This is a genomic window from Sphingobacteriales bacterium (assembly GCA_016700115.1).
In the GTDB taxonomy this organism is placed as follows: Bacteria; Bacteroidota; Bacteroidia; order Chitinophagales; family UBA2359; genus UBA2359.
Genome location: CP064999.1, coordinates 230,687 through 288,357, shown reverse-complemented (window position 1 = coordinate 288,357; position 57,671 = coordinate 230,687). Strand labels below are relative to the sequence as shown.

Genomic DNA, 57,671 nt, shown 5'->3' with positions numbered 1-57,671 from the left:
GTTCCGATGCTTGCGGCATTCAGTCTATGAGCCTGAGTCAAACAGCATTTACCTGTGCAGATATCAGTACCAACCCTAACCCGGTAGTCTTAACTGTTACTGACAACAATGGTAATGTCAATACCTGCTCTGCTACAGTAACTGTACAGGATTTGATTCCCCCGGTAGCAGTTTGCCAAAGTATAACGGTACAGTTAAACGCCGGAGGAACAGCAACCATAGCACCTGTTCAGATAAACAACGGCAGCAATGATGCCTGCGGAATTGCAGGTATGTCGCTCAACAACAGCAACTTTACATGTGCCAATCTGGGCTCCAATTTAGTCGTACTCACTGTTACCGATGTAAATGGAAATACCTCAACCTGCTCGGCAGGGGTAACGGTTCAGGATTTGATCCCCCCTGTGGCAATCTGCATGCCTGCAACCATCAATTTGAGCAATTTGGGCATTGCCACCCTTAGCCCTTCTGCTGTCAACAATAACAGTACGGATAACTGTGCTATAACGACTATGAGTGTAAGTCAGGTTACATTTAATTGCACGAATATAGGTGCAAATACGGTAACCTTGATGGTCAACGATGCAAGTGGTAATACAGCAACCTGTTCTTCAACCGTTACAGTACAGGATTTGGTGCCCCCCGGTGCTTTGTGTAAAAATGCTGCTGTTCAATTAGACGGAACCGGTAATGCCGTTTTATTGGCATCTCAGGTGAACAACGGAAGTGCCGACAACTGTGGAACCCCTTCGGTTTCAGTTAGTCCAAACACATTTACCTGTGCCAATTTTGGAGCTAATACCGTTACGCTGACTGCTAACGATGGAAATGGAAACACAAGCACCTGTAGCGCAACTGTTACCGTACAGGATCAGATTGCACCGGTTGCACAATGTCAAAACATAACGGTAACCCTTAGCGGGGGAACTGCGGGCATCACGGCGGGTCAGGTTAATAACGGCAGCACCGACAACTGTGCCGTTACCGGCATGAGCGTTAGCCCTTCAAACTTCACTTGCGCTAATGTAGGCAATAACACAGTAACATTGACAGTGTCGGATGCAGCAGGTAATACAGGCACATGTAATGCTACGGTATTGGTTACCCCACTGATTTCGGCAATCGCCTCCAGTAACAGCCCCGTTTGTTCAGGCGGCGCTATTATGCTGAATGCCTCAGGTGGAGTTTCTTACAACTGGAGCGGCCCGGGTGGTTTTAACTCCACCGGTCAAAATCCGGTTCGCAACGCAGCTACCACGGTTATGTCGGGAACTTATATCGTTACAGTAACCAATGAGGCAGGCTGTGCAGCGGTTGTCAGCACATCTGTAACTGTTCTGGCATCGCCAACCGCGTCCATAACAGGATCAACCAACGTCTGTACCGGAGCTACAATCGTGTTGAACGCTTCAGGCGGAATTCAATATGAATGGAGCGGTCCGGGAGGATATTCTTCAACCGGCATCAGTCTAAACATCCCCAATGCTTCTGCAGCTAACGCAGGATCATATACGGTTACTGTAACCGCCGCGAATGGATGTACAGCAACCAGCACTGTAAACGTGAACATTCTACCGCCTCCGGTAGCAAATGCAACAGGTTCAGTAAATGTTTGTGTTGGAGGAACTATAACGCTGTCTGCAACCGGCGGAACCGGATATCAATGGAGTGGACCAAACAGCTATAGCGGATTTGGTGCAAATGTATCTATAATTGGAGCATCACTTGCAGCATCCGGCACCTATACCGTTACCGTTACGAATAGCAGCGGTTGTACCAATACCGCTTCCCACACCGTAACGGTGAATACTCCGCCAACTGCCAGTGCATCCAGCAATAGCCCGGTTTGTGTGGGATCTACACTGACCTTATTCGGTAATGGTGGGGTTACTTATGCCTGGAGTGGACCAAGTTCATTTACCTCCAACCTTCAAAACCCGACACGGACACCGGTAGTTGCAGGAACTTATACTGTAACTGTAACCAATGCTGCAGGCTGTACCCATACTGCCAGTACCAGTGTTTCAACTATTGCTTTGCCAACAGCAACTGTAACCGGTTCAACCAGCATTTGCGCCGGAACCATCCTGTCTCTGACAGCAAGTGGCGGGGTTAGCTATGCATGGAGCGGTCCGAACAGTTTTACCGGTACCGGTTCAGTCATATCCATTACCAATGCTTCTCCTGTCAATTCAGGTACTTATGTGGTTACAGTTACCAATGCCGCAGGCTGCCAAAAAACAGCAAGCCGTACAGTTACAGTAAATCCCACACCTGCAGCAACAGCAGGTAGCAACAGTCCGGTCTGTTTAGGTTCTACCATTAACCTGACTTCAAGTGGAGGAACAAGCTACTTGTGGAACGGCCCGGGTGGATATTCATCCAGTGCTCAAAACCCGGTTAGGTCCGGAGCAACTGCATTGATGGCCGGCACTTATACCGTAACAGTAACCGGTGCAGGAGGATGTACAGCAACTGCAAGTACGGTTGTGGTGGTGAATAGTTGTGGCGCACCCTTGGTAATCACTTCGTATGTCATCACCAAAAACAGCAGCATGACCCTGGCCGGAAACGGATCTATCTTGCTTAATGTTTCCGGAGGCGTGCCCTGTACCGGAGGTGCTTATTATACCTATGCCTGGTCGCCTGCAACCGGCTCAATGTCCTCCTCTGCAGGTACGCATACCTATAGCGGATTGAGTCAGGGCTTTTATACAGTTACCATCACCGACTGCGGAGGAAACAGCATCACCCAGACCTTCTACGTGTCCAATGCTATTCGTGGATTTAAAACCGGCGATGCCACATTCGGTGAGTTAACCGCTTACCCGAACCCCATCAGCAACGAAGCAACAATAACCTTTACAAGTTATGTTGCAGAACATATCAGGCTTGCTATTTACACAGTAGATGGCAAAGAAGTCGGCATATTGTTTGACGGACAAACAGAAGAAAATACGGAGTATGTCCTTAAATTCAACATGAGCGAACTGCCGCAAGCCACCTATTACGCCTTGCTGGAAGCCGAAAGCGGTACCAGCAAAACCATCCGTTTAGTGGTCTTCCGGTAAAAACGGCAATGCCTTTTACACTAAAGGGTTGTTTTTTACAGGCTGAACACCTCTTTTGCTTCTGATGCTCTTTGTACTGAATACCTTTCAGTGCAAAGAGTTGGGAGTAAAACCAAAGTGAATGGCAGGGAAACTGCAAAAGGGCATTTGCAACAGGAAAACAGACTTCATGTCTTTTGAGGTAAGCGTGTTACCGGTTTTCGTCAATTATCCAAACCTGCTTTTATCTCCAAAATGCAGGTTCATCTTTCTTGATATGGTTTTTGCGGGTAGTTTTACCTTAGATTGAAAATGAAGAATGTAATACTTCAACAAGATATTGTATTTTATCTCTTTGTCAAACTCCTTTTTTATCCAATTTTTCAACTCCGAATAGCCTTGCAAGCTGATGGTGTGGTTCATCAAAACAGCCCGATAGCTTTTTGTGTTCCTTCGCTTGTAATACAGTGGGTGCTCATGTTTTGAAACACCTTGTTCCTGTTTTTTTATTTCAATCAACATCCGAAGCCACTTAGATATCAATGAACTGCTTCTTCGAGAACATGTAACTCGTAAGGGGTCCTTAACTTCAATTTTTTTGGAAACTCATACAGTGGGGGCAATGATTTATAACTCACTATTCCTAAAGTCGGGCTAAATAGTATTCTCTTTGATAGCAGAAGCAGGTATCAAAAAAAAACGAACCAAACTATGTATATACATCAGTTTTGTTCGTTTTCAATAAATAAGGAATGGAAATATTATTCTTTACCTTCCATCATTTGAAATTGCGTATTGCCTTTGGGTCTGGGGTCCATTGTGCTGTTTGGCATTTCAATTTCCCGGGCGGAAGTTGAAGCATTAATTCGGTTATACTGAGGCATATTTGCGCCATCAATACGCGATAAAACATTCAATACTTTAACCTTATCTGGCGGAAGTACGCTGCCGTCTGCAAAAATATTGGTGATTTCGTTTCCTTTTGCGGTAACGAACAGATCAACAGCCATTGAATTTGTATTGTTATTGTGGGTTTCGCCAACCATTTCAAGAGCGCTGATAATGTTGGCTCGAGCTTCTGTTGGGTTGGAAAACATATTGTCCATTCCTTGCCTGTGGTAGCGGTAGTACGCATCGCGCAGAGGTTTGTGTTTTGTGTCGGTCAGGTTTTGTACCAACCAATACCGGTTTCGGGTACCATCAAAGGATTGCCAGCCTTTTGATTTGGAAGCTTGGGCGGTGTTAACCACATTCTGTGCTTTTAAAAACATTGGAGTTCCGCCTCCCGGTGCAAAAGTTTCACCATCATAGCCGATAATGATATAGGCATAGTATGCCAACAACGAGGTGAGTTCAGAGAGATAGGCATTCTCATTAAATTCAAGTGGTTGAAACTCGGCATAATCAAACTCAATCTGTTTGTCCTGATGGTTAATGATGATACTTTCATAATTGGAGTTAAAAACCGGACGGGAAGATTGGATCGTGATACTCCCTTTAAAGCGCGTGTTGGAAATTTCCTCAGAAATGGTGATTAAAAAACTACAGTTGATTCGCTCATTAACAGCATAGATATCATCAGACCATTTGCGACCATTGTAGAACTCTTTGATGTCATTGCCCAATGTTTCAAACACTTTTGGGTCGGTCATGCGCAATTGCGGTGTCTGAACATTTACCTGTGCATTGAGTTCCTGCGCCTGAAGGCTTGTTGAACAGGCAAACAAAATTGTAAATATCAGGGCTAAATAATTTTTCATTTTTGGCAGGTCAATTTTGTGAAGGGGAAGAATTTAACTGAATTGGGCTTCTCGTACCGGATTAACTTCCTCAAAGTTAGGTTTTTTTGAAGATAGTTATATGAAATTCACTGAATCAAATACTTTTTTGTAATTGGCATACTTTATCGAGTATGTCTTTTGCAACTTCGTTTTTGTTTTTTAAGGGAAAAGGAGTTTGATTACCGGATTTATCTATAATGGTAATTTTATTGGTTGCATGTTTAAAACCCGCGCCTTCGTCTTTAAGAGAATTGAGCACCACGAAATCGAGATTCTTGGTCTTTACTTTTTTAAAAGCGTTTTCAATTTCGTTATCAGTTTCGAGTGCAAAACCTGCTAAAATCTGATTTTTGCGTTTAATGTTGCCTAAATGTGCAAGGATGTCTTTGGTTTTATGCATTACTACATTAAACTCATCAGTATGCTTCTTTATTTTTGAAGTTTGCGGATAAGTTGGGGTGTAGTCACTGACGGCAGCAGCCAGAATGGCGATATCTGTTTGTTCAAATTTAACCACACAAGCCTGAAACATCTCTTCCGCTGTTTCTACGTGTATGATATTTAGATTTGGATGTTGTGGCATTGGTTGAGAAGTGGGTCCCATGACCAAGCAAACAGAAGCACCTCTCAGTAAGGCTTCCTTAGTTAAGGCAATTCCCATGATACCGGAAGACCGGTTGCCCACAAAACGTACCGGATCAATTGGTTCGTAAGTAGGGCCGGCGGTAATGAGCAGGTTTTTGTTTTGCAAACAGGAATTTGTTTGGTGAGTTTTGGAAAAATGCAGTATCAAAAAGTTGAGGATTTCTTCTGGCTCTGCCAGACGACCATCACCCCATAATCCGCTGGCCAGTTCACCGCTGCCAACAGGTATTATTTGATTTCCGGCTTGGGAAAGCATTTGGATGTTTCGCTGGGTTGCGAGGTGCTGCCACATATCAATATCCATTGCGGGGGCAATTAACACCGGGCATCGCGCAGAGAGATACGTGGCACAAAGCAGGTTGTCGCAAAGTCCGTTGGCCAATTTGGCAATCGTGTTTGCAGAAGCAGGAGCTATGAGCATAACATCAGCCCATAAGCCGAGTTCAACGTGGTTGTTCCAAACCTGTTCGTCTTTTTCCGAAAATTCAATCAGTGCCGGGTTTTTTGACAAGGTGGAAAAAGTCAGAGGACCGACAAAGCCGGCGGCACTACGAGTCATGACAACTCTCACTTCTGCACCATGTTTGACCAAAAGCCGGACTAATATGGCCGCTTTATAGGCAGCAATGCTGCCACAAACGCCCAACAATATTTTCCTGCCTTTTAAAACCATTGTGAAAAGTTACAAAGGTGAGATGTGAACAGATGAAAAAGGCAATACTCCTGTCAATGAAAGGAATATTGCCTTTTAAGGTTTCGGAAATTTGACTATTCTTTAACTACAACGGCATCAGTTTGCTCTTCCTCTTGTTTGCGGTAATAGATTTTGTCCTCAACAAATTCTTCAAATGCCAATAGGGTAGGATGTGGCATTTTTTCATAAAAGCGGGAAATTTCGATTTGTTCTTTGTTTTCATGCACTTCTTCCAAGGAGTCGGTGCTTGATGCAAATTCGTCAATTTTTGTATGTAATTCGTCTTTCAGTTTTACAGCAATCTGGTTTGACCTTTTGGCAATGACATTGATGGACTGATAGACATTGCCTGTTTTTGTGGCAATTTCAGACATGTTTCTGGCCTCGATATGAGGGCTGATGTTGTACTGTTTTTTCTTTTTATTACTGGGCATTCGATAATATTTTTGTCAGGTGATCGGTAGATTGTGAAAATATTCGTTCCGCTTCGCGGTGGTATTTACTGTCAGGATATTGGTCGGCAAATTCAGAATAAGCATCTATGGCAAACTGGAAACGCTCGCGCTTTTTTTCTTCAATACTGTTGAGTGCTAACAGATAATACGATTTGACCACTTTAAACATGATTTCTTCTTTGCGTTTTGTATCCGGAAAATCTGAAAGTATGTTCCTGTATGCGGTTGCAGCTGCTTTGTAAGATTTTATTCTGAAGTATAACTCGGCGGTATTATAGGCTTTGTCTTCTAATTTTTCACGCAATTCATCAATCAGGTTGTTGCATTTTTCAACTTTGGAACTGTTAGGGTAGGTGTTTGCAAAGAGTTGAAGTGCTTCAATTGCTTTTTGAGTATTTCCTTGTTCCAATGAAGTCTGAGGCGACATTTTGTAGAAACTGTATCCTACCATAAATTGAGCATCTTCGGTATAAATGCTTCGTGGATAGGCAGAAATAAACGTTTTAAAATAGTGTGAAGCCGAAAAATAATCTTCAAGACCGTAGTGACAATAGGCATAGAAGTAATATAGTTTTTCAGCTTCTTTAACGCCCCTGTAAATCCCCATTAGTTCTTCAAATAAAGGCAATGCCTTGTCATATTCTCCGGCATTGTAGTACTCTTTAACTTTTTCATATTTGAGGGGATAATCACTACTTTTCAAGATTTTCTGGTAAGTGTCACAGCCGCTCATAAATAAAACGGACAAAAGCAGCATTAACCCACAAATGCCCCAAAAATTTAATGACTTCATAGCCTGCAAAGGTACTACTTTATTGCGAATCCTACACAATTGTAAGGGATAAAAACAACAATATAAGGTTGGGTATTGTGCGCATTGATTAAAAATTTATCAGAACAGGAGGAGTGTGCAGGTAAATTGGGTTTCCCTATGGAATGGATTCGTTTTTTTTAGGATCTTAGCAATAAGGATGACATTGTCCATCTAATGATTACAACTGAAATTTTTCTACAAACCGGTACAAGTTAAAAGGGCTGTTTTTTTTGAGTTCATCTTCAATTTGGCGAATAAGTTGACGCTGGTCAATGTCTTTCATTCTTTGATTCTGGATCAGGTGGAGTGCTTTTTGGGCCAGCAGGTATGCCTTTTTGGGGTGATTTCGGCTGTATTGCCCATGAAGTTGAATCTGAAGGATGAGTTCTTCTATACCTAATGGTTCAATATTTGTTTTTGCAATGGTTTTGATTACGGGAACTGTCCAATCATCTGCAGGTTTTTCGTGCAGCATTTTGCTCAGGTTATAGACAAACATATCGGCATTTTCCCGATCTGCTTTATTGACTACGAAAATATCGGCAATTTCCATTATGCCCGATTTCATGGTTTGAATATCGTCTCCGGCTTCAGGCACCATGACTACAATAGTTGTATCGGCAAGTCCGGCAATTTCGACTTCAGACTGACCAACTCCAACTGTTTCAACAAAAATATAATCGAATGGCGCGGTTTTTACAACATCAACCACTTCGATAATTTTACCGGAAAGCCCTCCCAATGAGCCTCGTGTAGCCAAAGAGCGGATATAAATGTCCGGATTGTTGAAATGCTTACTCAGGCGAATTCTGTCGCCAAGCAAAGCACCGTAGTTAAAAGGGGAAGTAGGGTCAACCGCAAGAATCGCTATTTTTGATTTTTGGTTAAGGAGCACATCAATCATGGAATTTACCAAAGAACTTTTACCGGCTCCGGGAGGTCCGGTTACTCCAATAACAGGTGGAGATTTGTCGAATTGGAGCAATTTCAGGTACTGTTGATGTCCTTCCGACTCGTTTTCAACAATAGAAATAGCGCGGGCTAAGGAGCGGTAATTGCCCCCGGCAACTGACCGGTATAGCTCCTCTATAAACATTCTATTTGGTTCTGTTGGCTATAAATACCGCTAATTATCAGGGAAAAGGTAAGATTGATAAATAGCGACCTGTTGTATTAATGATTGACATAAGCCCGTTTTGAGGCTTATTACTTTTTAAAAAAACAGGGGGAAAAACTTTAGTCAACTATCTCCTTTGGGAGAAGGGAGGCCTAATTACTTATGATATGCTTTTATTTTTTCTTTGATAGAGAGCGCAAGTCTGTCTGAAACTGTTTTTTGTGGCAATTTATCGCTTAAAAAGGCTTTTAATGTTCTGGGCTGTGTTGTATTTTGCCAACCTCTATTGTTTTGTTTTACCTCGTTGGGAAGTTGTTTTGAATGGAGGGTGTTGCTCAGACTGCCATCGTTGACAGCAGTTTCACCTTTATCTCTGTCAGCGGGATTTATTTTACTTTTCATAGCATTTGATTTTTTGCTCATTAACTTATTTGGGTTGAATTTTATAAAATTAGAACGCCCAGTTTAGACAAACAAATATATTGAAAGTTGAAGAAACGAAAAATTTTTTCTGTTTTTTTTTATTTTCTGCACTTTTTCAGATCGCCTATATAACGGCATCCTCGCGCCTTTATTTTTTTTTGTTTTTCTTTTTTTCTTTTGTGTTATAACCCATTTTGAGGCTATACTCCAAAAGTTTTTCTTTTAAGGCATTTCTGGCCCTGTGTAAACGAGAACGAACGGTACCTTGTGGAATTTGCAGAATTTTTGCCATTTCGGCATACTTAAAATCTTCCAAATCTAAGAAGATGATAGTCCGGAAATCATCCTGCAGGGATTCGACGGCTTCCAATACTTCATCCCCTAACATTTCCTTAAAAGTTTCATCACCAAAATCAATTGTATTGGCCGACTTTCCATCAACATGATGGTGTTGTTTTTCGACATCTTCAAACGTGCCGGTTATTTGCTTTTTTTTACTTTTGCGATAGTCGTTGATAAATATATTTCTCAGTATGGTAAACAGCCATGCTTTTGCATTAGTTCCAACCTGAAAAGTTGAGATGGCCTTACAGGCTTTTTCGAAAGTATCCTGCACTAAGTCTTCGGCTTTAGCTTCATCATAGGTTAAACGAAAGGCGAAATTTAAGAGTGCGTCAGAAAAGGGTACAAAATCCCTGATTATAATGTTGTCGCGTTCTTCATCGCTTAGTTTGTCAAATTTGGGTGGTTCTTCCATGTAGATGGGCAAATAATAATAATAAATGGGTATAATATTGTTGCGGTACTTTAAAAAACAAGCATTGCCGGTTATTTAAAATATAAGTTACAAAGAGGATACTGATAAATTTTGCACAATATAGGGATATTTTATGTTTAGGTTAACACCCTGTTAATTTAATCGTAATTTTAGCCAATGAAAGTAGGATGCTGCATTTTATGGTGGATAGTTGTGTTTGTGGTTGCCGGAGTAGCAGACATAGTTGCCCAACAACCTTTGTATATCCATTACAATATAGACAAAGGTCTGCCTGCAATTCAGGTGTATCATGTAGTACAGGACAATAAAGGATTTGTCTGGTTTTCGACGGCAATGGGGGTTTGCCGTTTTGATGGAAGCGGATTTACTACCTACACAAGACCTGAAGATATTCCTGCTATTTATGTTGCCGATTTAGAGGCAAGCGCAAAGGAAGAACTTTGGTTGCTTTACGGGCAACCTGATGCGGCGTTTTTTTTTCAAAACTCCCGATACAATGCTTCCGGTTCGCCTTTTGGTGAACTCCTTCCTGAACAGAAGCGGTATTTCAAACAGCCGGTGAGTTGTACTTTGAAAGAAACCGATCTAAACACAGTTTGGATAGGAACATGGGGGGGAGGGGTTTACCGGTGCACGCAATATCAAACGCCACAACTTCGGGTACAGCCTTTGTTGTCAGGCAAAACAATTACCTCCATATTTAAAGACCGGGAGGGCAATTACTGGTTTACCACTTTAGATGATGGTGTGTTTTTGCTCACTCAACCCGATGTGCTAACGTTTACCACTGCTGACGGGTTACCTGCAAACGATCTTTACACCGTAACCGGATCGCCTTACGGGCAGGTATGGGTGGGCACCGGAAGGGGAAGCGTGGCCTACCGTCCGGTAGATGGTGGCAGTTGGCAGGTTTTTGAAAATATCTCGAATGATAATGTGTTTAATCGGGTGAATGATATCAGTGTAGATTCGGACAAACAAATATGGGTAGCTACCGATGGAGGGCTGTATTTTATTGACCCGTCGGCAGGATGGTTTTTGCTCAATCTGACTCCGACTACTGCGTTTGCACCGGCGGAAAATCATCAGATTTGGGTGGGGAAGTACCGGTTTCCGACAAAAATCAACCTTAAAACCGGAGCAGAAACAACCGTTATTCCAATTCAGGAACAGGTGAACGCTTTGAGTGCCGTTTCTGACAAGCTACTTTGGATTGGAACTTCTGCGGGATTGTATCGTCATGAAAACGGCAAAAACTTTTATTCGGGCGGCAAAGCCCCAATACTTGCCAAACCTATCAACGACCTTCAGACCGATTCTATGGGGAGATTATGGATAGCCACGGCCGATATCGGAATCCTGATTAAGCAGCAAAATACCGTCATACACCTGACTACTGCCAACGGGTTGAACAGCAATACCTGTAATGCCATATTTTTGGATAGCAATATGAGGGCATGGGCGGCTACCAATAAAGGGTTGAACCGGATTTTGATGAAAGAGATGGACCCGGCAACTGTTGAAGTAAAGACTTATTCCCGATTGGATGGACTGGCTTCCGATTTTGTAAACGATGTTTGGGTAAACGGTGACTCGGTTTGGGTGGCAACAGTTCAGGGGTTAACCGTGCTGCCTGTCCGGGATATTCCACAAGACAGTATTTCACCTCCGGTTTATATCACGAGTATGTCTGTTTGGAACAATGTAGTCCCACCAAATCCGGCCTACCGGCTGACTTATCGTCAAAACAATCTCAGCATTGCCTTTACCGGTCTCTCTTATCGTTCAGGTGGCAATTTGCAATATCTTTACCAAATGGAAGGCGCAGATACCGAGTGGCTCAAAACCGCAGGTACTTCGGTTCAATATCCCGCTTTGCCGCCCGGAAAATACCTGTTTAAGGTAGCAGCACTTGACAAATGGGGGAGGATAAGCAAACAGCCTGCAATAATTTCAATTTATATCACCCCGCCAATCTGGGAAACCTGGTATTTCAAACTGGCAGTAACCCTGTTGTTCCTCGGTTTAGCACTTAGTATTGGTTATGCTGTTCTGAGTTATTACAAAAACCGCAACGAATGGGAGCGAAGAATGATTGAATCGGAGCAGATGGCATTGCGCTCGCAAATGAACCCGCATTTTATTTTTAATTCACTGAATGCCATACAGTACTTTGTTACCGAAAACGACAAAGTTTCTGCCAACAGGTATTTGTCGGTTTTTTCGACTTTGATTCGCAAGGTGCTGAACTACTCCCAACAATCTTATATTAGCCTGGAAGATGAAATTGAGTATCTCCGGTTATACCTTGAAATCGAATCCTTGCGGTTTAAAGATAAGTTTACCTGCACACTCAGCGTTTCTCCCGAAATTTTACCTGCTGAAATTGACATTCCACCCATGCTAATACAGCCGTATATCGAAAACGCCCTTCACCACGGACTTTTGAGCAAAAAAGAAGGCAGCCGTTTGCTGAACATTCATTTTGAACAAATTCAGCCCGATGTATTGCAATGCGTGGTTACCGATAACGGGATCGGCAGGACAAAGGCCAAAGAACAAACCCGGGACAGGGAAGGAATGGGCATAGGCTCGTCCAATCCGCAAGCACGTTTGGCTATTTTAAACAGGCTGCTTAAAAAACCGATTCAGGTCATTATTACCGACCTATATGACACTGATCAAGAACCGGCAGGCACAAAAGTAACCATCGCTATACCGGTTTATAGCGGGGCATAAACCGAAAAGAAACTTTTTACCCTTATTTTACGCTTTATCTGATAAACAAAATTTCATCAATCAAAAAGCTAAATATCTGACACTATGAATCAATCTAAAATCATTCGAATGGTAAGCCTGATTGCTGTGGGCATTGTATTGCTCATTACCGTTACCAGCAATATTTTTTTAACCATCAACACCGGAGAAAAAGGGGTTTTGTTTAAAAAATTCGGAGGAGGTCTGGTAAAAGAAAAGATTTACGGGCAAGGGTTTCATGTGCTTGCCCCCTGGAACACGATGTTTATTTATGACATGCGTGAACAAATCCGCGAGGAAAACTTAGATGTACTTTCGACAGACGGTTTGCCGATAGCAATAGATGTTTCGGTGAGGTTTAACCCGATTGCCGAAAAAGTCGGTTACCTGCATGAAGAAATCGGACCAGATTATGCCGACAAAATTGTTCGCGATGTGGTTCGGTCTGCTTCGCGCGAAGTCATCGGTAAATATACTCCCGAAGAAATATATGCCTCAAAACGCGACTCGGTGAGAATTGGTATCCAAAACATGGTTGAAGTTACCCTGAAAGCAAAATATATAGAGCTAAAAGCGGTCAACCTGCGATCTATAAAGCTGCCGCCTACTATTGAACAAGCCATCCAAACCAAACTGGTACAACAACAAGAGAAAGAGCAGTATGAATTCAGAATTGCCAAAGAGCGCAAAGAAGCAGAGCGCAAAAGAATTGAAGCTGAAGGTATTAAGGCATTTCAGGAAATCGTAAACCAGGGACTGAGCGAACAATATCTTAAATGGAAAGGCATCGAGGCCACACAAATGTTGTCGGAGTCCCAAAACTCTAAAGTGGTCATCATAGGTTCCGGTAAAGACGGTCTGCCAATTATTCTGGGTAATTAATTTTTTGAACGAGGTTAAAACCATGTCTTTAGTCAATCGAACCTTTAGGTTTTTGGTTGCTTTCAATTCAATTTTAAGTTATTAAAATAAATTAAAAGGCAATTACCCGGAATAGCGTTTATGCTATATTCTAATAGACCGGACTTTGCAGGGTTTTGATTAGAACAACTTCATTCCTTGCAGGTAAGCGGTATTTTCGCTACATTTGAACAAAAAATGCACAGGTTACTGTACCGGTTTTTCGCATTTTGTTTACTGTCGGCTGCTTTAGTTGTGGTCTTTGCGTTTGTTGTTAAACAAGAGGATCAGCCCGGCCCGAACCGGGCAGACGAGATTTCGCCCGATAGCCTGATGGGAAAGGCAAATGAGATGGGCAAACTACAGCCCGACTCGGCTATATTTTATTATGAAAAGGCGGCACTGGGTTTTCAGAAACAGGGGGCATGGGCTGAATGGTTTGACTGTATCAACAAAGTTCGGGATCTGTACAAAACGGCTCGCAAATATCAGGCTTCAATAGACTATATGCGCAAAGCCTCACATACAGCGTTGACCCAAATCGGGGAAACTGACACCATTACCGCAAAAGTTTTTACCAGATTAGGAACGGCTTATGACCTTGCCGGTAAATATGACAGTGCACTGATTGCGTATTCGAAGGCGGTTTCGGTTTTTGAAAAGTACAGGATTGAAGATGGCACAGTCGCCACACTGCAAAAAAATATTGGCAATATTTACGGGAGGAGGATGGACTACCAACAGGCAACAGACCACCTTGGCGAAGCCCTGCGCATAAGACTTCAACTGAGCGATCATGCGGTGGCAGCAAGGATTTACAACGATTTGGGGGTTGTTTACCAAAACTGGAAAGACTTTCCAAAAGCATTAGACCAATACAATTTAGCCTTGAAACTCATCAGTCCGGACGATGTGTTTCAGGCAGTTGTTCAAACCAATATCGCTGATTCCTATCAGGGTTTAGGGTTGTTTGAACAGGCTTTAAAAAATCTGAATCAGGCCTTAAACCGGTTTATCGTTCAATATGGTCCCGAACATGAGTATGTTTCTGCGGTCTATCTTTCGATTGCCCAAATTGCACAGGAGCAGGGTCAAACAGAAGAAGCCATCGGCAAGTATGAAACGGCATTGTCTATTGCCCAAAAACTTTACGGAAACAAACACAGGGACCTTATCCGAATTTATACCTCAATGGCAGAAGTTTATGCCGAAAAACATCAGTTTCTTACATCCCTCCATTATCAACAACAGTCCCTGATAGCATTGCTTCCATCGTTTAACGATACTTCTGTTTTGGTGAATCCATCAGAACAACAATTTATTCCTGACCCCTGGCTGTTTGATGTGCTTCAGTCGAAAGGGGAGCTTTGGCAACAGCAGTACCGCTTAACACCCGATACGGTATTGCTTCAGCATGCCCTCAACTGTTTCGGATTGGCTTCCAGACATATCAATTATATGCGGAGAAATTATTCCTCAGAACTTTCTAAACTGAAACTTGCCGATTTGACCTATCATAATTTTGAACAGGCTTTGAAAGTCGTAGTTGAACAATATCGCATCTCGTCAAACAAATGTTGGATTGATACTGCCCTTTTGTTTTCGGAGCAATTCAAAGCCGCCGTATTGCTGGAAAGTGTAAAGGACAACGAAGCCCGGTTGTTTGCCGACATACCTCCCGACCTGTTGGAGCGCGACCTTCAATTGCGTGAAACACTGGCACAAACCGAACAGCAACTGTTTGACCTTCAACAACAAAAAGCCAGCCCCGATACACTGAATAAAATTAACAAACAGTTGTTTGAATTGCGAAAACAAAACCGTCAGCTCAATAGTCGTATTGAACAGGATTACCCGGGGTTTGCCCGTTTAAAATACGAAACAAATACGCCCGGTTCCAAAGATATTATAGAACATCTGTTGGACGATAAAACAGGATTTATCGAATATTTTACCGCCGATTCGGCCATTTATGCCATCGTCATCAGCAAACAACAGTCTTTTATTGCGGTGCTTGACAAAGATAAAGGTTTTGACAGCAGCATAGATACCCTTCGCTCCTTGCTGTCAGACCCGGGTTTAGCACAAAGACAACCTGACGAGGCGTATCGCAGTTTTTGCCAGAATGCCTATTACCAGTACCAAACCTTGCTCCGTGAACCCTTATCCAGGTTGCCTGAAGAAATATCAAGGTTAGTCATCGTTACCGATGGAATTCTGGGCTATCTGCCTTTTGAAGCCTTGTTAACAGGCTTGCCGGAGGTTTCTCAACCCGATTTCAGAAACCTGACTCCGCACTATTTAATACAACGTTATGCCATCAGCTACGGTGCCTCGGCAACCTTGCTTTTAGAACAACAAGCAACCCGCTCCAAAAGGGCTTCGGAGCTTTTTGCCGCTTTTGCCCCCAGTTATTCGCAACCCGATAGCCTGACAACCGCTCAAAACAAAGTAGCTGAATTGAAAGGGGCCGCAGCCGAAGTCCGGCAAATTTCAGAACTCACCGGAGGTCGGGTGCTGAGCGGCAACGAAGCCTCAAAAACGAATTTTAAAAATCAGGCGGAACAGTATCAGATTTTACACCTCGCCATGCACGGTACGGTAAACGATGAAAACCCGATGTATTCTTACTTGCTGTTTACCCAAACTCCCGCCACGCCAAACGATTATGCCCGGCTTCATACCTACGAACTTTATACCATGAACCTGAATGCAGACCTCGCCGTATTGAGCGCATGTAGTACCGGAGAAGGGAAGGCTCAACGCGGTGAAGGAATTATGAGCCTGTCGAGGGGGTTTATTTATGCAGGCTGCCCGGCTATTGTGATGAGTCTTTGGAAAGCTGCCGACAACGGCACTCAAAAAATTATGACCTTTTTTTACCAAAATCTCCTTCAAAACCAACTTAAAGACATCGCTTTGCAACAAGCTAAACTCAGGTTTTTGACTGATGCCGACCGCATCACCGCCAATCCGTTTTACTGGGCTACTTTTGTCCTGCTCGGCAACGCTCAACCCATCCCTACGGGGTACAGCTTTGCCTTTTGGGCATTGTCAATTTTTGCATTGATCGGGCTGTTTGCTGCCTTTTTCCGGATTTGGAGGAAAAACGGGTTTAAAAAATTGAATATTGGCGGTTAGCGCCTTTTTTAAAGGCAATTCCCCTAACGGCAGTATTTACATCGAGTTAATGGTGGTTTGTGAAGCGCTTAATGCCAAAAACATTCTCCGCAAAGCCTCGATGCAGGTGCGCATTGACTCAATGCGCCTCTGCAAAAGAGCACTGCATCCCTGCAAAGACTTAAATCGCCCCTGCAATGACTTATTGCACCCCTGTTTTGAGTTAATGTACCCCTGCAACAGGTTATTGCACCCCTGCAGTGATTTGATGCACCGCTGCAAGGATTTAAATCACCCCTGCAATAACTTATTGCACCTGTGCAAAAACTTATTGCGCCTCTGCATTGGTTTAAAGTGCCCCTGCATTGAGTTAATGTACCCCTGCAACAGGACATTGCGCCTATGCTTTTTTTTGATTGACCCGACTGTCCTTCGCAATGATGGTAGCCGGCAACGAGAGTAGCGGCATAGGTTGGAGAAAAAAAGGAGCAGAATTGATTGCCCAACCCTATGGCAGTTTTAAACCTTTATTGTTCAATCACTATTTTGGTTGTAACCATTTCCTGGTCTGTTTGGATGCTGACAACATAAACTCCACTCAGGAATTCTGACAAATCTATGGTTTCAGTTTGATTTGATGTTGTTTTTTGGCTAACCACACGTCCGGTCATGTCGCTGATGGACAATTTGCGGGAATTGGTTTCCGAAAATCCGACGTGTAAAACTTTATTAGCAGGGTTTGGGTAAACTGAGATGCCTTTTTGTTGCAGAGTTTCAAGGCCAACAAACGCATTTACCGTAACCTCAAAACTACAGGGTTGGTTATTGCCGGCGTTATCGGTAATCAGCCAGCTGATAGTAGTAGTTCCCTCGGGAATTTGTGCGCCGGCAAGTGAAAAAGAGACAGTGTATAAGTTCACTACGCTTGCAATTCCGCAGTTATCCGAAGTTACCAAGGGGTCAAATTCGATGCCGTTTACGGTATAAAAGTGCGATTCGTCAGCATTAACAGTTTGGTTCCCAACACAGGTAATTGTGGGGTTAGTAACATCGTCAATTACCACATTTTGGGTTTGGGTTGATGAAGTGGTTCCGCTGTTGTAAATCCAGGTAACGGTGGTGGTGCCTTGTGCAAGAATAGGCAAGGTTATGTTGGGCGTACCTGTAACCGTATTTCCGCAACCATCGGTGGCGGTAGGTGGTGTTAGAGTTGTTACCAAACACTCTGCCGTAACATTGGGCAGGGTGGCTACATTGGGTACGGGCGGGGCGGTGGCATTGCACTGCTGAAACACCCGCACATGTCCGGCCGCCTCACCGTTTCCGGAATTGTAGGGTGCGCCGATAGCAACAATATTGCCATTAGAATTTAAACTCACACTAATCTCCGGAAATTCGTTGAGATCTTCGCCTGCAATCGTGTTGCCTGTTTGGAACCAATTGCCCGAAACGTTTTCATATACTTTTGTAAATCCGGCATCGGCAGTACGTGCCCCAATAGCAATTTTGTTGCCATTGGCATTTAAACACACCGAATACCCCAATTCGTCAAACCAGTCGCCTTCTATATTATCGCCTATCTGTGTCCAGGTACCCGTAATGTTCTGAAACACCCGTACCAGCCCGGCAGATTGTCCGCTATAATTGTCATTAGGTGATCCGATGGCAAGAATATTGCCGTTGGCATTTAAGCTAACGGAATATCCCGAGAAACTCTCCGGACTTATCCCGTTTATATCTTGGCCAATTTGTGTCCAGGTGCCCGAAATTTTTTCATAAACCCGCACCTGTCCGGCAGCAGGAGTTCCGTTATCGCTATTTCCAAATGCACCAATAGCTACGATGTTGCCGTTAGCGCTTAAACTGACCGAACAGCCCGATTGGTCGGATTCGTTTTCGCCAATTATATCTTCGCCGGTTTGTGTCCAGGTGCCCGAAATGTTTTCAAACACCCGCACCTGTCCGGCCCATGCAGCGTTGACAATAGACCCAATGGCAAGCGTGGTTCCGTTAGCACTTAAACTGATAGCGCTGCCGGATTTATCGCCGGCAAATTCGCCGTCTATATCGCTGCCGATTTGTGTCCAGTTGCCGCCAATATTCTCAAATACCCGCACCTGTCCGGCATCTGTTCCGTTTCCGTCGTTCATTGGCGCGCCAATGGCAAGGATGTTGCCACCGGCACTTAAACTTACTGAAAAACCCGATTCATCTTCTGCTGCTTCACCGTTTATATCGTTGCCTATTTGTGTCCAGTTGCCGTCAATGTTTTCGTACACCTTCACCTGACCGGCATCATTTCCGTTGGTAGCGTTATATCGTGCGCCAACAGCAAGGATGTTGCCGGTAGCGTTTATACTGACTGAGCTGCCTGATTCATCATCTACAGCTTCCCCGTCAATGTCGTTGCCTACTTGTGTCCATGTTTGTGCTTTTACACCAACCATAGCTAAGAGAACCAAAAATGCGCATAAAAAAATGCTTTTTTTCATGTTTCTGTTTTTAAAGAAATTGCAGATATTATTGACCGAAATGCCTGAAGTGCAACTGAAATTTGTTTATGTTGGCGAAAGTTTTAAAAATAGAATGCCTTGCAATTGCTTAAACAAATAGCAACATTCGAAATACTATCTGCCTTACACACAAAGGTATGTAAAAGCATAAATCAATCACTTTTACATTGGTAAATATTTTTATCGCATTGCCGGCAACGCTAAGTGCTGTAACGGAGTTTCGGATAAACCCGCACCGCATTTTCCCAATCAATACTCAGGAATCAGATGAACCTGTTTAAGGGATGGTTCCCCTTTCAAAAATCAATTACCTTCACTGCCGCCCATCCATATTGCGTTCTTATGCCGGATAAGAGCTTAGTCGGTCGCCTGAAAGAAGAAGGTAAAACAGGTGTTAGGTTTTGGTAATTCCTTTTGCTTCAAAACCTGACAAACAACCATTTTGTTTTTTGACTATTTGGGCACTTAGCAAATACTGTCTATCTTTACCGTGTTTCAAATTAGACAACCAATAGTAAACATCACCAAAATTGCAGGCACTCCGCATAAGGTAAAGCTTTTTAAAGTGCAGTTAGTTTTAAACTAAAGATAGCAAGAAAGAACACTATGGAGCAAAAAATTGAACAGATAGCGCGCAAACTTTACGAGGAAGGTATTGAAAAAGCCGAAATTGAAGCGGCGGCTATCGTGCAAAAAGCCAACAAACAAGCCGAAGCAATCATACAACAAGGGCACGAGGTTAAACAAAACCTCATTGCGCAGGCAAAAACGGAAGCCGAACTGCTGAAAAACCGCACACATGCCGAGTTGCAGTTGGTAATTAACAATGCTTTAGAAAAATTAAAACAAGACATTGCCCAACTCATTACACAAAAAGCGGTTAACCACCCCGTGGAACAAGCCCTCAATAGTACCGAAACTATGGCTGCATTGCTTACAGTAGTAGTGAAACAACTTTTTTCGGGCAGTAAGGAGCAAATCAACATTCGGGTAGCACCGGAGCAGGAAGCCCGGATTTCAGGTATTTTATCCCGCCAATTAATTGCCGTTTTAGCACAGGAACCGGTAGTTGTGCCTGATAAAAACATTGTTTCAGGATTTAAAATCGGAAAAACCGGGGAGAACTACATCATTTCATTTACCGATGAGGACTTTAAAACCTATATCGGCAATTTCATGCACCCAGAAATAGTAAAAATTTTCCGCAACGATGAACAGTGAGGCCCGAACTTACCATGGAATAGTAAGCAGTTTACCCAACATATCATTAGATGGTAACACGCCTACCGACGAGCAAAATCTGGCAACCCGATATGCCGACTTTATACACCCAACCGACCTTTGGCTTCTGCAACTGGCATATATGCCTGCCGACCATGCCAACCTGCTGAATAAACTGTACAGCCGTAAGTTGCCGTTTAATCAAAACGCCAATTTTTCCCCCCAACAATTAGAAACCATTATTGCCGGAAAATGGCTGCCCTACCCGTACCTGAACGACTTTTTTACCCATTGGTGGCAACACCACGGCAAAGCCGAAACCTATGCCGATTCTGAAATAGAACTTACCCATGGTTTTTACCGGTTTTTACTTAACTGCGGCAATGTTTTTTTGCAGAAATGGAGCCGGTATGTGCTGGAACTCAATAATTTTTCGCTCATGCAATATAAAGCCCACGGATTGCCCAATATGCGCGACCAATTGGTTGCCCAGGATGAAGTGGCGTACTTAGTGGGCAAATATCAGGCAATGTCTGAACAGGAAGCGCTTATTCCTGTAACCCAAACAGCCGAAATCTGGAACACCGAAAACCCTATGGAGCGCGAAAAAATGCTCGACACCCTGAAATGGCAGTTTATTGAAACCGAACAGTTTTTTTACTTTTTCGGGATAGAAAAAATAATAGGTTACGCCTTACAACAGCAGATATCGCATCGCTGGTACCGGTTAAATCAATTACAAAACCTGCCGTCATCCGGCTTGCTGCTGAAAAATATCCTGTCAGATCTTGTAGCCCAACTTATCCAACCAATTCACCAAACACAGGCCAAGCTATGACCACCACCGGCAAAATAAAAGGCATCATTGCAAATCTGGTTCTCATTGAGCCTAACGGAGCAGTAATTCAAAATGAAATCTGCTATATTTCTACCGGTAATGAAGGAGAAAAATTAGTGGCCGAAGTTATTAAAATTACCGGAAATAACGTGTTTGCACAGGTTTTTGACAGCACGCGCGGTTTACAATGCGGCGCAGAAGTGCAGTTTTCGGGCAACCTGCTGGAAGCGTATCTTGGACCGGGACTGCTCTCAAAAAACTTAGACGGCTTACAAAACGACCTCGACAAACTGGAAGGTTTGTTCTTGCAACGGGGTAAACAAACTTTTCCGCTCGATGATGCCCAACTTTGGTCATTTGAACCCATAGCACAACCCGCAGCCACCCTGAGTGCCGGCGACTGGTTGGGCACAGTACCCGAACACGGGCTGCAACACGTAATTATGGTGCCATTTAACTTGCAGGAACATTACACCCTGCAATGGATTGCGCCTGCAGGTCAATATACCATTCACGAAACCATTGCCGTTCTTACCCACCAAAACGGCAAAGAATATCCGGTAAGTATGGTGCAAAAATGGCCGGTTAAACTGCCGCTAAAAGCCTACCGGCAAAAACTGCGCCCTGCCAGACTGCTCGAAACCGGTATTCGCATTTTAGACACCCTGCACCCTATGCTGGAGGGTGGAACGGGGTTTGTTCCCGGCCCGTTTGGGTGTGGTAAAACCGTTTTGCAACAATCAATTGCAAAACAAGCCAATGCCGATGTGGTGGTAGTGGCCGCCTGCGGCGAACGAGCCAATGAACTGGTAGATATCTTTGCCGAATTTCCCGAACTGGTTGACCCCAGAACCGGAAACAAGCTCATAGAACGAACCATCATTATTGGCAATACCTCCAGTATGCCTGTTTCGGCAAGGGAAGCATCGGTTTATACTGCCATGACCATTTGTGAGTATTACCGCAATATGGGTTTGCGCGTGTTGCTGTTAGCCGACTCCACGTCTCGTTGGGCACAGGCGCTGCGCGAAATGTCGAACCGCCTCGAAGACTTGCCGGGACCCGATGCTTACCCGGTAGATTTACCCGCGGTCATTTCAAATTTTTACGCCCGCGCCGGCATGGTAACACTCAACAACGGGAACACCGGTTCCATTACCTTTATAGGAACCGTTTCGCCGGCAGGCGGAAATTTTAAAGAACCCGTTACCGAAGCAACTAAAAAAGCTACCCGCTGTTTTTATGCCCTCTCGCAAAGACGTGCCGACAGCAAACGCTATCCTGCCATTGATCCTATTGACAGCTACTCGAAATACACAGATTACCCCGAATATATTGAATGGATTTCACAAATTGCAGGCAATAACTGGCCGGAGCAGGTGCAGGAACTCAAAAACTACCTTATGAAAGGTAAAGAAGCCGCCGACCAGATTAACATTTTGGGCGACGACGGCGTTTCTACCGACTACCATCTCCATTTTTGGCGCGCCGAACTCATTGATTTTGTGCTGTTGCAACAAGATGCTTTTGATGAAGTTGACCAGCTAACACCACTTACGCGGCAACAGTATATGGCCCGCTTATGCCTTGAAATTTGTAAACAAAACTTAGTTTTCGACAATTTTGAAGAAACCCGGAGCTTTTTCAAGAAAATACTGAACGCGCTTCGCCAAATGAATTATTCCCAGTTTAACTCCGATGCTTTTACCAACTACGTCAATGAGGTAAACCAACTAATGAACCTGCGCCTTGCCCTTCAAAACAACCAATAACCCGCCATGAAACTGAAACCATTTTTAAAACGGATTACCAAAATTGAAAACATTACCAAAGCCACCTGCACCCTGATGGCCAATGAAGTAGGCTACGAAGAACTGGCATTGGTTGACGGGCGACTGGCGCAAGTCGTGAAAATTAAAGGTTCCGAAGTAACCCTGCAAGTATTTGCCGGTGCCGAAGGCATATCTAATTTTGCCGAAGTGGTGTTTTTAGGGCAGTCGCCGACTTTAATGGTTAGCGATAAACTTACAGGCAGGTTCTTAAATGCCTACGGCAAGCCTATTGATGGCGGACCCGATATAGAAGGCATCGAAACAGAAACGGGTACTACTTCGGTAAATCCGGTACGTAGAAAGCAGCCTAACACACCTATATTTACCGGCATTGCAGGCATAGACCTCAATAATACGCTGGTAACAGGGCAAAAAATACCCTTCTTTGCCGATCCCGATCAACCCTATAACGAGGTAATGGCAACCGTTGCCATGCGCGCCAATGCCGATAAAATTATTTTGGGCGGTATGGGTTTATCCCACGACGACTACCTTTATTTTAAAGAAACATTCAGAAAAGCCGGAGCGCTTAACAAAATCATTGCCTTTATCAATACCTCCGAAGACCCACCTGTAGAACGCTTGTTAATACCCGACTCTGCACTTACTGCTGCTGAGTATTTTGCCGTTAATTATAAACAAAACGTGCTGGTATTGCTTACCGACATGACTTTATTTGCAGATGCACTGGCAATAGTGGCAAACCGCATGGATCAAATACCCTCCAAAGACAGTATGCCCGGATCATTATACTCTGATTTAGCCAGAATTTACGAAAAATCGGTACAGTTTAAAGATGGCGGCTCTATCACCATTATTGCTGTTACTACCCTAAACCAGGGCGATATAACCCACGCCATTCCCGATAATACCGGCTATATTACCGAAGGGCAGTTATTTTTGCGCAAAGACCCCGAATCCGGCAAAGTAATAGTTGACCCCTTCCGCAGCTTATCGAGGTTAAAACAATTAGTTATCGGCAAAAAAACACGTCAGGATCACCCGCAGGTAATGAATGCCGCTATTCGTCTCTATTCTGATGCCGCCGAAGCACGCGTAAAAATGGAAAACGGCTTCGACCTTACCGATTACGACATTCGGGCCATACAATTTGCAAAAGAGTATGTTACTCAATTGCTGTCAATAGACGTAAACCTACCCATTGATGCCATTTTAGATACAGTTTGGCAACTTTTTGGGAAGTTTTTTACCATAGAAGAAGTATCTATAAAAGATGAATTGGTAAACATATACTGGAAAGATAATCATGAGCCTGCAGTTTCAATACAATAAAATATCGCTGCAACAGGTAGAAAAAGGGCTTAAAATGCGTTTGGCTGCCCTGCCTACCATTCGTTCCAAAGAAAGCGCACTCAGGAACGAAGTGAAATTGCTCCGCCATCAGTTAATCGAACTACAGCAGCTATACCAAAAAGAACTCAACAGCTATTCCTCCTTTGAAGCCTTATGGCAGGAGTGGGAACCCGGTCTGTTATCCGTAAAAAAGGTACATACCCACATATTTAGGTTTGCCGGTGTGGCGGTTCCTCAATATAGCCATACTGAATTTCAGGTGGCTTCGGTGGCATTTTTTAACCGCCCCCTTTGGTTTGTGCAAGGGATTGCCCTGCTCAAAAACTTAACCGAAAAACAAATACAATTGCAGCTACTCCAAACTAAAACAGAATTGCTGGAAGCTGAACGCAAAAAAACCACTCAAAAACTACACCTGTACGAAAGGGTACAAATTCCCGAACACGAAGAAGCAATAAGAAAAATAAAACGTTATCTTGAAGATGAAGACCACCTGGCAAAGGCAGCCCAAAAGTTGATAAAAATGAAAAAAGAAAACCGGTAGTTGCTTATGATTGCACCCATGTTAAAATATGCTTTTTTGGTCTATCATGCCGATTATGCCCGGTTTCTGAAACAGTTGCATAATTTAGGAGTGGTGCATATTGAAACCCTGAGCAACCAATTCTCTGCACAGGCAGAACAAATAGTTCGGCAACTCCAAAAAGTTCACGAAGCACTGGATATTCTGCTTAAAAAAGCACCACCTCAGATAACCGGCACAACCGGCGAAACACCTTTTTCGGGCGGTTCCCAACTCTTGCAATTATTTGAAAACCTTACAGCTCGGGAAAACGACCTGAAAAAGCAAAAAAAAGATGTATCGGCCCAAATTGCTCTACTTGAACCATGGGGAAAAATACCGGCACAGTTAATTCAGTTGCTCCAAAACAGGGGGGTGTTTTTTCATTTTTATAATTGTACGCTTCAGGAATTTAACCCGCTTTGGCAACAACAATACACCATTGAAGCCATTAACCACCTAAACGGAAAAGTATATTTCCTGCTTATTTCAGAACAGGACCTACCCCCCGCGTTGCATGGTGCAGAATTGATACACCTGCCACTTATCAGCATAGAATTACTAAGACACAAGCAAGAGGAGATTGCTATCGGTTTTAATGAGTTAAATGAAGCTTTTAATAACCTTGCGGCGCATGGCTCCTTGTTGTACCAATATGCCGAAACGTTGGAAAACGAACTGCAACACGAAATTGCTCTGCATAACACACAACCCGAAGTTAGCGGCAAGATGATGCTGTTACAAGTTTGGGCACCGAAAAAAAACAGGGAGGAATTGCTCAATTTCCTTAATAAAACAGAAACCATTTGGGTAGAACAAAAGCCGGGTAAAAACGACAACGTGCCCATATTGCTTGAAAACGACCGCTTTAGCTCCCTTTTTCACCCGGTGGTAAACTTGTTTTCATTGCCGGCCTATACCGAAATTGACCTTACTCCGTTTTTTGCACCCTTTTTTATGCTGTTTTTTGGCATGTGTTTAGGCGATGTAGTTTACGGATTGATTATTTTTACAGCGGTTACCCTGCTTAAAAGAAAAAAACAATATGCCCATCTGCGTTCGATGTTTACCCTGGCGCAATTTTTGGGCACATCGGCCATTGTTTTTGGGTTAATTACCGGAACGGTTGCAGGTATTGATTTGAGCAAAGCCAACATCGGGTTGTTAAAGGATGTAAAAGGGTATTTTATCAGCATGAACAGCTTGTTTAATGTTTCGCTCATTATCGGACTGGTGCAAATAGTGTTTGGCATGGCACTCAGGGTAGTAAATAACCTGAAACAGAATGGCTGGCAATACGGTATGTCGCCGCTTGGCTGGATTTTTGGGATTGCCGGGGGCTTATTGTATCAGTTTACTCAATTTGCCGTTCCCGCTTATACGCTTATAGGCATTGGTCTGTTTTGCATCCTAATATTTAGCAACCCACAGGCAGGTTTTATTAAACGCATTGGTCTTGGCCTATGGGATTTATACGGCATAACCGGCCTGTTTGGCGATGTATTGTCTTACGTGCGCCTCTTTGCATTGGGTTTATCTTCGGCAACACTGGGTTTTGTGGTAAACACCATAGCTCTTAGTGCGCTTTCATTACCTCCTATATTAGGCGAACTGGCTTTTTTAGTCATTTTATTGCTGGGGCACGGGCTTAATTTTGGTATTTCAACACTCAGTTCTTTTGTTCACCCCATCAGGCTTACTTTTGTAGAATTTTACAAAAATGCCGGTTTTACCGGCGGCGGTCAGGAATACCGCGCATTCAGGATTAAAAACAATCACAACTCAATATTTTAGAAAATCATACATCATGATAGCAGAATTAATAGCAGCCTATACAGGCATTGGTTTAATGATAGGGTTATCGGGTTCAGGCAGTGCTATTGGTGTTTCTATTGCCGGTAAAACCACCATTGGTGCGCTTAAAAAGAAACCCGAGGCATTTGGTACTTATATGTTACTGAGTGCATTACCCGGTTCTCAGGGTTTATACGGGTTTGCCGGTTTTTTTATTTTAAACAGCAAACTCCAAACCCTTACTGCCATAACCCCCTTTCAGGGAGCGTCTGTGTTGGCGGCAGGTTTGGCGTTGGGGTTGGTAGGGTATTACTCTGCTGTTAAACAGGGTGAGGTAGTGGCGCAAGGTATAGAAGGTATCGCATCGGGCTACGATGTATTTGGCAAAACCATGGTGCTGGCTGTATTTCCCGAATTGTTCGCCATTATTGCGTTTGCGGCTACATTCCTCATCAGTGCAGGGTTGTAATGGTTTAATTTTATTGCAAAATGCCGGCATGGTTACTCTAACATTTCCGGTAAATGAGCGGGTAATCCTGGTTTTGCTTTAAAAAGTTTGACTAATTAACAAAAGTTATTACCTTTGCCAGTAAGCCTTCTGTCAGCTTTAAGATTCAAAGAAATACAATAATAATAAGAAGGACTCTGAAAAAGTTAATCCCGTCTGTATGAATGACCGGAAGTTATCATGGACAATCGCTTGTTTTGTGTTTGTTTACCTGTATTTGGGTAAAACAATGGTTGCTTCACCCGACGAAGTGCGGTTGTTGTTTGCCGGTGATGTGATGGGAAACAAACCCCAGATCAATGCGGCTTATGATTCTGCCACCGATAGTTATAACTACTATCCCTGTTTTCAATATATCAGGCCGGTGGTTGAATCGGCAGATATAGCTGTTGCCAATTTGGAAGTTACCCTGCCCGGAGGTCCGCCTTATACCGGTTTTCCGATGTTTAGAAGTCCTAACAGTCTTGCAGAAGCCTTAAAACAGGTGGGGTTTGATGTGTTGGTAACCGCAAACAACCATGCAAACGATTCCGGTTTGAACGGGGTTGTCAATACCATAGAGGTCATCCGGTCGTTGGATATGATGCAGACAGGCACTTACAAAGATGCAGAAGACCGTGCTGCCCGATGTCCGTTGTTGATGGAAAAAAACGGAATTTTAATGGCACTGCTCAACTATACCTTTCACACCAACGGAGTATCCACCAAACCACCCAGCATAGTGGATCGTATTGACCGGGCACAGATTGCTGCAGATATTGCCGCAGCACAAAACGCAGGTGCTGAATTTATTATTGGCTTTTTTCACTGGGGCGATGAATATAAAAACACAGAAAACGCTTATCAACGGGAGTGGGCTCAGAAGGCAGCAGATATGGGAATAGATCTGGTAATTGGAGCGCATCCTCATGCGGTTCAGCCGGTAAAGATGCTGACAGCCAAACGGGCAGATGGCAGTATTAGAGAAGTACCTGTTGCCTATTCATTGGGCAATCTGGTATCCAATGCCATCAGTACCAATACCAGTATGGGGTTAATGCTGGAAACTGTTATTGTACGCGATGAACAGACCTGCCGGATAGGGGTGTCTCAGTTAAATTATATCCCGGTTTGGCGCTATTTAGAATCAAAAACGGTCAATAAGCAATGGAAAAACACCTATTATGCCTTGCCGGCCGGTGCTTTTTACCGCGACACGCTCAACGTAATGCAAATGCCCCCTGCCGCTACCCTTCAACTTACCAACGCCATCGCCAATACTTATAACATTTTAGATGGAGGAATTGCCACAGAAAAAAGAATCAGTGCAGAACAAATTTTTGGAAACAACTGGGAAGATGCGGTATGTTATGCCCTTGAAAACCGGGCACAGAAAATCTCAAAGATTCCGGCAGCACGTCCATCAAAAACGGTCAATACTGCCTTGGCTATGGTCAGTCCTCCTCCTTCTGTGAGCAAAACACTTAAAAAAGACAAGCCGGAATCTGTAAAGGGAAATACGTATAAAATACAATTTCAGGCAGCCAGAACCAATAAACAGAACAATCATCCGTTTACACAAGTAAGTATAGAAAAAAACGATCAGGGCTGGTACAGATATCTGAGCGGCACATTTACGACCATAAAAGACGCACAAAAACACCTAACCGAGGTCAGGTTAAAAGGATATGAACAAGCATTTATAGCAGTTTATCAAAACGGAATACGCAAAAATTGATGTAGAAAGCCATTTTTTAGTAAAATAAATACATAAATAGTTGGCTTTATTGAATAATGCTTTATCTTGCATAAGATATCAAACCAATTATTGCAATGTTACATCGAACTTTTTTAACAATAGTATTTGCCATTCTGGCACTGATGCCCCTGCAATCGGCTCCTCCAAGAGTTTCGATAGGTGAAAAAGCCCCTGAAATAGATTTAAAAACGACGAACGACAAATCGCTTAAACTGTCGTCATTGCAGGGGAATCTGGTACTGGTCAGTTTTTGGTCCACCTGGTGTGTCGCCTGTAATGTGATTAAAAACCCCGAATATGTGCGACTATACAACAAATTCAAGGGCTATAGTTTTGACAAAGCTAATAAGTTTACCATTTATAGTGTTGCCTTCGACAGCGACAAGGCTAAATGGATGAACCGCATCAAAGAAAACAATCTGGACTGGAACAACCATGTCATTGATTTAGAATCCTATTATTCCAATTATTGGATGGTTTATGACATTAAAAGCATACCGGCCTCTTTTTTATTGGACGAAAAAGGAACAATTATTGGGATCAATCTCACTTACGAACAGATTGAGCGGGAATTGAACAAAAGGAATCCCAAAGCCAATCAACCAACCCCTGTACCGCCCAAAGAAGACCCTGTAGTGGTTGATGTTACACCACCTGTTAAACCTCCGGTAGAAACAAATCCGGTGCCACCTCCTGCCAGTAATGGTTCAGGGAATACCAATTCAGTGGCTACCAAAACAGTCTATAAAATTCAGATAGGCGCTACTCCAAGCCCAGATTTATCAAAATACAGTAACCTCAAAGATTTAGGTACTTTAGAAGCCCAAAAGGCAACCAACACGCTTCAAAGGATATTATTGGGAACATTTACCGAAGTTAAGGCGAATGATTTGTTAGCCGAAGTGCGCAAACGCGGATATAAAGATGCTTTTGTTCGCAAGGAGCAAGTTAGTGGAAATGCGGCATCAAACGACACCAATAATACGACAGCTACTACGACCCCTCCTGCCGGCACCGAAACCAAGCCACCTCCGGCAACCACAACTACTGGAACCGTAACATCTAACGTCCTTCGCAAGTTTTATAAAATTCAATTAGGTGTTTTCAGATTTTATGACCCCAAAAACTTTGCGGCCATTTCGGATATAGGAGCGATTGATACAGAAGCGGCAAACGGCGGGTTGACGCGTGTTTTGCTTGGAAAATATGAAAAGCAATCTGAAGCCGAAAAAGCACTGCAAAATGTTAAAACAAAAGGGTTTGGCGGATTTATAGTTACCCGCGAAGAGATGGAATCTTTAGTAACTTTTGCTAACACGCAATATGGAGATACTTTTAAACCCCTGTTGATGGAAGAGCCGGTAAGCGATATGGCCTTTATGCGCTCGTTCGATTTTTCACCGCTCAAAAAAACCATGCTCAACCGTCCGGCTCCTGACATTAAACTTCCGAAACCTGACAAAAGCACGCCAACTTTATCTTCGCTCAAAGGCAAGGTGGTATTGTTGTATCTATGGGCAACCTGGAGTGGACCGGCAAGAGAAAATCACGAAGACCTGAACAAAATCTATCAGCAATATAAATCCGAAAACTTCGACATTTACAGCGTTGCGTTTGACAAAAATACGGAGCGTTGGACCGATGCTATCGAAGCCGACAAACTGAGTTGGAACAATCAGGTCATTGATATTAAAGGAACAGATTCCGACCTGCTTGCCAAATATGAGGTAGAGTATCTGCCGGCCTTGTTTATATTAGACGAAAAAGGGGTGGTGATTGCCGAAAACCTAACCTACGAACAATTGGACTCTGAACTGAAAAGGCTCTTTGCGAAATAAGTATAACGCCGAGAGACGTACTTTGAATCCAATGATGATTGGTTTGTTTGATGTTATAGTTTTACTGAGAGTTCTTTTTTAATTGTCGGATGATAAGGAGTTTGGAAAACAAAACAAACTTAATTACATTTGTCGCAAAAATCTTTATCTTTTTATTCATCACAAAACCCAATTACTATGGCGTACAAAATTTCTGAAATTGAAGGCATCGGCCCTGTTCTTTCCGAAAAATTAGAAGCAGCAGGAGTAAAAACAGTAGAGCATTTGCTCGAACGAGGTGCGACCCCAAAAGGAAGAAAAGAACTGGAAGAGGCTACAGGTATCAGCCACACTAAAATTTTGACTTTTGTTAACCATGCCGATTTGTTCCGTATTAAAGGTATTTCAAGCCAATATTCCGAATTGTTGGAAGCCGCAGGTGTTGATACCGTGAAGGAACTTCGCAACCGCAATGCTGCCAATCTTCATGCTAAAATGATTGAGGTAAACAACGAAAAAAAATTAGTACGTCAGGTACCGGCATTAAGTCAGGTTGAAAGTTTTATCGAACAAGCTAAAGCATTACCACCGGTGGTAACCTATTAAAAGCAGTTCACTAAATCACAATAAAATCGCATAGAGTTGTTGGCATCCAATTTCTCTATGCGATTTTTTAATTTTAGCTCCTTTGTTAATCTTCCCTAAATGTTCGATATAACATGCGTATTGCGTTATATAGCCGCCAATTAAAAACCGAAGACCTTGCTTTTGTTCAATCAATGCTTTTAACTTTAGAAGCGCATCAGATTCAATACCTGTTGTACGAAGGACTGTTTAAAGATCTGGGAGGACAAGTAGTTTTTGCCTCCCAACCCGACACATTTTCGACCTACGAAACCCTTGCCGGAAAAGCTGACTATCTGTTCAGTATCGGTGGGGACGGAACCCTGTTGAATACCATCATGTTGGTCAAAGATTCAAAAATTCCGGTGTTGGGTATCAATTCCGGCAGGTTGGGTTTTCTGACCGATATCAACAAAGATGAATTTACCACCGATTTGCTGATGCTGTTAAAAAACAAACAGTATGAGTTAGACAACCGCTCGGTGATAAAACTCAAAACCAACGACCCTGAGCTGTTTGCCGATGCCCCTTACGCACTCAACGAATTTACCGTTCACAAGCTCGATTCGTCGGCCATGATTACGGTTCATACATTTGTTGATGGCCGTTTTTTAAATTCCTATTGGGCAGACGGGGTTATAGTAGCCACACCAACCGGATCCACTGCTTATTCGCTCAGTTGCGGAGGGCCGATTGTTTATCCCAATTCTCAAAACTTTGTAATTACTCCGGTTGCTCCGCACAACCTTAACGTTCGCCCGATCGTGATACCTGACCATAAAACCATTTCCTTTAAAATTGAGGGCAGAAGCGATACTTTTTTGTGCACATTGGACTCGCGAAGTGAATCCATTAATCACAATATCCACCTTGAGGTCAGTAAAGAGAAATTTGAAATTTCTTTGCTGCGTTTATCAGGGAACGATTTTTTTTCTACCCTTCGCAACAAGCTGATGTGGGGGGTTGATTCTAGAAATTAATTTTTTATAATTCAGATAGTTGTTTAATAATCTGCATATCCGGTATGACACCCCGCCGTTTTTTTCTTGAAATTGCTTATCACGGCAAAAATTATGTAGGCTGGCAAATCCAACCAAATGGTATGAGCGTGCAGGCGCAAATGATTCTTGCCTTGAATTTGTTGCTGCGCGATTCCGTTACCGTGTTGGGATGCGGAAGAACCGATACCGGAGTTCATGCCCGACAATTTTACCTTCATGTGGACACAGTTCAGCCTTTGCCCGAAGATTTGGTTGGGCGGCTTAACAGACTGCTGCCTGCCGATATTGCGGTAAAAAGACTGATTACAGAAGTGCCGCAGGATGCACATGCACGTTTTGATGCAACTTACCGCGCCTATGACTATCATATCCATTTCGACAAAAATCCTTTTTTGACTGAGTATAGTTTCTTTTTTCCTTGGAATCCTTTAAACCTCGAAGTGATGCAAAAGGCCGTTGACCTCTTGCCGCAATATACCGATTTCAGGATGTTTTGCAAAAGCGGGGCAGGCTCTAAAACCACTATTTGCAACGTATTTAAAGCTGAACTGGTAATTGATGAAGCAAACCGGACATTGCGGTTTCATATTGCTGCAAACCGTTTTCTGCGCGGAATGGTCAGACGCATAGTCGGTTGTTTGCTGTTTATGGGAAAAGAAAAAATTACTTTCGAAGAATTTGAAGAGGTCATGAATCAACGCAAAAAGCAGTTCCCCAAAATGAATATCTCTGTTCCTCCTCAAGGGCTGTTTTTGACCGAAGTGCGGTATCCTTATATTTAAGACATTTCGTTAAACATGTGTGTGGCGTAAGTTTTATACACGAAGTTTAGCGCTTTTCAAACCCTTCAAATATTCCTGATTTCGCATTTCTACGAATTACTTGTTGTTTAACCCCTAACTCTCATTTTATTTTACGGAATACATATTAAGTTTGGTTAGCATTTTTTTAGTTTGCTTTAGAATTGGTTCCTCCACCCAATTATCTCCTAAAAAGACTTTGCGATGCTCTTTGAGTTCTGTAACGAAATGGGCGACCGAATACTTTGACAATAACTCATGTTCTACGAGTAGTGCATAGATGATGTAGTACCATTGTAAGGCAATATGATTAACAAACATCCATCCATTGAGGGTATCTTCATTTTGCATAAAACTCACGTCGGCTTTGAGTACCGTTTTCACACCGTCAAACATGACCTCTATGGCGTTTCTGCTTTTGTATTTGGCATACAATTGTGGTGGTGATATGTCTTTAAGGTTGGAGAGTAGGGCAAAAGTGCCAAAGCGTGGTAGTCGGTCATTGAATTTTTCTCTTGTATAGCCATCTGTGTTGGCATCTATGCGTTGGAGATAGTCTTTTTGCTCCTGTGTTTTTAGGCGGTCGTCTTTGAACAGTCTTACCCTGAATCCATCTTTCTCATATTCGTTAGTCCAAATGATCCGGTCTTCATACTTGAAGTAATCGTTGGACGACCTCACTAAGTTTGGAATAGTCAATCAAGGTGTTGTCGCGTTTAAGTGGTAGGATGTAGTGCAGTCCATTTTGGTCTAATAAATCCATGTTGGCTTTGCTGAAAAACCCCTTGTCGGCTATAATGATCGCGTCTTTGAGCCCACTTTCAAGCAGGGTGTTCTTAAATCCGACCACTTCCCGACTGTTGCCACTAAGGATTTTGTAAAACAGTGGTTGGTGGCTTGAAGGAGAATAAATATACATCAGATTCACTTGCGCATCAAATACCATTTCGCTGTTGTAGCCTTGCTTGGTATAGTACATGGTGGTAGAACTGTTGAACATATTGGTCATATCAATCAGCAAATGTTCGCCTGCTTTGATGAAACTCTGCATATATGCCACACAGGTTGCCCTGTCCTGTCCAATCTCGGCGAGTGTCGTGCTTAACTTTTGGGGGTATATTTTTTCTTTCTCGCCCACACTTAACATGGATTTACTTATCAGCAACGGCATTCGGTTGATGGGGCTGTTGTGTACAAAACGGGCATAAGCCATGTAAATAATCAGTTTGTGGTGTTTGGGGAAAAACTCCTTAAGTTTTTGCTCAATTTCCTTTCCATAGACCTCTAAGAAGTTGGTAAACCCACATTCCTTAATGGCAATCTTGCTAAAGTCAATTCCTTTGGCAGCAATTGTTTCCACTTTGGCTGCTCGTGAGGCGACAAAGCCGTTATTTTCGGTGATTTTGCCTAACAAGACACCGGTTTTCTTGCGCCCTTTTTTACGCACAGGGTCATAAAAAGAACTTACTGCATATAGGTAGTAATGACCATTGATAAACCTAAGCTCTGTTCCGGGCTTGCGATGCGAGATGACCCAATCGGGATAGTTGTGTTTCATAAGTATTACGTATCTTACGTAATACAAAGAAACGACGAAAACCCCATAAAACAAAGAACTTTTAAGCCTATTCCGTAAAAATTTTAAGAGTTAGGGTTTAAACTTCATTTTTAAGTAAAATAATAGGGGAATTTAACACTTTTCAGGTCAATATATCGGTCAAAAAACCAAAACTGCTTATCTTTAAGGCTCCTAATCTGTAACTTCCACCATTTACCCATCAACATCAAATTTTTTTTACAATGAGAATTCATATTGCCAGGGCATTACTGCTTGCTTTGTCAGGATTACTTTTTCTGCAAACTGCAAAATCGCAGCCAAACCGGATTTTGTGGACCGACAAGCCGGAAAGTTCTATCACGGTAATGGGCGAACGATATATTATTCCCAGCATTTACCGCACACTTGAACTCGATTTGCCGGGTATGAGAGATTTATTAAGCCGTGCCCCGATGGAATTTACCCGTTTGGCAAATACCAATCCGGTCATCTTGCTGCTACCAATGCCGAATGGCACTTTTGAGCGATTTGCAGTGGTACTTTCGCCCATCATGGAAGATGGACTTGCAGCACAGATACCGGATGTAAAAACCTGGGCAGGGCAGGGCATTGATGATCCTACTGCGACAATTCGCCTCGATATTACTCCTTTTGGATTTCACGCACAGGTATTGTCTTCTGTCAACGGTAGGGTGTTTATTGACCCTTTCAGCCGGAATGATGTTTCACACTACATTTCTTACTATACAAAAAATTATGTCAAACCCGAAAGTGAAAACTGGGTTTGCTTAGTTCCCGACAATGTACATAAAGAAAGAGGTCACGAAGTAGTACCCGATATTGACCTGCCAATTGGAGATTACCGCGAATCAGACGGACAACTTCGCACTTATCGAACTGCTGTTTCCGCTACCGGAGAATATACACAATTTCACGGCGGAACTGTTGCCCTTGGTTTGGCGGCAATCACTACTTCTATGAACCGCGTTAACGGCGTTTATGAACGAGATGTGGCTGTACGCATGACCTTAATTGCCAACAACAACCTGATTGTTTATACCAACGGCTCGACCGACCCTTATTCAAACAACAATGCCGGTCAATTATTAAGTCAAAGTCAGTCAAATATAGATGCAGTCATTGGAAATGCAAATTATGATGTGGGTCATACTGTCAGCACCGGTGCAGGAGGGGTGGCTCAATTGGGTGTTCCCTGTGTTACCGGAAGTAAAGCAAGAGGAGTAACAGGAACATCAACACCTGTTGGTGACCCATTCGATATTGACTACCTTGCTCATGAAATGGGACACCAGTTTGGTGCAAATCACACATTTAACGGAAACGCCGGTTCATGCAGCGGCAACCGCTCGGCAAACAGCGCTTATGAACCCGGTAGCGGAAGTACTATTATGGGGTATGCCGGTATCTGTGGAAGTCAGGATTTGCAAAACAACAGCGATGATTATTTTCATGCCCGAAGCCTTCAGGAAATTATTGCTTATGTAACAACCGGCAATGGAAACAACTGCCCGGCCAAAACCAATACTGGTAATCTGAACCCCACAGCCAATGCCGGAGCAAGTTATAATATTCCCCTGAATACCCCTTTTGCCCTGACAGGCTCAGGAAGCGACCCCAACGGTGATGCCATTACCTATTGCTGGGAACAGTATAATCTTGGCGCAGCGGGTGCTCCGGCTTCCCCTTCCGGAGATGCACCGATTTTCCGTTCTTTCGATCCTACCACAAACCCTACCCGGGTATTTCCAAAATGGTCAAATATTGTCAACAACAATTCAACCATCGGAGAAATATTGCCTACTTATGCCCGAACACTTAATTTCAGACTGACAGTCAGGGATAACCGCGCCGGAGGAGGCAGAATTGCTACTGCCAATACCACCGTTGCAGCCATAGCATCTACAGGACCATTTCAGGTAACAGCACCCAATACGGCAGGAATAACCTGGACAGCAGGCAGCACAGCCTCCGTAACCTGGAATGTTGCCGGAACTACCGGCTCTCCCATCAGTTGTGCCAATGTGGATATTTTGCTATCGGTTGACGGGGGGTACACCTATCCCTATACTTTGGCAACCGCTGTGCCCAATAATGGTTCTGCTACAGTTAATGTACCGATTATTACCTCAACAACTACGGCAAGAGTACAGGTAAAAGGTTCGGGAAATATCTTTTTCGATATTTCAAATGCCAATTTCAGCGTAACGCAACCGGCTGTCCCTACATTTACCATGGCTGTTAATCCCTCCATTCAGTCGGTTTGTGCTCCGGCACTGGCCACTTATACTATCAATTTAACGGCTTTTTCAGGATTTAGCAACCCTGTTTCTTTTAGTGTCGCCGGTGTGCCCATAGGAGGTTTGGCTACTTTTTCGCCACCCACAGTTATTCCCACGGGCAGTAATACCCTGACCATTGCAAATACAGGATCTGTTCAGCAAGGAGTATATAATGTTACCATTACAGCAACAGGTGCTTCAATTACCCAAACCGCAAGCGTCGTTTTTGCCGTATCTTCGGGCACTCCGGAAGCTGCGATACCTGTTTCTCCTGTTTTTGGAGGAACCAGTGTTTCCACTACCCCCGTTTTAGCATGGCTGCCCATTGCAAATGCCAGTACCTATACGCTCGAAATTGCCAATAATATTGGTTTTGCCCCAGTCTTATCCTCTCAAACAAACCTGACGACCAATACCTATTCTGTTCCGGCAGGGTTATTGTCCACTTCCACTACTTACTATTGGCGGGTGCGGGGTGAAAATGGTTGTGCTAACGGTGCTTTTTCGCCAATCTATAATTTTACAACCATTACCTCATCCTGCACAACCTATAACAGTACAGATGTGCCGAAATCCATTTCGAGTACCAGTACACCGACTGTTACATCTAACCTTACCATAGCAGGTGCCGGGATCATCAGTGACTTAAACGTGAAAACATTGACCGGTACTCATACTTATATCAACGATTTAGTTTTCAACCTTCGCAGCCCGGCCAACACCACAGTTTTACTGTTTAGCCAGATTTGCGGAAGTCAGAACAATTTTAACCTGAACTTAGACGATGAGGCCGCATCATCCAATTACCCCTGCCCGCCAACGGGAGGAGGAACCTATCAGCCTCAGGGAAGTTTGGCTGATTTTGACGGACAAAGTGCAAATGGAACCTGGGTACTCACCATAAATGATGTTTATCCCGAAGACGGCGGCTCGCTTGCAACCTGGGGAGTTGAGGTATGTTCAGCAGCAACACCGCCTACTGCTTATCAGGTTGTGCAGTTAAAGGCGTTTTTGGAAGGGCCTTATAATACTACAACCGGAGTCATGAGTACCGATTTGCGGTCAACCGGAACCAACCTGCTCCCTTTAAATCAACCCTACAACAAAGTGCCGTGGAACTATACCGGAACCGAATCGGTAGCTTCACCTACCTTAATCCCTGCAAACGTGGTGGACTGGGTGATTGTGGAAGCCCGGAGTGCTGCAAATCCCAGCACTTTGATCGCCCGTCGGGCCGGATTTTTACTCAGCAACGGGTATGTGGTTGACATTGATGGCACTGTCAATGGGGTTAAATTCACCACCTTGGCCAATGGAACAGCCTATTATTTTGTGTTGAGACATCGCAATCATGCCGATATTATGAGTGTCTTACCGGTTACTCTCTATAACCATCAGGTTTCTTATGATTTTACGACCAAAGTTGCTACCACCTATGGCAACAATCAACAAAAACTGATGAGCAACAATGTGGCCGCTTGTTTTGCCGGTGATTTTGACGGAAATGGCATCATCAATTATGCCGATTTTAATGTTTTCTTCTCGCAAAATCCCTCTACAAATCAATACAGAGATTCCGACGGCAATTTAGACAGACATGTCAATACTGCTGATTTCAATCTTTACCAGTTAAATTCAAGCCATATAGGAATCAACCAAATCAGATATTAGCCTTCAGCGTTGATTTAAAATCTGAAATAGGCTGTCCGAATTGTCGGGCAGCCTATTTTTGTTTAAATGTACGTTTATTAAAAACCTTATAGCTTTGATACTATTTCTCTTTGAGCTTTTTTTCAAATTATGTTTGACATCGCAAAAGCCGAAGTAAACAGACTATATTGTGTCTTATCATCCCTTTTTTTCTTTGAAAATTTAATTCCAATATCAAAGGTAGTCATGCTTCAGGTTCGCCGGGAGATGTGAGGAAGTTGCCTTATACCGGTTCAGGTGTTCAGGTTATGGAAGTTCTTTTTCAAGTTTTACAATTTTGTAAATTTAAAAGGACAGATGAACTGCAAACTAAACATCACATAAATTCACGCCAATCAAAATCCTGCTGATAATTTCAAACAATATCAGTCGGGCAAACAACAAAAGAAAAGTCAGTGTTGTAATTGGTATGACAATGTTAAATATTTGAAAAACGAAGTGAAAAAATTTTTTTTATTGCCAGCAAAAGCAATTTTTATGAATAGATTCCTACATTTGCAAAGTAAATTATTATCTTTATTCCATAGAAAACTTTCAGGAAGGCTAATAATAGGATTAAAACTTGTAAAAAAACCAAATAAACCCGAACTACAGACTTTCAAGAGAGATAGATTTATATAATCATCCTGAATGTTAAAATCAAAAGGAAACCACCAATTACCCACATTAAAATTAAAAAATGCGCAGCTCTTTAATTTTACTTCTTATCCTGACCTTTACTGTTTTTAGTTTTAACGCCTGTAATAAGAAAGCGGCGGACAAGAGCCAAACTTCAACTCAACAAAAAAGTGGAGAGGAAAGGCGAGCTACAATGGCTGAAGACAGCAAACAAGTTGACCCTAAGTCAAATTTACCCGGTTATACACCGACAGGAAATCCTGAGGTAGATGAACAAAACTATTCACAGGCAAAAGAAAATTTGTATAACAACGATCCCGAAGGATACCGGGCATGGGTAGAAAGCATGAATGCCGGAAATCCGGCAGCTAATCAAACGGTTCCTGCAACTCAAAGCACGGCACAACCTGCCACACCTCAAACCTCTCAAATACAAGAAATCCCTTACTCGGAGTATATCCAAATGCCTCAGGCAAAACGCGACCATATTGACGCACACCCCGAACTTTATAAGGTGGTGAAATAGAGGCTCTAATCTTAAATAAAATTATCAAACAAATATTGCTTTATCACTAAAAATTTCCAAAATATGTTAAAATTTTATCCAACCTTAAAGTGCGTTTCTGCACTTGTATTGATTGTCTTATTAAGCTGTTTTGGCTTTATTCAACAAGAAGCAAATGCTACAACCTGTGCAGCAGCATCTACTGTGGTCTTACCGGTTACAAATCAGACTTTGGTGTGCGGGGCAGCAAATGATGTAATCGCTGCAAATGGCATTCAATGTGCCGGAGCAGTAGTAAGTGGAACCGGTTCAACTTCTTACCTCGGAGGAACTGAAGCTATGTACAAATTTACACCAACTTCAACTGGAACCATTACCATTTCCTTGAATACCACACAAACTTGGTGTTCTATTTGGCTGTTCAATGGATGTCCGGGTGCCGGTGGCATTTGTGCAGTTGCTGTAACAACAAATACCGGCGTAGGAAATATATCTTCAACAGTAGGCGTAACTGCCGGAACAGAATATTATGTCGTCTTTGATTCATGGCCTTCACCGCCCTCTCCGTGTGCTGCCGGTGCAGTATTTTCTATAACTGCTCCGCCTCCAAGCGGTTGTTTAACGGCTGCTTACGGGCTTTACCCCTCCACTACTTTTACCCCTACTTGTGGCAGCGGCGCACAAACCATCACAACCTGCGGTTTCGCCAGTGAATATTCAAATGTGAATGTTGTCAGCGGTAACTCTTATACTTTTTCCAGTTCGGTAGCAACCGATTTTATTACCATCAGCGATGCTGCAGGAACTGTTTCGTATGTTGCCGGCACTTCCCCGGTCAACTGGGTTGCCACCTATACCGGAGTTGCCCGCTTTTATACACACGTCAGTAGTGCTTGTGATGCTGCGGGGGTTTGCCGGGTTAAAAGTGTGGCTTGTACTACAGCCATTCCCGGTTGTTTAACGGCAGTAAACGGGCTATTTCCCTCCGCTACTTTTACCCCAACTTGTGGCAGTGGAGCTCAAGCCATAACAACCTGTGGATATGGAAGTGAATATTCTAATGTCAATGTGATTAGTGGCAATATTTACACATTTTCCAGTTCAGTAGTAACAGATTATATTACCATAGGCGATGCTGCCGGAACAACGGTTCTAGCTGCCGGTACTACTCCGGTAACCTGGACTGCCAATACTACCGGAGTCATCCGGTTCTATACACATACCAACAGCGCTTGTGGTGCTGAATCAGTTTGCCGGACTAAAAGTGTGGCCTGTAGTGTACCCATACCCGGTTGTTTAAACAACACCTATTCAAGCCCATACCCAAGTACTACTTTTACTCCTACCTGCGGCAGCGGTACTCAAACCATTACCACTTGTGCTTATGCGAGCGAGTATTCCAATGTCAATGTTGTTAGTGGTAATAACTACACGTTCAGCAGTTCGGTAGGCACCTACTTTATTACCATCAGCGATGCAGGAGGAACTACCGTTTTGGCAAGTGGCGTTACACCTGTAACCTGGGCAGCCAATATAACCGGAGTTGTTCGCTTTTATACACATACTGCAGGCCCACCAACCTGCGGCGCAATGACAGGTTGTACCGTCCGTGCAGTAGCTTGCACAGCACCGGCTCCTTGTTTTACGAATTTTTATACCAGTCCTTACCCGTCAATTACCTTTACCCCGACCTGTACAGGAACCGCTCAATCCATCACTACCTGTGGTTATGCCAGCGAATATTCAAATGTGAATGTGGTCAATGGCAACAATTACACATTTAGCAGTTCTGTAGCAACCGACTTTATCACCATCAGCGATGCAGCTGGCACAATCAGTTATGCTATCGGATTTGGTTCAGCAACCTGGTCAGCTACATTCACAGGTGTCGTCCGCTTTTATACCCATTTGAATACCGCATGTGGCGATCAGGCTACTTGCCGGATTAGAAGTGTGGCATGTACCGCACCCACCTTTGATGTTTGTGCAGGTGCTTTGCCCATATCTTGTGGAGGCACTTATACAGGAAGCACGGTTGGCCAAACAACAGACCCTTCCGCCGGAACCTGTACAACGACTTTAACAACCGCACCGGGTGTTTGGTATAATCTTACAGGCGCGAGTGGTTTAGTAACACTAAGTTTGTGCGGTAGCGGTTATGATACAAAAATAGGCGTTTTTTCAGGTACTTGTGGTGCTTTGGTTTGTGTAGCCGGCAATGATGATTTCTGTGGATTACAGTCACAGCTCACCTTTACTGCCACACTTGGCACTACATACTATGTATTAGTTACAGGATTCTCTACCAATACAGGTGCATTTACCCTGAATGTTACCTGCCTTCCGCCCCCTGCAAATGACAATGTATGTTCAGCAATACCTTTGGTTTTGGGTGCAAACCCGCCTTATTATAATACCGGTGCAACTACAGAAGCCGGCGAACCTGTGCCTCCGGCTACAGGATGTAGCACACAAACGGGTTGGTGCAATAGTACCATCAGCCACTCTGTTTGGTTTACACTTGTCGGTCCTGCAACGGGTAAAGTAACCATTTCTTCTACCGGTTTTGACAACCAATTAGCATTGTATTCAGCAGCATCCTGCTCAGATGTGTTATCAGGAGGTGCAACTTTGCTTGCAGCCAACGACGACTTTAATCCCGGTTTTGCCTCCTCAATCAATAATGTTTGTGTAACTCCCGGTACAACATATTACGTTCAGATGGACGGGTATAACACTACGACCGGAACTTCAACAATTACGGTGATTGCAGAAGCAAACAATCCTCCTGTTCTTACCGCCTGCCCGGCAAATATAACCACCTGTGCAAATACTGCCACATGGATAGCCCCGACAGCTACAGACGATTGCAGTACACCAACTGTAACAGGTTCTCATACTTCGGGTGGGTTCTTCCCCAACGGCTTCACTACGGTTACTTATACAGCTACCGATAATATCGGCGCAACTTCTACTTGCTCCTTTACGGTTCATGTTGCTAAAATTACGGTTACCTTTAACACCACCAACGTGAGTTGTTTTGGAGGTAGCAATGGTTCTGCAACAGTTATTCCTGTTGGCGGCACAGGTCATACCTACAGTTGGAGTACCGGTGCTACAGGTGCAACTGCTTCCGGTTTATCGGCAGGTAGCTATTTCGTTACGGTTACGAATGCTCAGGGATGTTCTTTGGTCAGTTTGGTCAATATTACCCAACCGCCGGCATTAAATTGCAACGCTACTTCTACCAATGTAAACTGCAACGGCGATGCGACAGGCACCGCAAGCGCTACCGCTTCAGGCGGAGTAGGACCTTATAGCTATAGCTGGAGCAATGGTGCAACAAGTGCCAACATCTCCGGTTTGGTTGCCGGTACTTATACGGTAACTGTTACTGATGTCAACGGATGTATTTGTACAAAAACCGTAACCATTACCGAGCCTCCGGCCTTACAAATCGTTTCTGCTGAAGTCATCGTTGACGGATCGGGCGGAACTTTTTATAGCGTTTATCAAATAGTTGTAGCCGGCGGAACCCTGCCTTATGATGTAAGCTTTAGTGTTACCGGTGGATTTGCCAGCTACACCATTGTTTATAGTTTGGTTGATACCGACAACAACGGCTCGGCAGATTCTCCGGGAGCTACTATTGATGTTACCTATCAGGCATCTGCCATTTGGACACTTACTTTAGACGACGCATTCGGCTGTGGTGAAACTCAGGTGTTTACCAATGCTGCCGGTTCGCCTATCTTGAGCATTGCCAATGCACTTATTACTGCCGATAATGGCACTGCCACCGGTGCAATTGCCTTGACTGTGGCAGGCGGTACTCCCGTTTGCCCAGGCTACAGTTATGCATGGTCAGGTCCTTCCAACTGGGTGGGTACTCCTCCAAATAGTGCCACTATCACCGGATTGCCTTCAGGCTGGTATATTGTAGTAGTTACTGACTGTAGCGGTGAAGAAACCTTTGGCTGGTTCTGGGTTCCGAAAGAAAATCGTGGACGCGGAAAATTGGCAGAAGGTCAATCTCTGACTGCCTATCCCAACCCTGTAAACCAACTTACCACCATTGAGTTCATGATGAATGAAACTGCCAAAGCATCAGTAATGGTTCACAGCATTGACGGCAAACAAATCGCACAATTGTATGATGGAGTTGCTGAAGCCGGAGAACTTTATACCGTTCCTTTTGATGCATCTCATTTGCCCAATGGACTTTATATGGTTACCTTAACCGGAGAAAACGGATTTGCACAACAGTTTAAATTGTCAGTGCTTCACTAATTGTTTTCTTCATATTGGTTTTATAAGCTTTAGGTTGTAAAACCGGTATCCAAAAACGGCAATTATTCTCAACAGGAATGATTGCCGTTTTTTTTGTTTATCAGCTCACTAAAGAAAACCGCTAAATTGTTTTTTCAAAGGCTGAACCGGTTCTTTTCCAACCGGAACCGGTTCATTATCAACCGAAAATGGTTCATTATCAACCGAAAATGGCTCATTATCAACCGAAAATGGCTCATTATCAACTGGAAATGCTTCATTATCAACTGGAAATGCTTCATTATCAACTGGAAATGGTTCATTATCAACTGGAAATGCTTCATTATCAACTGGAAACGGAGCATTATCAACTGGAAATGGAGCATTATCAACTGGAAATGGTTCATTATCAACTGGAAATGGTTCATTATCAACTGGAAATGGTTCATTATCAACTGGAAATGGTTCATTATCAACTGGAAACGGAGCATTATCAACTGGAAATGCTTCATTATCAACTGGAAATGCTTCATTATCAACTGGAAATGCTTCATTATCAACTGGAAATGGAGCATTATCAACCGAAAATAGAGCATTATCAACTGAAAATAGAGCATTATCAACTGAAATAGTATTTTTCCAATCCCAAAGGCGCAAGTAGCAAAGTCGTGGTTGGAAATTACTAAGGTTAAAGACCGTTATTAACAGGTACTTTCGATACTTTTATTGGATTAAACAGATCAAGGGATTAAGGTATCTCTGCAACCTAAAGGTTCGTTTTATAGTGCCAAAGACTAATTTAGGTGCGCCACAAAATAGTTTTGTAGTATGCCTGATTTTTACAATTTGCAACGCAATTCTTTAAGGTCAAAATGAATATGCAAACTTTATAGCTATCTTGTCATTCCTTATGACGTTGTAGCCGGTTGGAGGCGAGGCGTTTGGACAATCCTGCAGACAGGACTTAAATTGGTGAAATGAACAGGCGCGATTTTGTTACTTCATTGCTTTTACTGAGTTCGGTATCAGGAGGGCAGGCCTGCAAAAACCTGACCTTAGACATAAATCCCTCAAAAACAAGTGAAGGGAGTTTAGAGCCTTATTCGGGAGAATGGACAGAAACCCTTGCGTCTTACTTGCTCAGGAGGACTACTTTTGGAGCCACACATCAACAGATATTACAATCGGTAAAAACAGGACTGAAAAGTACGATTGAACATTTGTTTGATGAATTGCCATTGCCCAACCCACCCCTAAACTATTTTTTTACGGAAGATCCCAATGTCCCGATTGGTAAAACCTGGGTGGAAGCCCCTTATTTGAAAGAGGTATTTTTTGAACAATATCGAAAAAAAAGTATCAGAGCGTGGATGATTGAACAATTATGGGGAGAAGGCATGTCAATTCGCGAACAATTGACCTTGTTCTGGCACAATCATTTTGGCGTTTCAGACATCATCGAACATAAGCAGGAGTATATCCACATCACATTGCTCAGAACTTATGCCTGGGGCAATTTTAAAGAATTAGTTAAGAAAGTAACGACAGACCCTGCTATGTTGCGGTTTTTGAACGGTCGCGACAATTCAGCAATTGCTCCCAATGAAAACTATGCCCGTGAATTGCTGGAGTTGTTTACCGTAGGAAAAGGTTTTCCGGCAGCTCAGGACGATTATAGCACTTTTACCGAAAAAGATGTGTTGGAAATTGCACGCGCCATGACAGGGTGGGAAGACAGAGGGTTTTATACTTTTGATGCAAATGAAAAAATTGAAGCCGTATTTAATGAACATGCACACGATAAAGGAGAAAAACAACTTTCACATCGTTTTGGCAACTCTAAGATTCCGCAGATGGGAAAAGACGAATATGCCTTTGTCATAGACTTGATATTTGAGCAGGAAGCGACGGCACTTCATATCTGCCGCAAACTTTATCGTTGGTTCGTTCATCATGCCATTGATGATACGATCGAAGAAAAAATTATTGTTCCTTTAGCGGAGCAATTGCGCCGTGAAAATTTTGAAATCAAGCCGGTTTTAATGCGTTTGCTGTGTAGCAGGCATTTTTTTGACCGCATGAAAGATGCACCTAAAATCAAAAATCCGTTGGAGTTTATAATAGGCGCACTCAGGCAGTTGGAAGTTAAGATGCCGGACAACTTCATCAGCCGCTATCATTTTTGCCATTATTTATATAAATTAGGGGCTTTAATGCAAATGGAGCTATTTAAACCGCCGGGTGTTGCCGGTTGGAAGGCCTATTATCAGGCACCGCAGTTTTACCGCAACTGGATCAATGCTTCTACCTTGCAATACAGAACCCGATATACTGATGAACTGACTCAGCAAAATGGCATGAAAGGTATGCCGGAAGGCTGGGAAAAGGTAAAACTAAATCCACTTTTTCTAATGAATAAATTAGAAAATCCATCAGACCCAAACAAGTTGATTGCCCAACTCTCGGGGCTGCTTTTTGTGCATCCATTAACCGCGCTTCAACACAGTAATCTCAAGGAAATTTTATTAGGCGGATTGCCCGATGATGAATGGACCAAAAACTGTTTAGCTTATCTGAATCAGAAATCTGATTGGAGCGAAACTTCCAGTTTGCTGACCAAAAGGCTGCTTTCACTTATTTCCACTATGCTAAAAATGCCGGAATTTTACCTGCTTTAACTGTTGACCTAATACCTGAAATTATTCGTTAAACCTTTAGTTTGCATTTTTGATATGAAAAGAAGAAAATTCCTTAGTCTGACCTCAACCGGAATTGCAGGGTTGCAGTTTACGCCGGTATTTGGGCAGCCGGAACCGGAATTTTCTAAGGGAAAAATCGAAAACGACCATATCCTAATCTTCATACAACTCAATGGTGGCAACGATGGATTGAACACAGTCATACCTTTGGGCAGTTATAGACAGTTGAAGCAAGCCCGCCCTAATATTCTGATTTCAGAAGACCGCCTTTTATGTCTGACGGATACCTTGTCGCTACATCCAAACCTGAATGGTTTACAAACATTGTTTGAAGAACAGCAACTTTGCATCGTGCAGAATGTTGGCTATCCCAATCAGAATCGCTCCCATTTCCGTTCGCTTGATATCTGGAACTCCGGCTCGCCTTCTGATAAATTTTGGGATACAGGTTGGCTGGCGCGGTATCTGGAAAAAAAACATTCCGGTTTTCCGGTTTATTATCCAAACCCCGATTTTCCCGCTCCTTTGGCAATCAGTTTGGGCAATATGGTGTCGGAAACCTGTCAGGGGTTAAATGCCAATTTCGGGTTTACTTTGAGCAGCCTCTCCAATCTCAGCAACCTGAGCGAACCTACCTTTGCAGAAACCCTGCACCCCGCTTATTCCGAAGAACTCGCTTTTTTAAGAACCGGAATTGTGCAGACCAATGCGTATGTCAAGGTAGTCGAAAAAGCAGTAAAACTTGGCAGAAATAAAGCGATTTACCCTGAAAACAACGAACTGGCACAACAACTTAAAATCGCAGCCAGATTGATTTCAGGAGGACTGCCTACTAAAGTCTATGTTTTGACTCTTGCAGGTTTTGACACACATGCTCATCAGGTACAGAAAGGCGAAACCGATTCCGGTACTCATGCAGTGCTGCTTAAAACTTTATCAGATGCCATTTTTGCCTTCCAGAAAGATTTAGGTTTACTGGGCTTAGACCATCGGGTTTTGGGGATGACCTATTCTGAGTTTGGCCGACAGATCCGCTCTAACGAAGCACTTGGAACCGATCATGGAGCTGCTGCTCCCTTGTTTGTGTTTGGTACGAATTTACAACATCAAATTATCGGGAACAATCCGGTAATACAAAATGAAATTGCGCCGCAGGAAGGAGTTTCCATGCAATACGATTTCAGAGAAGTCTATGCATCCGTTTTGGTAAACTGGTTGGGGGTTAGTGCAGGAGATATTCCCCGAATTTTTAACCAATCGTTTAACACCTTGCCTATCGTGAAAAAAGTTTAGCTTTGCTACGGGAAGCCCTCTTTTCATCATTTCCCTAATTTCACCTTTAAACTTAAAAATTCTATGCAAAATCTTAAATCTCATTTTTTTACAAGTGTGCTCTTTCTGGTGATTTTATTTTTAGCCGGCATAAATTCATCCTGTACCATTGAAAAGGCAGATGACAGCAAAGACAAGACCGCTACCCCTGACACTACTCAAAATAAACCGAAAACTTTTGATGGGGAATATTTTTTTACCGGTAAACCCAACGACAGAGAAATGATGCTAAAAATTGTGATGAAACAAAAAAGCATCAGAGCCTTTTACTACTATACAGACGACGGAAAAGAAACCGCTATTGCCGGAGATCTGACCTCGGACACAACAGGCGAAATGAACCAATATGACAAAAACGGAAATGTTGTCGAGAAATTTATGGGAACTTTTAAAACAGACGGAACAGCAGATATAGTCCGGCAGAAACCCGGTGATACCACATCTGTCAGATTTACCATTACGCCATTAAAAGACCCTTCCGCCTATCAACCCAAGATGTAATCAATTTTAACTTTTCACCAAAAAACGAGCTTCCGTTGGAAATTCATTCCGGTCGGCCAATGCCTTTGACTGCTTATCTGAAATATCTGTTTCAGTACAGGGAGTTTATCCTCACTCTGGTAGGGCGAGCATTTAAAATCAGGTATGCACAAACATTTTTGGGGAGTTTGTGGCTTGTTTTACAACCCTTAATCAATTTGGCCATTTTTGTTTTGCTTTTTGACCGGCTATTGGGTATTTATTCGGGGCGGGCACCTTATGCTTTGTTTGCTTTCTGCGGATTATTAGGCTGGAATTTGTTTTCTCATCTAAGCAATCAGGGCAGTTCTGCCATCATTTATAATCAGGATCTGGTCAAACGACTCAGTTTTCCAAAATTAACGCTGGTGATAACCCAAATTCTGACCGGATTGCTCGATTTTGCAATCGGTTTTGCCATCCTGTTGTTGGGAACTGTGGTATTAGGCAATGGTTTACATGCTTCCCTTTTATTGTTGCCTGTTTTTATCCTCATCAACCTGAGTACAGGTACTGCAATCGCCCTTTTGATGAACATTGTAGCGATTAAACACCGGGATTATTATCAGGCTTTGCCTTATTTGCTTAACTTTGGAATTTGGATAACCCCGGTTTTTTACCCGGTATCCATCATCCCGGAACACTACCGGTTTTTGTTGTACTTCAATCCGATGGCCGGAGTTATTGAAGGGTACCGGTGGTGTGTGCTTCAGGAAGGCAAGTTGGATATGGGGTTTCTGCCGGTTTATCTGATAACCTTTGTTTTATTGGGTTTGGGTTTTTACTTATTCAAACAGAAAGAACCAACCTTTATCAATTCACTTTAATTCAACCATTAAAATACCAGATTTATGCGCAATGTTTTCAGACAAAACGAACTGCAAAACCGGTTTGATCAGTCCGGATATGTAATTTTACCGTTTCTGTCGGCTGAGGAAGTTGCCCTGTTGCGTCAGGCTTATTTTGATACGCTGCCCCTGAAAGGAGGCAATATTACCGGAGAAGAAGTAACAACTGTGGATGTCAAAGAGCGGATAACTTATGATTTCACCTTTATTGATAAAAGCATTGACTATAAGAAAACCGTATTTGACCTTATCACCAATGCCTTTAAATCGTGTACAGACCAATATTTAGAGGGCTATAAACCCATCATTGCCAACTTTATATTTAAATCTGAAAATGACGGCGAAGTGCCATTGCACCAAAACTGGGCATTTGTAGATGAAAGCCGGTTTACTTCTGTTTCGGTCTGGGTGCCTTTGGTGGACAGTAATGAGCAGAATGGCACTTTGCAAATGGTAAACGGCAGTCATAAGCGTTTTGGGCAAATCAGGGGGCCGTTAGTTCCCTGGGAGTTGGATGAAATCAAAGGCGACATCATCAAAAACTACTTAACCCCGATGAATGTGCAGGCAGGGCAGGCGGTGATCCTCGACGACAGCATTGTGCATTATTCCGACATCAACCGAACCCATGATTTGCGCCTCGCCATTCAATTAATCATGATTCCCGAAGAAGCGGAAGCGATTCATTACCATTATGACCTGGAACCCGGCAAAAGCGAGGTGAAAATTTGGGAAGTTGACCGGGATTTTTTTATAAGTTTTAACCCATGGAAAATACCGGAGCAGGTTAAAACAATCGGCACATTAAAATTTTCCGGCCGGTTTATTGACCGGACTGAGTTTGACGAGCGTTTTTTTATGCCTCGCTATGATGGGGTGGTTACAGAGGTCGAATTGCCACCTGTTTTAGAATCGGCAAAAGCGCTACACACACCTCAACCTTCTCTTTCAAAGGGCTTAACAATCAATCACAATATGCACTCTATTTTTATCAGTTCCGAACAACAAAAACATTTTGACGAAAACGGTTGGGTGGTCATAGATCTGCTTTCAGAAGACGAGGTAAACGACTTGCTCGCTTTCTACCATACCCATGACTCAGAATCCAAGCCTAAACATGGTTTTTATGTCAGTCTGGACAGCAACGACCAAAGTTTTACACAAAACATCATCACCAAACTTACGGAAGTGATGGGCGCAAATGCTAACCGGTTTTTCAAAAACTATAAATTGTTTACCGGTAGTTATGTGGTTAAAGAACCGGGTAAACAAGGGATTGTTCCTCCTCATCAGGACTGGACTTTTGTAGATGAATCTCAGTTTTTTTCAGCCACAGTCTGGACACCTTTGGTGGATGTGAATGTTGAAAACGGCGCATTGGGCGTTATTTCGGGTAGTCACCGGTATTTTAACCATCCCCGCCCTTCTCCGGCACCCATTTTTAAAGCCCCTTTTGATGCGCATGTGTTCACCGTATTCCCTTATTTACAGGTGATCGAGCTAAAAGCAGGGCAGGCGTTGGTGTTTAATAACCGAACAATACATGCTTCTCCTCCCAATGTGTCAGAAAAACCGCGAATTGCTGCGGGAATAGGGCTGACCCATGAAGACGCTCAACTCATTCATTGTTATATGGAACCGGTTAAAAAAAATCCTACTGTCGGAATTTACAAAGTTGATGAAAGTTTTTTTCCGGTGTACAATAACGCCCGCCTGAAAACCATGTATGAACAGGGCATTTCTCTGGCAGAAGAAGGTTGGGAAAAAATTGCCGAAGTGCCCTTAAAAACTCCCGAACTCAGTGCAGATGAACTGGTAAAAAAAATCACCCTGTCGGGAAATACGTTTAACTGGTCATTGGCAAATAAAATGGCAGTGCTGTTTGGCTACGACATTTCCGGAGGGACGATACCCTATCACTCAAAACCCGAACCCTCGTCGGGTGCTGCTACTCAGGCAGCCCCGCTTCCTGAAAAAAGTGAGGAATGGTATGAAATTTATACTCCCAAACGAATTGTTGCGGAGGTAATCCATAAAGTCAGTCGTGCACAAGAAAATCCGGAAGTTTATACTCCGGCAAATATGGCTTCAGAACTTTTTCATCGTATAAAAGGGTCAAAAGTATTGAAAAGTGCGGCCTATTCCATAGCAGGAACCTTGTTGTTGCGGTTGTCGTGGTCAGTTTTGAGATTTTTCTGGCGAAGGCGCACTAAAATATAAAGCCGAATGAACGGAATATTTTTACAGCCCCATTTATCGGAATCATTCAGGGAAAAGGGTTATTTGTTAATTGATCTGTTGAGCCAACCTGAAACAGAGGAGTTATGGAATTTTTACCATGCACTCCACCATACTCATAAAACCGGTTATGGTTTTCATGTCAGTTTAGATAATCATGACCCTGAGTTCGTCAGGCAAATCAATAACAAAGTTTTAAAGATTCTGAACCAAAATCTGACGAATTTCTTTACCGGTTTCAGGTTGATTTCAGGCCGGTTTTTAGTCAAGGATGAAAACCGACAGGGGTTGGTTACCCCGCATCAGGATTGGTCGTTTACCAACGAAACTGAACAAACTTTTTCCGCCACAATCTGGATTCCACTGAAAGATGTCGGCATACAAAACGGTGCCATTGGTGTGATTGAAGGCAGCCACAAGTTATATAAAGGCATAAGGGCAACGCCATTGCCCATTTTTAAAGTTCCTTTTGAAGATTGTGCCGCCCGGATTTTTCCTTACCTGAAAATATTGGACATGAAAGCAGGGCAAGCTTTGATGATGGACAATAGACTGATTCACGGCTCTCCTCCAAATCTAAACCCGCAACCCCGCATTGCTGTAGGTGCTGAAATTATTCCCGCAGAGGCTACCCTTTATCATTACTACCTCCATCCCAAATTTCAGGAAATTGAGCAATACGAAATTGACGATACTTTTTTTTACAGATTCAGTAATGCCAAGCTCCTGGATTTGTACCGCAACAATTCCGGCCCCGATGGTTATAAAGCCGTCAACCGGTTACCTTACAACCCCAAACAACTGACATGGGAACAAGTCAACCAACAAATACAATCGCTGTTCCCTCATGTTTACAACCCCTTGCTTCAACATATTTTCGACTACAGTTACCAACACACCGACAAACATCCTTTTGAATCAAATCATCAGACGCATAGTGCCACATCTTCTAACTCGATATTAAACCGGGTTATTAGTTGGCTAAAACAATAAACAAATGCTATGACAAACAACATCATCAAAGACGAACGTCTCGAAAAAATAATGGACAAAGACGGATATTTTGTTGTCAAATCATTTCTGACCGGACAACAATTGCAGGCATTAGAAAACCTGTATGCCGAATATCGCCCTACTGACGAAATCAACAAGTACGGGTTTTATGCCAGCACCTTTTCGTCCAATATTGACTACCGGCAAAGGTTGAAGCAGGAAATCCCCAATATCTTCAAGCCTTCTTTAGAGAAGATGTTTAAGGACTATAAATTCATCGGGGCAAATTTTATTCTTAAAATTCCGGGAGGAAACAGCCGTTTGGAGATTCATCAGGATACGACTCTTGTTGATGAATCGCGCTTTACCCCGGTCAATGTATGGTGTCCCATGGTGGATGTGAATGTAGAAAATGGTACACTTTACCTCATTCCGGGCAGTCACCGGTTTTTTAACAACATTCGCATTCCCGCCATTCCTTACCCATATCAGGACATCTTTCCGCATGTACTGACCCATTTAATGCCCATTTCAGTAAAGCGGGGTGATGCGGTGATTTTCAACTCCTCTATCATTCATTATTCGCCCGATAACAAATCCGGCACAGAAAGGGTAGTGGCTGATACTTGTCTGACACACCGCGATGCCGAAATCAGAGTATATCATAAAGAACCCGGTCAAACCGATGATTCTTTGGAGATCATCAGTCAGCAGGACGATTTTCTGGAAAAATTCCTATACTTCCGGGAAAATATCTTTGCCCGTCCTGAAGAGGGCACTACGATCGGACACATCAATTATTCGCATAATAAAGTCAGTGAGACAGAATTTGACTCTTTGGCAAACAGGCTGACTAATAAACACTCCTTTAGCGAATTCGATTTTAAAACAGGCGCACTTCAAAAATCTTTTTTTCCGGCAACGGGAATGGCAAAGTTGAATCAATTGGCATACCGGATAAAATCGTTGTTTCAGACAACGGAAGCATAATATGGAAGCAAGAAGTTTAAGGACTTGAACTTCAACCTATTATTACATCAATTTGTTATCTCAAACATTAATTAATCACCACTCAAACCTAACATATTTATTTTGATGAAAATTTTTTGCATAGGGCGTAACTATGCCGAACATGCCAAAGAACTGGGCAATATAGTACCGGATGAGCCTATTGTTTTTTGTAAACCTCCCACGGCAGTACTCAAAGATGGTGCTCCATTCTTTCATCCCGATTTCTCTTCAGACATACACCACGAAGCAGAAATTGTGGTTCGTATTGCTAAACACGGGAAGCATATCGCCGAAAAATTTGCCCACAAATACTATGACCATGTTACCATAGGTATTGACTTTACCGCCCGCGACCTTCAATCGCGGTTAAAAACCAAAGGTCACCCCTGGGAAATTGCAAAAGGATTTGACGGCTCAGCTCCAGTCGGGCATTTTATAGCACTCAAAAACCTTCCACCGGTCAACAATATTGAGTTTTCATTACTCAAAAACGGACAAATCGTTCAGGCAGGAAATACCGCAGACCTGTTATTCTCTTTCGATAAAATTATCAGCTACGTCTCATCCTTTTTTACTCTCCATAAAGGAGACTATATTTTTACTGGAACTCCTGAAGGGGTAGGGAGGGTACAGACCGGCGATCACCTGGAAGGATTTATAGGAGGACATAAACTGCTCGATTGCAAGGTATTGTAACCACAGCTTTTCAACTTTGAGACTTACCGCCACGTTTTTATAATAATTTGCGAACTTTGTATTCATAACACGATTAAACCACCATTTAACCTCTGATGTATCATGTCTGAATTTACCGACAACGTAAAAACCTCTGTGCAAAGCGGCGCACAAAAGACTATGCGCTTTTTCAAACGCCTGTTGATTTACGCTTTGGTCATCAGTGTTGTAGCAGCAATCGGCTATTACTTTTTTGCCCAGATGACCCTTAGTGAAGGCAGCCGTGCCGGGTATCTCGTAAAAATATCTAAAAAAGGCGTTGTGTTTAAAACTTACGAAGGACAGTTGAACTTAGCCGGTATGGGACAAGGCGGTGTAGCGAATATGAGCGAAGAAAATGTGTGGAATTTTACCGCAGCCAACGAAACTGTTTTTTACGAACTTCAAAAACAAGAAGGTAAAAAAGTTGCCCTTCACTATAAAGAGCGATATAAGGTCTTCCCTTGGCAAGGGGAAACCAGGTATTTCGTTTACCGGGTAGAAACGGTTGAGTAAATAAATATGAACTTTTACGCTGCAACCGACCTGAACGACACCATCATTGCCCTCATTACCCCACCCGGAATAGGCGCAATAGGCGTATTGCGTATGAGCGGCAGCAGCGCTATTGCCATCTGTGATGAGGCATTTAAGGGAAAAATCCTGCAAAAACAACCATCACATACCATCCATTTTGGGACTATCGTCAACGATGAAGGGGAAATTATAGATGAAGTGCTTGTCAGCCTTTTTAAAGCGCCGCACTCCTATACTTCCGAAGATACGGTAGAAGTGAGTTGTCATGGTTCACCTTTTATTTTACAACAGGTGCTCACCTTGTTTTTGAGCAAAGGCGCACGGCTTGCCAAGCCCGGAGAGTTTACCATGCGCGCTTTTTTGCATGGCAAGTTAGACCTCAGTCAGGCAGAAGCAGTGGCCGACCTCATCGCATCAGAAACCAAAGCCGCACACGATATAGCCCTCCGGCAAATGAGAGGCGGGTTTTCAAATCAACTTAAACAGCTACGCGAACAACTCATCAACTTTGCTTCTCTGATAGAATTAGAGTTAGATTTCAGCACCGAAGATGTGGAATTTGCCGACCGCACCCAACTTGTCGGTTTAGTGCAACAACTCCTTACCACACTTACCCAACTCATCAACTCTTTTGCATTAGGCAATGTCATCAAAAGTGGAGTAACTACCGTGATTGCCGGTCGTCCTAATGCAGGCAAATCCACCCTGCTTAACACATTGCTGAACGAAGAACGCGCCATAGTCAGCGAAATCGCAGGCACTACCCGCGATACTATTGAAGAAATACTGAACATCAATGGCATTTCCTTCCGCCTCATAGATACTGCCGGAATCCGCGAAGCACAAGACCGGATTGAAGAAATAGGAGTTGAAAAAACCATGCAAAAAATAGCTCAGGCTACCTTACTCCTGTACGTGTTTGATGTTACACAACTTTCTCCTGCCGAGGTGGAAAAAGACCTGCAACAACTTCAACCCGATGGAGCCACTACTCTGATAATTGCCAACAAATTAGATGAACTGGACGAACAGGTGGGGAACGGATATGATTATATCAGCCGCTTTTTCCCCGATAACTATATTGCCCTGTCTGCAAAACGAGGGGAGGGGATAGGCAAACTAAAGGAAGCCTTGTATCAATCAGTTACCGGCGGCTTTGACCAAATAGCCGAAGGCGGTACAAGCACTATTGTGAGTAATGTGAGGCATTTAGAAGCTCTGCAAAGTGCTAAAAAGGCATTGATTCAGGTTTTAGAAGGAATCAACCAACAGATTAGTGGCGAACTGTTGGCAGCCGATATCAGAACAGCACTGGATTATCTGGCTCAGATAACGGGGGAAGAAATCACCCCGGACGACTTGTTGGGCAATATCTTTAGTAAGTTTTGTATCGGAAAGTAAGTAGCAATAATTTTTTTGTAATTATGTCGCAATGTTGAGAGAAACCTCAGTCAAATGAGCGTTCCGAAAAAAATCTGTATCATTAAATAAATTCTTATGAAAAAGCTAATTATTTTATTTGCATATATTTTAATAAGTATAAGCCTCAACTCCCAAACAATTGAATTCCAAAACGGAAATGCTAAGTTTGAATTAGGAGATTATCAAGGGGCAATTCAAGATTACAACAAAGCGATTGTGATAAATCCTAAATTTAGCGAAGTATATTGTGCCCGGAGAATTCTTAAATTTGTTTTAGGCAACAAACGAAGTGGTTGCTTAGATTTGAGCAAAGCAGGTGAATTAGGAAATTTTTGAAGCATACGAAATAATTAAAGATTATTGTTATTGACAACAATATCCTATACATCTTATAGCTCACGCAACTATGTATTACATATTGAAATGGTTAATTGAAAAAAATAGCATATCCAATATCTTCTTAGATAATGGTAAGTTTTATTTTCGGCTTCATATCAATTATCTTTTGTTTGATCGTATTTCAGCAAGTTAAATGATAGCTTGTAATGTTCCTTTATTCATTTTTTTAGAGGTGGAAGGGAACAGAGATACCATTAGATTTTATCGGGTGTTTAAAAGATATGTGCGAATAATGGGTTAGGTTTTTCGAACAGCATCAATAATTCTATTCTTCACGCTGCTCCAAGTTACACTTTTGTCAAAAATAAGCGGAGTTGGGTTTTCTTCTGCATCATCAAAATAAACAAGACTTCGCAATACATGAAATAGTGTTTGATGCGGATATTTTTCTTGATACAATCCCAGGATTTTATTTAAGTCAATCAATTCTAACAAGAAGTAAAGGTCATAAAAGTCTTTTTTACTACCACGCCCGGTAATAGCATCAAGCTTCATTGGAGCAATATCTTCTATGCTTAGCAACCTAATATTCTCTATTTCTATAACCGGTCTTATAAAAGGGTAACGAAACCGTATAAAATCTACTTTCACACTATTTATATTGCATATAATGGTTTGTGGTAATTGTTGTCTTACTTCTACATTGTAATCTAGTAAAAGAAGGGCTAATAAAGTTTGTGAATCGAAATCTTCAATCGTAAACAAATCTAAGTCTATGGATTTACGATGTCCGATTTGCAAAGCTAATGCGGTTTCACCCACTAATACAAACTGTTGCAGACTATTATTTTTCATCAAGCTATTCAATAGCTCCAATGCGATTGGTTCAACTGCTTTTCTGTGTAGCATCTGAATTGATTTAAGGGAGTTCTAAAATAGACACTACAGAAATTAAGTACCCGG

General features: G+C 42.9%; 43 protein-coding genes (2 of these 43 running past the window's edge). 30 read left to right on the top strand and 13 right to left on the bottom strand.

Annotation, left to right across the window (positions count from 1 at the left end):
• Positions 1-3,071, top strand: partial view of a hypothetical protein gene (locus IPM47_01115; protein ID QQS29581.1) — the 3' end only. It extends 3,106 nt beyond the left edge of the window; only the last 3,071 of its 6,177 coding nucleotides appear in the window; its start codon lies beyond the left edge, outside the window; it ends in the stop codon at positions 3,069-3,071.
• A 740-nt stretch (positions 3,072-3,811) separates the two neighbouring features.
• Here IPM47_01115 and IPM47_01110 read toward each other — a convergent pair.
• The 7 genes from IPM47_01110 to IPM47_01080 form a co-directional block, all read right to left on the bottom strand.
• Entirely contained in the window at positions 3,812-4,810 is a 999-nt protein-coding gene (locus tag IPM47_01110) for a DUF4835 family protein (protein ID QQS29580.1), read from the bottom strand.
• 115 nt (positions 4,811-4,925) lie between these two features.
• Entirely contained in the window at positions 4,926-6,149 is a 1,224-nt protein-coding gene (coaBC, locus tag IPM47_01105; protein QQS29579.1) for a bifunctional phosphopantothenoylcysteine decarboxylase/phosphopantothenate--cysteine ligase CoaBC, read from the bottom strand.
• 95 nt (positions 6,150-6,244) lie between these two features.
• The gene (locus IPM47_01100) at positions 6,245-6,604 is read right to left on the bottom strand and encodes a DNA-directed RNA polymerase subunit omega (protein QQS29578.1); all 360 of its coding nucleotides are present in this window, start codon (positions 6,602-6,604) and stop codon (positions 6,245-6,247) included.
• Positions 6,594-7,418 (bottom strand): outer membrane protein assembly factor BamD, encoded by an 825-nt coding sequence (gene bamD / locus IPM47_01095; protein ID QQS29577.1) that lies wholly within the window; start codon positions 7,416-7,418, stop codon positions 6,594-6,596. Before bamD ends, IPM47_01100 begins: the two co-directional genes overlap by 11 nt.
• 199 nt (positions 7,419-7,617) lie before the next feature.
• A complete protein-coding gene (gene meaB, locus IPM47_01090; protein ID QQS29576.1) occupies positions 7,618-8,535 on the bottom strand; it encodes a methylmalonyl Co-A mutase-associated GTPase MeaB in 918 nt (305 codons plus the stop codon).
• 177 nt (positions 8,536-8,712) lie between these two features.
• Positions 8,713-8,958: a hypothetical protein gene (locus tag IPM47_01085; GenBank protein ID QQS29575.1), complete on the bottom strand. Its 246-nt coding sequence runs from the start codon at positions 8,956-8,958 to the stop codon at positions 8,713-8,715.
• 169 nt (positions 8,959-9,127) lie between these two features.
• Positions 9,128-9,736 carry a sigma-70 family RNA polymerase sigma factor gene (locus IPM47_01080; protein ID QQS29574.1) on the bottom strand — a complete coding sequence of 203 codons (609 nt, stop codon included), beginning with the start codon at positions 9,734-9,736 and terminating at the stop codon, positions 9,128-9,130.
• Positions 9,737-9,913: 177 nt separating this feature from the next.
• On the opposite strand from IPM47_01080, the gene IPM47_01075 reads away from it, so the two are divergent.
• The 3 genes from IPM47_01075 (at position 9,914) to IPM47_01065 (ending at position 16,555) form a co-directional block, all read left to right on the top strand.
• Positions 9,914-12,496 carry a histidine kinase gene (locus tag IPM47_01075; GenBank protein ID QQS29573.1) on the top strand — a complete coding sequence of 861 codons (2,583 nt, stop codon included), beginning with the start codon at positions 9,914-9,916 and terminating at the stop codon, positions 12,494-12,496.
• An 84-nt stretch (positions 12,497-12,580) separates the two neighbouring features.
• Positions 12,581-13,396: a prohibitin family protein gene (locus IPM47_01070; GenBank protein QQS29572.1), complete on the top strand. Its 816-nt coding sequence runs from the start codon at positions 12,581-12,583 to the stop codon at positions 13,394-13,396.
• A gap of 216 nt (positions 13,397-13,612) precedes the next feature.
• Positions 13,613-16,555, top strand: coding sequence for a CHAT domain-containing protein (locus tag IPM47_01065; protein QQS29571.1), 2,943 nt, complete (start codon positions 13,613-13,615; stop codon positions 16,553-16,555).
• A gap of 506 nt (positions 16,556-17,061) precedes the next feature.
• On the opposite strand, the gene IPM47_01060 is transcribed toward IPM47_01065, so the two are convergent.
• Positions 17,062-19,026 (bottom strand): T9SS type A sorting domain-containing protein, encoded by a 1,965-nt coding sequence (locus IPM47_01060; protein ID QQS29570.1) that lies wholly within the window; start codon positions 19,024-19,026, stop codon positions 17,062-17,064.
• Positions 19,027-19,653: 627 nt separating this feature from the next.
• Between IPM47_01060 and IPM47_01055 the strand changes: the two genes are divergently transcribed.
• The 12 genes from IPM47_01055 to truA all read left to right on the top strand — a co-directional run bounded on the left by IPM47_01055 (position 19,654) and on the right by truA (position 33,078).
• A complete protein-coding gene (locus IPM47_01055) occupies positions 19,654-20,268 on the top strand; it encodes a hypothetical protein (GenBank protein ID QQS29569.1) in 615 nt (204 codons plus the stop codon).
• Positions 20,258-21,106 carry a DUF2764 family protein gene (locus tag IPM47_01050; protein ID QQS29568.1) on the top strand — a complete coding sequence of 283 codons (849 nt, stop codon included), beginning with the start codon at positions 20,258-20,260 and terminating at the stop codon, positions 21,104-21,106. Before IPM47_01055 ends, IPM47_01050 begins: the two co-directional genes overlap by 11 nt.
• Entirely contained in the window at positions 21,103-22,878 is a 1,776-nt protein-coding gene (locus IPM47_01045) for a V-type ATP synthase subunit A (protein QQS29567.1), read from the top strand. The genes IPM47_01050 and IPM47_01045 overlap by 4 nt, the downstream gene beginning before the upstream one ends.
• A gap of 6 nt (positions 22,879-22,884) precedes the next feature.
• Positions 22,885-24,231 carry a V-type ATP synthase subunit B gene (locus IPM47_01040; protein QQS29566.1) on the top strand — a complete coding sequence of 449 codons (1,347 nt, stop codon included), beginning with the start codon at positions 22,885-22,887 and terminating at the stop codon, positions 24,229-24,231.
• Positions 24,206-24,796 (top strand): V-type ATP synthase subunit D, encoded by a 591-nt coding sequence (locus IPM47_01035; protein ID QQS29565.1) that lies wholly within the window; start codon positions 24,206-24,208, stop codon positions 24,794-24,796. The genes IPM47_01040 and IPM47_01035 overlap by 26 nt, the downstream gene beginning before the upstream one ends.
• A gap of 6 nt (positions 24,797-24,802) precedes the next feature.
• Entirely contained in the window at positions 24,803-26,608 is a 1,806-nt protein-coding gene (locus IPM47_01030) for a hypothetical protein (protein ID QQS29564.1), read from the top strand.
• Positions 26,609-26,621: 13 nt separating this feature from the next.
• Entirely contained in the window at positions 26,622-27,077 is a 456-nt protein-coding gene (locus IPM47_01025) for a V-type ATP synthase subunit K (protein QQS29563.1), read from the top strand.
• Between the two features lie 199 nt (positions 27,078-27,276).
• Positions 27,277-28,833, top strand: a complete 1,557-nt coding sequence (locus IPM47_01020; protein QQS29562.1) for a CapA family protein — start codon at positions 27,277-27,279, stop codon at positions 28,831-28,833.
• Positions 28,834-28,928: 95 nt separating this feature from the next.
• A complete protein-coding gene (locus IPM47_01015) occupies positions 28,929-30,692 on the top strand; it encodes a redoxin domain-containing protein (protein QQS29561.1) in 1,764 nt (587 codons plus the stop codon).
• A gap of 177 nt (positions 30,693-30,869) precedes the next feature.
• Entirely contained in the window at positions 30,870-31,277 is a 408-nt protein-coding gene (locus IPM47_01010) for a DUF4332 domain-containing protein (protein QQS29560.1), read from the top strand.
• Positions 31,278-31,390: 113 nt separating this feature from the next.
• Complete coding sequence (locus tag IPM47_01005) at positions 31,391-32,275, top strand: NAD kinase (protein ID QQS29559.1); 885 nt, start codon at positions 31,391-31,393, stop codon at positions 32,273-32,275.
• Positions 32,276-32,319: 44 nt separating this feature from the next.
• Entirely contained in the window at positions 32,320-33,078 is a 759-nt protein-coding gene (truA, locus tag IPM47_01000) for a tRNA pseudouridine(38-40) synthase TruA (GenBank protein QQS29558.1), read from the top strand.
• 126 nt (positions 33,079-33,204) lie between these two features.
• On the opposite strand, the gene IPM47_00995 is transcribed toward truA, so the two are convergent.
• Together IPM47_00995 and IPM47_00990 are read right to left on the bottom strand one after the other, a co-directional pair.
• Positions 33,205-33,777: a hypothetical protein gene (locus IPM47_00995; protein ID QQS29557.1), complete on the bottom strand. Its 573-nt coding sequence runs from the start codon at positions 33,775-33,777 to the stop codon at positions 33,205-33,207.
• On the bottom strand, positions 33,746-34,654 hold the full coding sequence (locus IPM47_00990) for a transposase (GenBank protein ID QQS29556.1): 909 nt from the start codon (positions 34,652-34,654) through the stop codon (positions 33,746-33,748). The genes IPM47_00995 and IPM47_00990 overlap by 32 nt, the downstream gene beginning before the upstream one ends.
• 242 nt (positions 34,655-34,896) lie before the next feature.
• Between IPM47_00990 and IPM47_00985 the strand changes: the two genes are divergently transcribed.
• The 3 genes from IPM47_00985 (at position 34,897) to IPM47_00975 (ending at position 44,077) form a co-directional block, all read left to right on the top strand.
• The gene (locus IPM47_00985; protein QQS29555.1) at positions 34,897-38,625 is read left to right on the top strand and encodes a proprotein convertase P-domain-containing protein; all 3,729 of its coding nucleotides are present in this window, start codon (positions 34,897-34,899) and stop codon (positions 38,623-38,625) included.
• A 718-nt stretch (positions 38,626-39,343) separates the two neighbouring features.
• Complete coding sequence (locus IPM47_00980) at positions 39,344-39,808, top strand: hypothetical protein (GenBank protein QQS29554.1); 465 nt, start codon at positions 39,344-39,346, stop codon at positions 39,806-39,808.
• Positions 39,809-39,871: 63 nt separating this feature from the next.
• A complete protein-coding gene (locus IPM47_00975; protein ID QQS29553.1) occupies positions 39,872-44,077 on the top strand; it encodes a T9SS type A sorting domain-containing protein in 4,206 nt (1,401 codons plus the stop codon).
• A 108-nt stretch (positions 44,078-44,185) separates the two neighbouring features.
• Here IPM47_00975 and IPM47_00970 read toward each other — a convergent pair whose 3' ends face one another.
• Positions 44,186-44,713: a hypothetical protein gene (locus IPM47_00970; GenBank protein QQS29552.1), complete on the bottom strand. Its 528-nt coding sequence runs from the start codon at positions 44,711-44,713 to the stop codon at positions 44,186-44,188.
• Positions 44,714-45,033: 320 nt separating this feature from the next.
• On the opposite strand from IPM47_00970, the gene IPM47_00965 reads away from it, so the two are divergent.
• The 11 genes from IPM47_00965 (at position 45,034) to IPM47_00915 (ending at position 56,705) form a co-directional block, all read left to right on the top strand.
• Positions 45,034-46,734, top strand: a complete 1,701-nt coding sequence (locus IPM47_00965; GenBank protein QQS29551.1) for a DUF1800 domain-containing protein — start codon at positions 45,034-45,036, stop codon at positions 46,732-46,734.
• A gap of 54 nt (positions 46,735-46,788) precedes the next feature.
• Complete coding sequence (locus tag IPM47_00960) at positions 46,789-48,048, top strand: DUF1501 domain-containing protein (protein ID QQS29550.1); 1,260 nt, start codon at positions 46,789-46,791, stop codon at positions 48,046-48,048.
• Positions 48,049-48,111: 63 nt separating this feature from the next.
• Positions 48,112-48,588 (top strand): hypothetical protein, encoded by a 477-nt coding sequence (locus tag IPM47_00955; protein QQS29549.1) that lies wholly within the window; start codon positions 48,112-48,114, stop codon positions 48,586-48,588.
• A 35-nt stretch (positions 48,589-48,623) separates the two neighbouring features.
• Positions 48,624-49,433 carry an ABC transporter permease gene (locus tag IPM47_00950; GenBank protein ID QQS29548.1) on the top strand — a complete coding sequence of 270 codons (810 nt, stop codon included), beginning with the start codon at positions 48,624-48,626 and terminating at the stop codon, positions 49,431-49,433.
• Between the two features lie 24 nt (positions 49,434-49,457).
• On the top strand, positions 49,458-51,674 hold the full coding sequence (locus IPM47_00945) for a phytanoyl-CoA dioxygenase family protein (protein QQS29547.1): 2,217 nt from the start codon (positions 49,458-49,460) through the stop codon (positions 51,672-51,674).
• Positions 51,675-51,680: 6 nt separating this feature from the next.
• Entirely contained in the window at positions 51,681-52,685 is a 1,005-nt protein-coding gene (locus IPM47_00940) for a phytanoyl-CoA dioxygenase family protein (GenBank protein QQS29546.1), read from the top strand.
• 9 nt (positions 52,686-52,694) lie between these two features.
• A complete protein-coding gene (locus IPM47_00935; GenBank protein ID QQS29545.1) occupies positions 52,695-53,675 on the top strand; it encodes a phytanoyl-CoA dioxygenase family protein in 981 nt (326 codons plus the stop codon).
• A gap of 105 nt (positions 53,676-53,780) precedes the next feature.
• Entirely contained in the window at positions 53,781-54,392 is a 612-nt protein-coding gene (locus IPM47_00930; protein ID QQS29544.1) for a fumarylacetoacetate hydrolase family protein, read from the top strand.
• Positions 54,393-54,551: 159 nt separating this feature from the next.
• A complete protein-coding gene (locus tag IPM47_00925; protein QQS31357.1) occupies positions 54,552-54,926 on the top strand; it encodes a 6-phosphogluconate dehydrogenase in 375 nt (124 codons plus the stop codon).
• Between the two features lie 6 nt (positions 54,927-54,932).
• Complete coding sequence (mnmE, locus tag IPM47_00920; GenBank protein ID QQS29543.1) at positions 54,933-56,348, top strand: tRNA uridine-5-carboxymethylaminomethyl(34) synthesis GTPase MnmE; 1,416 nt, start codon at positions 54,933-54,935, stop codon at positions 56,346-56,348.
• Between the two features lie 96 nt (positions 56,349-56,444).
• Positions 56,445-56,705, top strand: coding sequence for a tetratricopeptide repeat protein (locus IPM47_00915; GenBank protein ID QQS29542.1), 261 nt, complete (start codon positions 56,445-56,447; stop codon positions 56,703-56,705).
• Between the two features lie 300 nt (positions 56,706-57,005).
• Here IPM47_00915 and IPM47_00910 read toward each other — a convergent pair whose 3' ends face one another.
• Both IPM47_00910 and IPM47_00905 read right to left on the bottom strand, forming a co-directional pair.
• Positions 57,006-57,617 (bottom strand): nucleotidyl transferase AbiEii/AbiGii toxin family protein, encoded by a 612-nt coding sequence (locus tag IPM47_00910; GenBank protein QQS29541.1) that lies wholly within the window; start codon positions 57,615-57,617, stop codon positions 57,006-57,008.
• On the bottom strand, positions 57,572-57,671 hold the 3' portion of the coding sequence (locus IPM47_00905; protein QQS29540.1) for a hypothetical protein. 203 nt of this gene lie beyond the right edge of the window; the window shows 100 of its 303 coding nt (coding positions 204-303); its start codon lies off the right edge, out of view; it ends in the stop codon at positions 57,572-57,574. Before IPM47_00905 ends, IPM47_00910 begins: the two co-directional genes overlap by 46 nt.

Excerpts from the sequence above, each read along its gene's own strand:
- IPM47_01110 (QQS29580.1), bottom strand. The coding sequence starts at position 4,810 with ATGAAAAATTATTTAGCCCTGATATTTACAATTTTGTTTGCCTGTTCA.
- coaBC (QQS29579.1), bottom strand. The coding sequence starts at position 6,149 with ATGGTTTTAAAAGGCAGGAAAATATTGTTGGGCGTTTGTGGCAGCATT.
- IPM47_01100 (QQS29578.1), bottom strand. The coding sequence starts at position 6,604 with ATGCCCAGTAATAAAAAGAAAAAACAGTACAACATCAGCCCTCATATC.
- bamD (QQS29577.1), bottom strand. The coding sequence starts at position 7,418 with ATGAAGTCATTAAATTTTTGGGGCATTTGTGGGTTAATGCTGCTTTTG.
- meaB (QQS29576.1), bottom strand. The coding sequence starts at position 8,535 with ATGTTTATAGAGGAGCTATACCGGTCAGTTGCCGGGGGCAATTACCGC.
- IPM47_01085 (QQS29575.1), bottom strand. The coding sequence starts at position 8,958 with ATGAAAAGTAAAATAAATCCCGCTGACAGAGATAAAGGTGAAACTGCT.
- IPM47_01080 (QQS29574.1), bottom strand. The coding sequence starts at position 9,736 with ATGGAAGAACCACCCAAATTTGACAAACTAAGCGATGAAGAACGCGAC.
- IPM47_01075 (QQS29573.1), top strand. The coding sequence starts at position 9,914 with ATGAAAGTAGGATGCTGCATTTTATGGTGGATAGTTGTGTTTGTGGTT.
- IPM47_01070 (QQS29572.1), top strand. The coding sequence starts at position 12,581 with ATGAATCAATCTAAAATCATTCGAATGGTAAGCCTGATTGCTGTGGGC.
- IPM47_01065 (QQS29571.1), top strand. The coding sequence starts at position 13,613 with ATGCACAGGTTACTGTACCGGTTTTTCGCATTTTGTTTACTGTCGGCT.
- IPM47_01060 (QQS29570.1), bottom strand. The coding sequence starts at position 19,026 with ATGAAAAAAAGCATTTTTTTATGCGCATTTTTGGTTCTCTTAGCTATG.
- IPM47_01055 (QQS29569.1), top strand. The coding sequence starts at position 19,654 with ATGGAGCAAAAAATTGAACAGATAGCGCGCAAACTTTACGAGGAAGGT.
- IPM47_01050 (QQS29568.1), top strand. The coding sequence starts at position 20,258 with ATGAACAGTGAGGCCCGAACTTACCATGGAATAGTAAGCAGTTTACCC.
- IPM47_01045 (QQS29567.1), top strand. The coding sequence starts at position 21,103 with ATGACCACCACCGGCAAAATAAAAGGCATCATTGCAAATCTGGTTCTC.
- IPM47_01040 (QQS29566.1), top strand. The coding sequence starts at position 22,885 with ATGAAACTGAAACCATTTTTAAAACGGATTACCAAAATTGAAAACATT.
- IPM47_01035 (QQS29565.1), top strand. The coding sequence starts at position 24,206 with ATGAGCCTGCAGTTTCAATACAATAAAATATCGCTGCAACAGGTAGAA.
- IPM47_01030 (QQS29564.1), top strand. The coding sequence starts at position 24,803 with ATGATTGCACCCATGTTAAAATATGCTTTTTTGGTCTATCATGCCGAT.
- IPM47_01025 (QQS29563.1), top strand. The coding sequence starts at position 26,622 with ATGATAGCAGAATTAATAGCAGCCTATACAGGCATTGGTTTAATGATA.
- IPM47_01020 (QQS29562.1), top strand. The coding sequence starts at position 27,277 with ATGAATGACCGGAAGTTATCATGGACAATCGCTTGTTTTGTGTTTGTT.
- IPM47_01015 (QQS29561.1), top strand. The coding sequence starts at position 28,929 with ATGTTACATCGAACTTTTTTAACAATAGTATTTGCCATTCTGGCACTG.
- IPM47_01010 (QQS29560.1), top strand. The coding sequence starts at position 30,870 with ATGGCGTACAAAATTTCTGAAATTGAAGGCATCGGCCCTGTTCTTTCC.
- IPM47_01005 (QQS29559.1), top strand. The coding sequence starts at position 31,391 with ATGCGTATTGCGTTATATAGCCGCCAATTAAAAACCGAAGACCTTGCT.
- truA (QQS29558.1), top strand. The coding sequence starts at position 32,320 with ATGACACCCCGCCGTTTTTTTCTTGAAATTGCTTATCACGGCAAAAAT.
- IPM47_00990 (QQS29556.1), bottom strand. The coding sequence starts at position 34,654 with ATGAAACACAACTATCCCGATTGGGTCATCTCGCATCGCAAGCCCGGA.
- IPM47_00985 (QQS29555.1), top strand. The coding sequence starts at position 34,897 with ATGAGAATTCATATTGCCAGGGCATTACTGCTTGCTTTGTCAGGATTA.
- IPM47_00980 (QQS29554.1), top strand. The coding sequence starts at position 39,344 with ATGCGCAGCTCTTTAATTTTACTTCTTATCCTGACCTTTACTGTTTTT.
- IPM47_00975 (QQS29553.1), top strand. The coding sequence starts at position 39,872 with ATGTTAAAATTTTATCCAACCTTAAAGTGCGTTTCTGCACTTGTATTG.
- IPM47_00965 (QQS29551.1), top strand. The coding sequence starts at position 45,034 with ATGAACAGGCGCGATTTTGTTACTTCATTGCTTTTACTGAGTTCGGTA.
- IPM47_00960 (QQS29550.1), top strand. The coding sequence starts at position 46,789 with ATGAAAAGAAGAAAATTCCTTAGTCTGACCTCAACCGGAATTGCAGGG.
- IPM47_00955 (QQS29549.1), top strand. The coding sequence starts at position 48,112 with ATGCAAAATCTTAAATCTCATTTTTTTACAAGTGTGCTCTTTCTGGTG.
- IPM47_00945 (QQS29547.1), top strand. The coding sequence starts at position 49,458 with ATGCGCAATGTTTTCAGACAAAACGAACTGCAAAACCGGTTTGATCAG.
- IPM47_00940 (QQS29546.1), top strand. The coding sequence starts at position 51,681 with ATGAACGGAATATTTTTACAGCCCCATTTATCGGAATCATTCAGGGAA.
- IPM47_00935 (QQS29545.1), top strand. The coding sequence starts at position 52,695 with ATGACAAACAACATCATCAAAGACGAACGTCTCGAAAAAATAATGGAC.
- IPM47_00930 (QQS29544.1), top strand. The coding sequence starts at position 53,781 with ATGAAAATTTTTTGCATAGGGCGTAACTATGCCGAACATGCCAAAGAA.
- IPM47_00925 (QQS31357.1), top strand. The coding sequence starts at position 54,552 with ATGCGCTTTTTCAAACGCCTGTTGATTTACGCTTTGGTCATCAGTGTT.
- mnmE (QQS29543.1), top strand. The coding sequence starts at position 54,933 with ATGAACTTTTACGCTGCAACCGACCTGAACGACACCATCATTGCCCTC.
- IPM47_00915 (QQS29542.1), top strand. The coding sequence starts at position 56,445 with ATGAAAAAGCTAATTATTTTATTTGCATATATTTTAATAAGTATAAGC.
- IPM47_00910 (QQS29541.1), bottom strand. The coding sequence starts at position 57,617 with ATGCTACACAGAAAAGCAGTTGAACCAATCGCATTGGAGCTATTGAAT.